Source organism: Turicimonas muris (assembly GCF_002221595.1).
Lineage (GTDB): Bacteria > Pseudomonadota > Gammaproteobacteria > Burkholderiales > Burkholderiaceae_F > Turicimonas > Turicimonas muris.
Genome location: NZ_NHMP01000004.1, coordinates 1 through 55,424 on the forward strand (window position 1 = coordinate 1; position 55,424 = coordinate 55,424).

Genomic DNA, 55,424 nt, shown 5'->3' on the forward strand with positions numbered 1-55,424 from the left:
CCACTGTAACGGATGGAAAGGAAAGAACGTAGTCGGCTTGGCTCATGTAAAACTCCTCTCGGTTGTTCAATAAGCCAATTTTTCACCTTCGCTAGAAAATATTCATCACAGTCATGGGAACCTTACGTAGCATCTAATGCTTGGAATTCATTGCTGAGGCATCAATAGCAGATTTTCTGTGACGTGTTAGACCAAGAATACTTACTGCAAGCAAGATTAAAATGGCTCCTCCTACCATTGCTCTATCCAAAGCAATCTTAAAGAGAAGGTAAGAGAGGATTACAGTCGTTAAAGGTTCAACTGTTTCAAGAACACCGGTTACAGTAGGATTAATTTTGCAAGCGCTCAGCAGATAACAGAGATAGGCCAAGATATGACCTACGACACTGACGCACAAAATCGCTAATATGGACAAAGTCGTCCATTCCAACCGGACGCTCCAAAAAGGCACATAGCCGTTAGCTAAGATAGTGGCTATCGTCATTGCCCACGCCATAACAACAACTGGGTCAAAACGCTCTATAAGATTTCGGGACTGCAAGGTATAGCAAGCGCTAAAAAGCGGGGCACCCAATCCGACAAGAGTCTCGACTGCATTAAACGACAGGCTGGAAAAGTTTCCTTTAGTGACAAGTAAAGCTATTCCGGTAACCGCCATTACGCTGCATAAGAATTGTTTGATTGTTGGCTTAGAGCCAAGAAAACAAAGAAGCAGCATGATAAAGAATGGACGATTTGAGGCAAGAACTGCTGCTGTCGCAGCGTTGGTCCCCTTTACACAGGAGAAAAAAGCAACTTCAGTGCCAAGAATAAGGCAGCCAAATACTATGAGGGAAAAAGAACTGTGTATTGAGCGGAGCGGAACAAAAAACTTCTGAGGTCTGGTAGTCAGACAATAGAAAATTAGTACCGCTGAGGTAATAATCATTGTTAAAGAAATGAATGCGGGCGGCTCCATTTGACAGTTGTGAAGAAGAAATTGAGAGGCAATATCCATCAAGCCCCACAATATGCCGGAGGCTACACCGAGGACTAAGCCTATAGTTCTGATATTCATGCTGTCTGCTTATTCAAATCTTCTGGGATTTTAAAAGCTGGATAAAAGGTAACTCATTAGAGAATAAGTATTACGGGCAGTACAGTAGTGAAACTATTTGTGATTCCTAATCCGCATTAGATCATCGTATTGAGGAAAAAAGCCTGAGCGTTGAAACGATGCAGCAGGTCTTAATGTTTGGAAGAAAAAGTTCTCTTGATATTGTTGGAGACGCTGACTGGCGTGCCTTTGAAAGGATTGAGAAATTATTTTCTTGTAGGTCAGTAAAACGATCTGGACCGAAGATGACGTTTACATAAAGATGTTTGGAAGAAAATTTGCTCCAGATCCAACTGAAAGCACTGCCTAGCAGGAGCTCAGAAGGATTTGAAATTTTTTATCTAGTAGTCTGGTAAAGATCAAAGATGAAGACTGTCTCTGATAGTTTGCAGAAAATTTAACTTCAAACGTTCCGTTTGAAATAACTGGGCGTGGTTCCAAAAACTTTCTTGAAAGCAACAATGAATGAAGAAGGATTCAGAAAACCTGCTTCGTAGGCTGCTTCTTCAACACTTTTCCCTTTTCTTAATTCGCTTATTCCAACCCATAATTTGATTTGGACGAGCCACTCTGCGAAAGTTAATCCAGTATTTTCAAGAAGTCTCCTCCTCAACGTTCTTTCGGAGATATTCAAGGCTTTTGCGACATCGGTGGCCGTTTTGTTCCGACAGTCGGCATCCGAGATAAATTGTTCGGTTAAACGACGAAGTTCGGGATTTAAAGGAAGAGGCGCAAAGATTTTTGGCAGTACAGTAGATAGAGAGAGTTCCTGGACTATAACCTCCCAGAGTTTGCTTGAATGGTTGGAGTCGCCGTACTTTAATTTTTTCTGAGATACGTGCTTAAGCATTTCCAAAGTCATGGAGTTCAACACGAGTCTCTGAGGTACATTTGGTAGTAATAAAGAAAATTTGGGATCAAAGTGTGCAAAAAGGACTTGCGCATTTGAGCTGAGAACTCCGCAATGATAAGTTCCGGCTGGACACCATGCAGCGCAAGCAACCGGAACTCCCCAATATCCTTCTTGAAGCACAATTCCTGCATGGCCATTTAAAGTTATACTGAGCTGTCCAGTGGTGTGCCGATGCAGCTTCGGAGGAGAAGCTTCCTCCGTCATCTGCTCAATTAAGAAAGATTCGGCAGAGATAGAGGAAGAATTTGGATCAAACTCTTTTGGCCATTTTGCAGGAAAAGGCTTTGTCATAGTTTAGGGAACCTTGTACTTTAAGTTGTGGCAATTGGCACAAACGTTTTTACTTTACTCATGTCCTCTATGGCATTCTTGGCAATCCGTATTAACTAAGTGATTGTAATGAGGATCAGGATCAAGTTTTTTGTCTTTTGTTTTTGCCGCTAAATTTTCTAAAGTTCCATGGCATTGGACGCATTTTCCAGAAGAGACTTCGGCACCTTGTTTGGGAGCTTGTGTTTCATGACAGGCAGTACAATTAACACTCTTCGTCACGTGCTTATCTGCTAGGAAAGAATCTTGAGCCATAGCCGGCAAAGCGATCAAAAGAGAACCTAAGAGAAGAACTAAATTTTTTCGCATTTTTTACTCCTTAGTTTTGTTCTTTTGCTCTGAGAGCGGCGTTTCTTCCTGCTACGCGTCCGAAAACCATGCACCCGCCTAATTGGTTTCCGCCAATGTCATCTTGATACCATACTCCGCCTGCGGCAGCACCTGCTGCGTAGAGTCCGGGGATAGTACGATTTTCTGTGTTTACTACTTCGGCTTTTCCGTTAATTTTTGGACCGCCAAAAGTGCTGGCAATGCCGCCGGCTGCCGGAATCATGTAATAAGGCCCAGTTTCCAGTGCATGGGGTTCGTCATAGGAATAAGGCGGGACAAGCTCCTTGCACTTACCTTTTTTGACAGCGGCGTTAAATTCTTTAACAGTCGCCAAAAGATTGTTAACCGGAACGCCGGCCTTTTTCGCAACTTCTTCAATGGTATTTCCTGATGGAACTTCGTAACCGAGGCGACGGAAACGTGTCAGAGTGTTCGTCAGAATGTTTGAATTCTTATCGGCGTCCTGTCCGATCAACATATAGGAGATATTGTCAGGAGTTCTTTCAGCAATTGCTTTGGCTTTTGGCACCTGCAGCCAGGTTTCTTCCACAAATCGTTTCCCTTGACTGTTAACTTGGATTCCGTATCCAGCATGCATCAATGGAGAAGGGTTCGCTTTTCCGGTCGGCGTCATAGGGCCAGCATAGAATTGATCCAGATTTACTAATTTGGCCATGACTTTTTGAGTCATTGTGATGTTCTCTCCTGTAATCCAGGGAGAACCGCGCAAAACTAATCGAGATGCCCACGGACCGATGAACTGAGTGACCATGGCTTGATTTGCAGCGTAGCCTCCCGTGGTGAGAATGACTCCGCCTTTGGCCAAATACTCAACTCTTTTATCTTTTGTCAGGCACACTACGCCTTTCACATTTAATAAATCATCGGTAATTAATTCGATAGCTTTGGTGTTGTAGTGAATTGGCACACCTTTCTTTTCTAATGCTTTTAAGACACAGCGAACTAATTGGGAGCCGCCGGTGATTCCATCTCCCGGTGAGATAAGGCAGCGGGAAAGTTCGGGGGCCGGAAGGTTCTCCCAAAGATAGAACGGGGTACCGTGACTGGCTAGCCAATCTACTCCGTCACCTGCCTCTTCTGCGTAAACTTTTATGCATTCTGGATCACTGCGGTATCCCGATAGCTTCATCATGTCATTGAAAAAGGCTTCTTTTGAATCCGGATGATCCTTTTGGAATTTGCTGCCAACACAAGCAATCCATCCGGAGGAGTAGATGGTAGTACCGTCAGGACGGTTCATTTTTTCAATAAGGACAACTTTTGCGCCTTTTTCAGCAGCCTCTAAGGCTGCACAAAGACCGGCAAAACCTGCACCAACTACTACAACGTCCCATTCGTTCTGAGAGGATGTGGCTTGTGCACGGGCCAAGGTCGGAAGGCCACCGGCAGCCATAAGAATAGGAGCCACTTTAAATAAACTTCTTCTTTTCATTGTATTCTCCAGGGGATTTCTAACGAACACAATAAAATTCTAGAAATGCCTGCAAACTGAAACAATTGGACAATCGGACAACCGATATTGCTAAACGGACAAAGGAAGTAATCGGAAGTCTTGAAGTAAACATTATTGGGAGACTTTTTTATCCGGCGGATATTCGAATTTCCGAGAGAGACTAAAGAGAATGAGTGGCGATAGATTAGTATTGTCTGCCGTTTGAAGTAACAATTAGGTTTGCATAAGTATTACAGAACGGCCAGGATTAGTTAGAAAAATCGGCCTGTGGAGCGACAGACAGACCGATTGAATTGGAGTGAAATTTGGGATAAGACCCTTTGAAAAAGCTATTGGATTATGCTGGCTTTAAGATAGTCGTCAACAATTCGGAGCTTTCCTTCTAAATTTTTAGTGTATGCAACTTTACGGTGGTCTTCGTCCATTAAAACTGCCATCAAATATGGGTGCTCTTTTAAATAGTTGATAGCGTCATCCCAACCCATAACAAAAAGGGCCGTACATAACGCATCTGCAGTGGCAGAGTTCTTGTGGTAAATAGTGACAGAAGAGAGAGTGGCGCGAACAGGCTTGCCAGTTAAAGGATTTAAAAGATGGTGGTACTTGACGCCGTCTTGGACAAAGAATTTTTCGTAGTCGCCGGAGGTGACTATGGAAGCATTATCTACCGGAAGGACGGCAAAATAATATCCTCGATCTTTAGCAGGGGTCTGGAGACCGACTCTCCATGGCTGATTTTCCCCGTTAGTTCCGCTGCCAATAATGTTTCCTCCAAAACTAAGCAAAGAATCTGAGCAGCCGTTTTTTAAAAGCACTTCCATAACTTTATCGGCGATATAACCTTTTCCGATTGCTCCGAGCGTTATCTCTTGATTAGGACCAATTTTGGCGTAATTTTTGCCGTTTTCTGTTTTTACCTCTATGGAAGAATAACCGACATTTTTCAAAGCATTTTTGATTTCTTCATTACCCGGGATCCTATGCGTGTCCTGATCTACGCTCCACAATTTCACTAACGCTCCAACGGTTGGATCATAGGTCCCATTAGTTTCGGATGAAATCTTATTAGAAAGTCTGAGCACTTCTGCCGTCTCTTTAGAAACTTCTACCCAGGAACCGGCATTTTTTCCCAATTTAGAAATATCACTATCCGGATCGTAAGCTGATAATAGGTATTCCAGTTTTCTGGTTTCATCATTAACCAGCTTATGGCAAAAGTTAGCTCTCTCTTCTGAGTCTGCTTTGACCTGAGAAGTGACGATGGTCCCGATTGCCCAGGTCGTATTGGAATAAACCTTTTGTTCCGATTCGGAGGGGGCAGCAAAAGGGTTGCTAGAAAGGAGAATTAGAGATAGAAGAAGGAGTTTTTTCATCGTGAATTGTTAAGCGTTGCCGAATTCTTTCGAAATTATAAAAAACCAGAATGCACTGAAAAAGAAAGCCAAAATTCAAAATGTTTCGAAAGGATATCGTCGCAAAGTTCGACAGCTAGCCTATTTTCTTGGTTTTTGCAATAGAAAATTTAAAACGGTTGTGACAAATTATTAATAAATCAACGTAGCTATTTGCAAATAAAGAAAAAAAAGAATATGATCGCCACTTTCGTGATCGCCTCAACCTTTTGGCGATTATTTTTTCAATGAATGTCCTGGTCAATCGTAACCAGGGTGGAGATAACAATGAGTGAGAAGCTCGGCTTAGTCGGTCGTAAGATTGGCATGACGCGCATCTTTACTGAGGAAGGTGTTTCCGTCCCAGTAACAGTGCTCGACGTGTCTAACAACCGTATTACCCAGATTAAGACGGTTGAGACTGATGGCTATAACGCTGTTCAAGTCGCTTTTGGTTCTAAGAAACCATCACGCGTGAGCAAACCTCTCAAGGGTCAGTTTGCAAAAGCTGGCGTTGAAGCAGGTTCCATGCTCAAAGAATTCCATGTTGAAGATGACAAGATTGGCGAAATGAAAGTTGGCCAAACTCTTCCTATCGATATGTTCACAGTTGGTCAGAAAGTTGACGTAACTGGTACAACAATCGGTAAGGGTTTTGCTGGCGCTATCAAACGTCATCATTTCTCTTCAAACCGTGCCAGCCACGGTAACTCCGTGTCTACAAATGCTCCTGGTTCTATTGGTAACCGCCAAGATCCGGGCCGCGTTTTCCCAGGTAAGCGTATGGCAGGTCACTTAGGTGACGTCCAACGCACAACTCAGAATTTGATTATCGCTCGCGTAGATCCTGAACGTCAGTTGATCTTGGTTCGCGGCGCCGTTCCGGGCGCTTCTAACGGCGAAATCATTATTCGTCCAGCCATCAAGGCTAAAGCTTAAAGGAGCGATTAATGGAACTGACAGTATTGAACGATCAGGGCCAGCAGACCGCAACCTTTGCGGCTAGCGATGCCTTGTTTGCCCGTTTATATAACGAAGCACTTGTACACCAGGTCGTAGTTGCCTATCAGGCAAATGCTCGTCTTGGCACACGTGCTCAATTGAATCGTGAAGCAGTACACCACTCTACACGCAAACCATGGCGCCAGAAAGGTACAGGCCGTGCCCGTGCTGGTATGTCTTCTTCTCCGGTTTGGCGTGGAGGCGGCAGAGCTTTCCCGAATACACCTGACGAAAACTTCTCTCAGAAGATCAACAAGAAAATGGTTCGCGGCGCTATGGCCTGCATTTTCTCCAGACTTGCTGAAGAAGGCCGTTTGGTTGTTGTAGACAGCATGGATGTAGATACACCAAAGACTAAGAACTTCGCTAACAAGTTAAAAGCTATGGGTGTTGATAACGCATTGATCATCACTAAGGAAATCAGCTCTAACTTAGATTTAGCCAGCCGCAACCTTAAGAATATTTGGGTTGTCGAACCGCGCTATGCCGATCCGCTGTCACTGATCTTCTTTAAGAAGGTTATCGTTACTAAGGATGCTGTTGCAACTCTTGAGGAGATGTGGGGATGAGCAAAGATTTTCTTTACAAGGTTATCCTCGGCTCCATCGTCTCTGAAAAGAGCACGATGATTGGCGAAAAGAATAATCAATATGCCTTCCAGGTTGTTCCCGAAGCAACAAAGGAAGATGTCAAAGCAGCTGTTGAATTACTTTTCAAAGTAAATGTCAAGAGTGTTAACATCCTGAACGAAAAAGGTAAGCAGAAACGCTTCGGACGTTTCGAAGGCAAGCGCAACGATGTTCGCAAAGCCTATGTTTGCTTGGCCGAAGGTCAGGAAATTAACTTCGCACAAGAGGTGAAGTAATGGCTCTGGTCAAACTCAAACCAACATCCGCAGGTCGTCGTCACGCAGTTAAAGTCGTGAACCCTGACTTGCACAAAGGCAAACCGTACGCTCCATTGGTTGAAAAGAAAAACCGTGGATCCGGTAGAAACAATTTCGGCCGCATCACTGTCCGTCATCAAGGCGGCGGTCATAAGAAGGCCTATAGAATTATCGACTTCAAGCGTGATAAAGATGGTATTCCAGCTATCGTTGAACGCATTGAATACGATCCAAACCGCTCTGCAAATATCGCTCTCGTCCTCTACAAAGACGGCGAAAGAAGATACATCATCGCTCCTAAGGGCTTGAAAGCCGGCGATGAAATCATGAGCGGACAGGAAGCTCCTATCAAAGCAGGTAACGCACTTCCTTTACGTAACATTCCGGTTGGTACAACAATCCACAACATCGAAATGAAGCCGGGCAAAGGTGCTCAGATGGTTAGAAGCGCCGGTGCATTCGCTCAGTTATTGGCTCGCGAAGGTGCATACGCTCAGATTCGTCTTCGTTCCGGTGAAGTTCGCCGCATTTTGATTGAATGCCGTGCAACAGTCGGTACAGTTGGCAACGAAGAAAACAGCCTCCGTGAGCTCGGTAAAGCCGGTGCTAAGCGTTGGCGCGGTGTTCGTCCGACAGTCCGCGGTGTTGTAATGAACCCGGTTGATCACCCGCATGGTGGTGGTGAAGGTCGTACAGGTACAGGTCGCGCACCTGTAACTCCTTGGGGCCAGCTCACCAAGGGTTATCGTACTCGTAATAACAAACGTACGGACAACATGATTGTGTCCCGTCGTTATCGTAAGTAAGGGGGCCTGAATGTCTCGTTCACTTAAGAAGGGACCGTTCGTAGACGGGTCCTTACTGAGAAAGGTCGAAGCTGCTCAAGCTAGCCGTGACAAACGTCCTATTAAGACATGGTCACGTCGTTCGACAATTCTCCCAGAATTCATCGGCTTAACAATTGCTGTCCACAATGGTCGTCAGCACGTGCCGGTATTTATTAATGAAAATATGGTTGGCCATAAGTTGGGCGAGTTTGCTCTTACCCGTACTTTCAAGGGCCACGCAGCCGATAAGAAGGCTGTTGCAGCTAAGAGGTAATGTAAATGGAAACCACAGCAATTGTACGTGGAGTTCGCCTCTCGGCACAAAAGGGCCGTTTGGTTGCTGATCTTGTCCGCGGCAAACCCGTTGACAAGGCTTTAAATATTCTTTCTTTCACACAGAAGAAGGCTGCCGGAATTGTCGGTAAAGCATTGGAATCTGCTATTGCTAACGCAGAACATAACTTCGGCGCTGACATCGATGAGCTTCGTGTTACTTCTATCTATGTTGAAAAGGCCGCTACTCTGCGTCGTTTCTCTGCTAGAGCTAAAGGCCGCGGTGCACGTATCGGTAAGCAGACTTGCCACATCTATGTGACAGTTGGCGATACTCCGGTCAAGAAATAACAGGTGACGTATGGGACAGAAAATTAATCCAACAGGCTTCCGCCTTCCTGTAACACACGACTGGACCTCTCGTTGGTATGCTACTGGCCGCGATTTTTCCCGCACTTTAGCAGAAGACTTGAAGGTTCGTGAATACTTAGGTGAAAAGCTCAAAAACGCCTTTGTCGGCCGCATCCTTATTGAACGTCCGGCTAAGAATGCCAAGATTACTATTTACTCTGCTCGTCCGGGTATGGTAATCGGCAAGAAGGGTGAAGAAATCGAAGTTTTGAAGTCTGCCATCCAGAAGATTATGGGCGTTCCAGTCCATATCAACATTGAAGAAATCCGCCGCCCGGATTTGGATGCACAGTTGATTGCTGACGGTATTACTCAGCAGTTAGAAAAGCGTGTCATGTTCCGCCGTGCAATGAAGCGCGCAATGCAGAATGCAATGCGTCTCGGCGCACAAGGTATCAAGATCATGTCCTCCGGCCGTTTGAACGGTGCTGAAATTGCCCGTACAGAATGGTATCGCGAAGGCCGTGTTCCTCTTCATACTTTGAAGGCTGACATTGATTACGGTTTCTCCGAAGCCAATACTACTTACGGTATTATCGGCGTTAAGGTTTGGGTCTACAAAGGCGATAACCTTGGCCGTGATGCAGTTCAAGAAGCACCGGCTCCGGAACGTGAAGACCGTCGCAACCGCCGTCCAGCCAAACCAGCTGGCCGTCGTTCCCGTAAAAACGCCGAAGGCGCAAAGAGCGAAGGCAGACAGCGTCAGCAGAAACCTGCTGCTGCAGCCGAAGCTCCAGCTAAAGAAGGTGAATAACGATGCTTCAACCAAATAGAACAAAGTACCGTAAAGACCAGAAGGGCCGTAACTACGGTTTGGCTCAGAGAGGCGCTAAAGTCTCCTTCGGTTCTTTCGGTTTGAAAGTTACAGAACGCGGTCGTCTGACAGCTCGTCAGATTGAAGCAGCACGTCGTGCTATTACTCGTCACATTAAACGTGGCGGTCGCGTTTGGATCCGCGTGTTCCCGGACAAACCAATCTCCAGCAAACCTGCTGAAGTCCGTATGGGTAACGGTAAAGGTAATCCGGAATACTGGGTAGCCTTGGTACAACCGGGCCGTGTTATTTATGAATTAGACGGTGTTGATGAAGAGTTGGCTAGAGAAGCTTTCCGCTTAGCAGCTGCTAAGTTGCCTTTGAAGTCTATTTTCGTTACACGCCAGATCGGCCAGTAAGGAGATAGTAAATGAAGGCTAAAGATAAAGACTTACGTGCTATGGACATGGACGGCCTCAAGAAAGAACTTCAAGAGCTTTTGAAAGCTCAGTTCAATCTTCGCATCCAAAAGTCCCACCAGCAGCTTCAGAATACAAGTCTTATTAGAAAGACTCGTCGTGAAATTGCTCGTGTCCGCACCATCATGACTCAAAAGGCAGCTTCCAAATGAGCGAAACAAAACTTCAACGCACATTGATCGGTAAAGCTACCAGCACAAAGATGGACAAAACCGTCACTGTTTTGGTAGAACGCAAAGTCAAGCATCCGATCGGAAAAATTGTCATCAAGAGCAAGAAATATCATGTTCATGATGAAAACAACGATGTGAGAGAAGGCGATATCGTTGAAATCGCAGAAACAACCCCGATTTCTCGTACGAAATCCTGGAAAGTTTCTAAGATTATCGAAAGAGCTGTAATCATCTAAGTTGTAACAAAAAATCAGAAGAGCTTGCAACTATATCTTTGATTAGATATAATTGCGGCTCTTTTGATTTATAGGCAAACCTATAGGTCTTTACTGGGGAATCAGATCAATGGAGCTCCTTCAACCCTTTTTGAAGGCTTCGCGAAATTGTGATGAGGACTCTTCTCCCGGACGGGACCAATACTATCCGAGGACATTTTGTCAAACTTGGAATAAGTTGGGAATATTAAAACATGATTCAGATGCAATCTAATTTGAGCGTAGCCGACAACACCGGCGCACGTTCAGTACAGTGTATTAAAGTGTTGGGCGGCTCTAAGCGCCGTTATGCAAACATTGGCGACATTATCAAAGTGACCGTCAAAGAAGCCGCTCCCCGTGGGCGTGTAAAGAAGGGCGAAGTCTACAGTGCTGTCGTGGTTAGAACTGCCAAAGGCGTACGCCGCCAAGATGGTTCTTCCATTTCTTTCGACGGTAACGCAGCTGTCCTGCTTAACAACAAACTCGAACCGATCGGAACTCGTATCTTCGGGCCAGTTACACGCGAATTGCGTACTGAGCGCTTCATGAAGATCGTTTCATTGGCTCCTGAAGTTCTTTAAGGAGAACAGAATGCAACGTATTCGTAAAGGTGATGAAGTTATCGTTATCACCGGCCGCGATAAAGGTAAAAAAGGTACAGTGACTCAGGTGCATCACGACGGTAAAGTTACCGTAGAAGGCATCAACATTGTTAAAAAGCACGTTAAGCCGAATCCTATGCTTGGTCAGGCTGGCGGTATTATGGACAAGACACTCCCAATCGACGCTTCCAACGTCATGCTTGTCAATCCTAAGACTGGCAAGGGCGACAGAGTTGGTTTCAACGTAGTTGACGGCAAGAAAGTCCGAGTCTTTAAGAGTGACGGCTCCACAGTTGGCGCAACAGCATAAGAGGTCTTAACAAATGTCTCGTTTTCAGAAGAAATACCTTGAAGAAGTCGTTCCGGCTTTGACAAAAGAATTCGGTTACAAGACCACTATGGAAGTTCCACGTATCACCAAGATCACTCTTAACATGGGTGTCGGTGATGCAGTTACTGACAAGAAGCTTGTAGATCACGCTGTTGAAGATTTGACCAAGATCTCCGGTCAAAAACCAGTTGTCACCAAAACAAGAAAGGCTATTGCGAACTTCAAGATTCGTGAAAATATGCCGATCGGCTGCATGGTTACATTGCGCGGCGAACGTATGTATGAATTCCTTGACCGCTTAGTCACAATCGCTTTCCCGCGTGTTCGTGACTTCCGTGGTGTTAGCCCACGTGCCTTCGACGGCCGCGGCAACTACAACGTAGGTTTGAAGGAACAGATTATTTTCCCGGAAATTGAATACGACAAGATCGACAAACTCCGTGGTTTAAATATCAGCATTACAACAACAGCCAAAACTGACAAGGAAGCCAAAGCACTTTTAGGCGCCTTTAAGTTTCCATTCCGCAACTAAGCGAGGTGATTTAATTGGCAAAGCTTGCTTTAATTAACCGTGAACTCAAGCGCCAAGCTTGCGCACAGAAGTTCGCCGCAAAACGTAAAGAACTTAAAGATATTATTAACGATGCTACCCGCTCGATGGAAGAGCGCATGGAAGCTCGCACCGCTCTTCAAGCATTACCACGTAATGCCAGCCCATGCCGTCAGCGCAACCGCTGCGGTTTAACAGGCCGTCCACGTGGCACATTCCGTAAATTCGGTTTGGCTAGAAGCAAGATTCGCGATGCAGCTATGCATGGTGACATTCCCGGCCTGACTAAGGCCAGCTGGTAAGCGAGGAGATTACAAAATGAGTATGAGTGATCCGATCGCCGACATGCTGACCCGCATTCGCAATGGTCAGACAGTGGACAAGGCGGAAGTAACAATGCCATCTTCCAAGTTGAAGGTTGCAATTGCTAAAGTTTTAGAAGACGAAGGTTATATCTCTGGTTACACAGTTGATGCCAACGAAGGCAAACCAGTTCTTCACATCGGTTTGAAGTATTACGCCGGCCGTCCGGTTATTGAACGCATTGAACGCGTTTCTCGTCCTGGACTCCGCGTTTACAAGAACCACTTGACTATTCCACAAGTCATGAACGGTTTAGGCGTTGCTATCGTCTCCACTCCAAAGGGAGTTATGACAGATCGCAAGGCACGTGAAGCCGGTATTGGCGGCGAAGTTCTTTGCTACGTCGCTTAATCGTGAGGAGGAATAATGTCTCGTGTAGCTAAAATTCCGGTAACAATCGCCAAAGGCGTTGAAGCCAAAATTGAAAATGGTGTTATCACCATCAAAGGCCCAAAAGGTACATTGACCCAGAAGCTTGACCCACGCGTTGAAGTCAAGATTGAAGACGGTCATGTCCACTTTAAAGCATTAGATCAGAGCAAAGAAGCTAACGCAATGAGCGGAACACTCCGCGCTTTGGTCAACTCCATGAACAAGGGTGTTTCCGTTGGCTGGTCCAAGAAACTCCTTCTTGTTGGTGTGGGTTATCGTGCACAGGCTCAGGGCGACAAGCTCAACCTGTCACTGGGTTTCTCTCATCCGGTTGTCTATCAAATGCCTGCCGGTACAAAGGTAGAAACTCCGACCCAGACTGAAATTGTGATCCACGGTGCAGACAAGCAACAAGTCGGTCAAGTTGCTGCTGAAATCCGCGCATTCCGTTCACCTGAACCTTATAAGGGCAAGGGCGTTCGCTACGCTGATGAACATGTGATCATTAAAGAAACTAAGAAGAAATAATCGTACGGAGTCTTAAAGTGATCGACAAGAAAGCAAATCGTCTGCGCCGTGCTCGTGCAACACGTGCACGTATCAGACACATGAACGTTAATCGTTTAACCGTTCATCGTACAAATTTACATATTTACGCACAGATTATTTCTGCCGACGGTAAGAACGTTCTGTGCGCTGCCTCTACTCTCGAACCTGAAGTAAGAGCTGAATTGGCAGGTGTAAGCGGAAAGGGCGGCAATGTCAATGCTGCTAAGCTCATCGGTACACGCATTGCTGAAAAGGCAAAGAAAGCCGGTATCGAAAGCTGTGCATTCGACCGTGCTGGTTATAGTTATCATGGCCGTGTTGCTGCGTTAGCAGAAGCTGCTCGCGAAGCCGGTCTCAAGTTCTAAGGAAATAAAATGGCAAAAGTACCAGCTAAAGGCGCTGCAGCCGAGGAACAGGACGACGGCATTCGCGAAAAAATGATTGCTGTAAACCGCGTCACCAAAGTTGTTAAAGGCGGTCGTATTCTCGGCTTTGCTGCTTTAACAGTTGTTGGCGATGGAGACGGCGGCATCGGTATGGGTAAAGGAAAATCTCGTGAAGTTCCTGTATCCGTACAGAAAGCTATGGATCAAGCCCGTCATTCCATGGAAAGAATTCCATTGAAGAACGGCACAATTCATCACTCAGTAGTCGGCCACCATGGCGCTTCTCGCGTTATGCTTCTTCCGGCTCCTGAAGGTACCGGTATCATCGCCGGCGGCCCGATGCGTGCTGTATTTGATGCAATGGGTATCCGCAACATCGTTGCTAAGTCTCATGGCTCATCCAACCCATACAACATGGTTCGTGCAACTTTAGATGCGCTCAGCCATCTTCGCACACCAAGCGAAATTGCTGCTAAACGCGGCAAGACCGTTGAAGAGTTGTTAGGTTAAGAGATTGGAGAACAAAATGGACAAGAAGACTGTCAAAGTTACATTGGTCAAGAGCCCGATCGGCTGCAAAAAAGCCCACCGTGCTACTGTTCTCGGTCTTGGATTGAGAAAAATTCGTCAAACTCGTGAACTCGAGGATACACCAGCAGTTCGCGGCATGATCAACACCGTATCTTACTTAGTACGTGCTGAATAATTGAGGAAATAACAATGAGACTTAATACAATTCAGCCAGCTGAAGGTTCCAAGAGCGCAGCTCATCGCGTTGGCCGCGGTGTAGGCAGCGGCTGGGGCAAAACAGCAGGACGCGGCCACAAAGGTCAAAAATCCAGAGCCGGTGGATTCCATAAAGTTGGTTTCGAAGGCGGTCAGATGCCATTGCATCGTCGTCTTCCAAAGCGTGGTTTCACATCTTGGACACACGCTAATGTTGCAGAAGTTCGTTTGTCTGACTTAGAAAAACTTGGTCTTGATGAAGTCAATCTTGGCGATCTCATCAACGCCAACGTTATCAAAGCCCACTCCAAGGACGCACGTGTCATTCTTTCCGGCGAAATTACCCGTAAGGTAGTTGTTCGCGGAATGTCTGTCACTAAAGGTGCTAAAGCTGCTATCGAAGCAGCCGGCGGCAGCGTCGTTGTAGAAGAAAAGAGCAAGTAATCAATTCATAAGGAACCGTCAACGTGGCCAAAAATACTCCGGCGAAAGCCAGCAGCAAGTACGGCGATTTATATCGTCGATTGATATTCCTTCTTCTTGCTCTCGTCGTATTTCGTATCGGCACGCATATTCCGGTTCCGGGAATCGATCCAGTTACTCTGCGCGAGCTGTTTAATCAGCAGCAAGGCGGCATCTTAGGACTGTTCAACATGTTCTCCGGTGGCGCCTTGTCCAGGTTCTCCATTTTTGCACTTGGTATCATGCCGTACATCTCGGCATCCATCATTATGCAAATGCTCTCTTATGTGCTTCCTTCCCTTGAAGCCTTAAGAAAAGAAGGTGAATCCGGACGCAGGAAAATCACTCAATACACTCGATACGGTACCTTATTGCTTGGTGCATTCCAGGCATTGGGTATCGCAGTCGCATTGGAAACACAGCCCGGTTTGGTTATTGATCCGGGCATGTTCTTCCGCTGTGTCTGTGTAATTTCTCTCGTTACGGGCACCATGTTCTTAATGTGGCTTGGCGAACAAATTACAGAGAGAGGTATTGGAAACGGTATCTCCATCATCATCTTTGCCGGTATCGTGGCAGGTCTTCCGGCAGCCGTCAGCAGCTTGTTCCAGTTGGTTTCAACAGGAGCAATCAGCCCGCTGTCCATGATCTTCATTATCGCCATTGTGGTTTTGGTTACCGCTTTCGTTGTGTTTGTTGAGAGAGGACAACGCAGAATCACAGTCAATTACGCTAAGCGTCAGATTGGCAACAAGGTTTACGGCGGTCAGAGTTCTTATCTTCCTTTGAAGATAAATATGGCCAACGTAATTCCTCCTATCTTCGCATCTTCCTTGATTCTCTTCCCTGCTACTTTAGCCGGATGGTTTACAAGCGGAGATTCCACACGTTGGATTCGCGACTTGGCTGCTTCTTTATCTCCCGGCCAACCGTTATATACATTGCTTTACGCAGCTTTGATTATTTTCTTTGCTTACTTCTATACGGCATTGGTTTTCAATCCGAAAGAAACTGCAGAGAATCTTAAGAAGAGCGGCGCATTCGTTCCAGGTATCCGCCCGGGTGAACAGACATCACGCTACATTGATAAAGTTCTCCTTCGCTTGACATTAGCAGGCGCGTTCTATCTGGTGTTTGTATGCTTGGTTCCTGAGTTCTTGAACTTACGCTTTAACGTTCCTTTCTACTTCGGCGGTACATCTTTGTTGATCGTCGTGGTAGTCGCCATGGACTTTATGAGTCAGGTTCAGGCTTATCTCATGAGCCATCAATATGAATCGTTACTCAAGAAAACAAACTTCAAGGGTTTCGGTCCAGGTTCCCTTCCCCGTTAAAGGAAAGTAACCATAAATTTGCGCAAGAGTGCGTGATTTTTGATAAAATCACGCACCTTACGCTTAACTTGTCTTTATGCACTACATTTAGACAAGTTTTAACTTGTTGATTTTGCGAGAAGTCAACACACATTTGGAGATTAATATGAAAGTAAACGCTTCGGTCAAAAAAATGTGCCGTAAGTGCAAGATTATTAAGCGCAAAGGTGTGGTTCGCGTAATTTGCTCCGATCCACGTCATAAACAGCGCCAAGGCTAAAGAGGTTAAATAAATGGCTCGTATCGCCGGTATTAACATTCCACCGAATCAGCATGCTGAAATCGGTTTGACCGCTATCTATGGTATCGGTCGTCCACGTGCACGCCAAATTTTGGAATCGGTTGGTGTAGAAACATCTAAGAAGGTAAAAGACCTTACAGACGCTGAACTGGAAAAGATTCGTGATGCAATCGGTCAGTTCACAGTTGAAGGTGACCTTCGTCGTGAAGTTCAGTTATCAATTAAGCGCCTTATCGACTTAGGAACTTACAGAGGAATGCATCATCGTCGTGGTTTACCTGTTCGCGGACAGAGAACACGCACCAATGCTCGTACCCGTAAAGGTCCGAAGAAAGCTGGTGTAGCGCTCAAAAAGTAAGGTATAGACGACTATGGCAGGTAAGATTCCAAACGCTCAGCAGATCGCTGCTCAGCGCGCACGTAGAAAAGTTAAGAAAGTTGTTAACGAGGGTATCGCTCACGTTCACGCTTCCTTTAACAACACTATCATCACAATTACTGACCGTCAGGGTAATGCAATTGCTGCATCCAGCTCCGGCGCTCAGGGCTTCAAGGGTTCTAGAAAGTCCACTCCGTTCGCTGCACAGGTTGCTGCAGAACAAGCCGGACGTCATGCTCTTGAATACGGTTTAAAGAATGTTGAAGTCCGTATTACCGGACCGGGACCTGGCCGTGAATCCAGCGTCCGTGCATTGAATGCACTCGGCATTCGCGTCACTTCGATTCAGGACGTTACACCAGTTCCTCACAACGGTGTCCGCCCATCTAAGCGTCGTCGTGTTTAATTTAACAAATTCCCGCGTTTATCAGTTCTAATCTGATGGACTGAATGTGGAACACACAGGATAAGAGAAACAAATGGCTCGTTATACCGGACCTAAAGAAAAGCTCGCACGCCGTGAAGGCTGCGACTTGAACTTGAAGAGCGCAAGACGTTCTTTCAGTTCAAAATGCAAATCCGAAGAAGCTCCTGGTCAGCATGGCCGCACTTCCGGTGCCAGATTGTCTGACTATGGTCAGCAGCTTCGTGAAAAGCAAAAAGTTAAACGTATGTACGGCGTTCTCGAACGTCAGTTCAGACTTTATTTCGAAAAAGCCAATTCTATGCGCGGCAACGTTGGCGAACAGTTACTCGGTTTGTTAGAGTGCCGTTTAGACAACGTCGTCTACAGAATGGGCTTCGGCTGCACACGTGCAGAAGCTCGCCAGTTGGTTAGCCACTGCGCTGTTACAGTCAACGGTAAGAAAGTAAACATTCCTTCCTACCAAGTTCGTGCCGGCGATGTTATCGCTATTCGCGAAAAAGCCAAAAACCAAACCCGTATCAATGAAAGCGTTAAGATGGCTGAATCTAACGGTTTCCCTGATTGGGTTGCAGTTGATTCCAAGAAATTGGAAGGTACATTCAAGAACGTACCAGCTCGTGACGAAATCGCTCACGACGTCAACGAATCTCTGATTGTTGAGTTTTACTCTCGCTAATTTATGTCACAGCGGTGTAGTGCGCCGCTTGATACAATGTCTACGATCCGGTCTTTGGGGCTCGGATCGTAAACTCGTTTTTAAAGCCCCGTTTTTCCTAGCAGCCTTATCGGTGTAACGAGCCGAGGGTATTGTAAAAAGGATATTCAATGTCGGTTAACAATCTTTTAAAGCCACGCAGCATTGAAGTTGAAACAGCTGAAGGCAATCCATATTCCGCAACAGTAACCATGGAACCGTTTGAAACCGGTTACGCTCACACTCTTGGAAATGCTCTCCGCAGAGTTCTTTTGAGCTCCATGATTGGTTATGCTCCAACTGAAGCACAGATCGCCGGTGTTGTACACGAATACAGCCAAATCGACGGTGTTAAGGAAGACGTTGTGGACATTCTTCTTAACGTTAAGGGCGTTATCTTCAAACTCGAAAACAGAGATGAAGTTACCGTTACTTTGCGTAAAGAAGGTACAGGCCCAGTCACAGCAGCTGACTTCGATTTGCCACACGACTGCCAGATTTTGAACCCTGATCATGTTATTGCCAATCTTTCCGGCGGCAAACTTGATATGCAGATCAAGGTAGAAAAGGGCAGAGGCTACCAGCCAGGCGATATGAGAGCTCTCAAGGATGATTACAGCAAAGCCACTATTGGCAAGATCATTATGGACGCTTCTTTCTCTCCTGTTCTTCGTGTCGCTTACAAAGTTGAAAACGCCCGTGTTGAACAACGTACAGACTTGGACAAACTTGTTCTTTCCGTTGATACAAACGGCGCCATCCTTCCGGAAGAAGCAGTCCGTCAGGCTGCCCATATTCTTCAGGATCAGCTTTCCGTATTCGGCGGCATTGCCACTATCGGCATTGAACCAGTTGTTCCGGTTCAGGCTCAGCCTGTCATTCCGCAGCAGCAGGAAATCCCGGTTGTTAAACCACAGCCTCCAGTTGATCCGATCCTCCGCCGTCCGGTTGATGATCTTGAATTGTCTATTCGTTCTGCCAACTGCTTGAAGGCTGAAAACATTTACTACATCGGCGACCTTATTCAGAGAACCGAAAATGAACTTCTTAAGACACCTAACTTAGGTAGAAAATCTCTTAATGAGATCAAGGAAGTTCTCGGAACTCACGATTTGACTTTGGGTATGAAGTTAGACAACTGGCCACCAGTAGGACTTGATTACTAATTTTTTGTTGTACTTGTTGTAATTATTGTTTTAAATCAGAAAGCTGTGTACAATCACGGCTTTCAAACCCGCCCGCCCGGTAGGGATAGAAGAGACGGGAGATGCCTAAAAGGCACCCTAACAAAGACTTTTTAAGGAATTTATAAAATGCGTCATAAACTTGGTCTCCGTAAATTAAACCGCACATCTGCACACCGTTTGGCAATGCTCCGCAACATGATGAACTCCCTTCTTCGTCATGAAGCCATCAAGACAACACTGCCGAAAGCAAAAGAACTTCGTCGCGTTGTAGAACCGATGATCACTCTTGCTAAGGAACCGACAGTTGCCAACAGACGTTTGGCTTTCAACAGACTCCGTGATCGCGAAATGGTTGTCAAACTTTTCAACGAAATCGGACCGATGTTCAAAGAAAGAAACGGCGGTTACACTCGTATCCTTAAGATGGGCTACCGTGTAGGCGACAATGCTCCGATGGCTTATGTAGAATTGGTTCAGAAGACTACGGATAACAAGCCAGCTGCTGAAGCAAAAGAAGAAGCTAAAGCTGAATAATTTTTAGTTTCGATGATATTTTCAAGAGTCCGCAAATTGCGGACTTTTGTTTTGGGAGGTACTAATGGGAAACAAGGCTGAAACAGAACTCGATTCCATCCGTTTAGACAAATGGCTTTGGGCTGCAAGATTTTTCAAAACCAGAACTCTTTCTCAAGACAATATTGAATTGGGGCGTGTAAAGGTCAATAAGGCCCGTGCTAAGGCGAGTAAAGAGGTCAGAGTAGGAGATGAGCTGGAAATATTTCGAGGCTCTGAGCGCTTTATAGTGATTGTTAAAGCTCTTTCCGGAAAAAGAGGCCCGGCTCCTGTTGCTGCGACTCTTTACGAGGAGACGGAAGAAAGTAAATTTAAACGGGAACAGATTAAAGAAGCCGCGGCTTTAATACCGGTTCCCGGAGCTGACCACAAAGGGCGCCCGACTAAGCGTGAAGGTCGAAAACTCCGCGAGTTTCAGCATAATTTCAATCCGACCCATGATTTTTGACAGAGGAATCTCTATCTCAACTACCTAAATGGTTAGGTTGTTGCCTCTACGGATATCGATGATAATTTCTTAATCACTTTGGGAGGCAATATGAAAACTATTTTTAAAATTTCCATGGCAGCGGCTCTTCTTTCTCTTTCTGCCTTTTCTTCTTCTGGTGCCATGGCTGATGACACCCAATTACTCGGATATTCAAAAGGTGCCACTGTCATTTCTCCCAAAATAGAAAACGGTCAGATAGATACTATCGGCGGCATTATTTACTCTCAGATTAAAGGCTTAAGACATAATCGGGCGTTGCGCATGACAGTCCAGATTCCTCGGGATAACAAGCTTAAACCTGCCATCATTTACTTTCCAGGAGGCGGATTTACTTCCGCCGACTATGAAAAGTACACAGAAATGCGGATGGCTTTGGCAAAGGCTGGTTTTGTCGTAGCTGCTTGTGAATATCGTACGGTTCCGAATAAATTCCCGGCACTCCTGCAAGATGGTAAAGCAGCTATTAGATTTTTGAGAGAACATGCGAAAGAATTCGGCATTGATCCGGAAAGAATCGGAGTTCTCGGAGATTCTGCCGGCGGTTATGTCTCTCAGATGGTAGGTGCTACCAATGGTGAAAAGAAGTGGGATGCGGGCGACTATTTGAATCAAAATTCAGATGTTCAAGCCGTTGTGTCCATTTACGGCATTTCTGACTTAAGAAACATTGGTGAGGGACATCCGGAAAACATTCGCAAAGTACACGACTCCGCTGCAGTCACAGAAGCTCTTTTAGTTAATGGCCCGGCATTCAGAGATTTTGCCGGTGCCTCCGTTTTAGAAACTCCGGAGAAAGCATTAGACGCGAGTCCTATCGGACATGTTGACGGAACCGAACCTCCTTTCCTTCTGATGCACGGCGCAGAGGATCCTTTGGTGAGCCCCGTTCAGAGCAAACAGATGTATGAAGCTTTGAAGCAAAAGAACGTCGATGCTCAATACATTTTGATGCGGAATGCTAAGCACGGTGATATCAGCTGGTATCAACCAAATGTCATTAATGCCGTGGTAGATTTTTTCAAGGCGAAGTTAGGAGAACCAAAAGAAGGCGGTGCTAAGACGACCGTACCGGGAGGCAATCTTTAATAAGACGTTGTAAAAGCTGAGAGGTTTGATAGTTTTGTCAAGCCTCTTTTGTTTTGGAATAATCTTGTATTGCTTATTATCCAAAGTTATAACAAAATTCAACAAAATATCTAAAACAATAACTACCTAAGGTCTCATGGCAAAGTTTAGTCAAAGCTGGTATGCATCAATCGTTCAAGGGAAGAACAACACAAATTCTGCGGATGCGATTTATTCCAAAGTGCCGGTCATGCCATGGATTCATCATCGTTTGCATCCCATTCTCGAAAAGCTCTTTATGAAGTTGGGCATCGCCAGAACGTTGAGAGAAGGCGAGAAAATTTTTTCTTCAAAGGAGAAGATTGATCACGTTGTTTTGGTGACAAAAGGAGTTACAGGCCGGGCGATTGGCTCAACCAGCGGTGAAACGCAAGCCATCGCTTTATCGACACCGGGACATATTGCCGCAGGCAATTTGAATTTCTTTTCCGGACGCCCCGCTGCCGGCCATTACTTTGCTATTACGAATGCGGAGGTTGTCTACGTTCCGCAAACTATTCTGGCAGGACTCGCGAAGCAGGATCGGTTCATTAACGAGCTCCTTCAAGTCCAGTTTGAACTTGCAAGCCTCTCGGATCGTGTCGGCTTTTGCTGCTTGTCTCTCTTGAGCACCGAAGACAAACTCAAAGCATTGACTTCGACATGGGCCTTGAATTACGGAACTATGGTCTATGACAAAGAAGGCAGAAAAATGATTCGTATGCCGGTGCCATTGACCAGGAAGTATCAGATCCTAGTGACTAACTGCTCCTCAGTATGGCTGGACAAAGTCCTCCATAAATGGATTCGTGAGAAGAACTGGAAGCGTGACGGGGAATTTGTTTTGGTGAATCCTGAGTTGCTGGAACCGTTTTATCGTTGGATTAGAGGCTGTATGGACGAAGCTGATTCTTACAATTATCCTCGGACTTTAGCGGAACAAATTCTGCTTGAAGATGAGCAGAACTAATACGGCACAAAATGCACAAAACTCTGTGGGAATAGCGGAAAAGCGCTGTCACGCCCCCTGAGCTTTTGGCAGCGCGTCTCGAAATTCAACAATTTCCTGCTAGACAGGACGATAAGGATTATCTAGCTAAAGGCTAGAGGTCTGGAACTCTTAAGAATAACGATTAAGAAAAAATAAGACTTCTGATTTTCCAACTGCATTATTAATATATAAATCAGTAAGATATCGTTTCCCAGAGAGATAACCCTAGGGATAATTTCCTATGTAATTAGGATGAGAAATCTAGGGTTAACCAAGAAAAGAACACTAACCTAATTGAGGCTTTGGGAAAATATTAAAGTGATAGCTCCCCACTATAACTTCCTTCCCTTGGAGGAGATAATTAATGACAAACCTCAATGTAACTTTAAGTCGCCGCGGCTTATTTAAAACTATCCCAATTGCGGCAGCAGTTCCGAGCGCTGCCTCGATGTTTATCACAGGAGCCGCTAAGGCACAGGAAGCCGAAGAAACCGGCTTTACTATCTGCGATAACTGCAACCAAATGCCGATGTGCGGTATTAAATTCCAAAAACAAGGCAACACCATTGTGTCTGTCGGTAATTGGAAAGAACATCAGCAGAAGCTCCTCTGCAACAAGGCTCTGGCAACTCTGCAGAGACTCTATAACCCGAATCGCCTTCTTTATCCAATGAAGAGAACAAACCCGAAAGGCAGTGACGATCCCGGGTTTGTCAGATGCTCTTGGGAAGAAGCTTTGGGTATGATTGCCGCTAATTTGAAGGCAATTCGTGAAAAATATGGCCCAGAATCCGTTCTTTTCTTCTGCGGTGATCCTAAGGAGCCTCGTCCCGCTGTCATGCGCTTGGCCCGTCATTTCGGTTCTTGGCACTATGCTACTGAATCCTCCGTTGCTTGCCGTAAAGGCTCCATGCTTGCTGAAGAATTAACCTTTGGTGTGGAATATTCCGGCGGCGGCTGCGGCCTTAAAACTAAGAGCTATTTGGTAATCGCTACAAACGGTGCATGGTCAAAACCTCATGGTTGGTTAAATGGTGTAAGAGCGGCCAAAAAACGCGGCGTAAAGATCGTTGTTGTCGATGTACGCCGTACAAAGACAGCAGAACTTGCCGATGTTCATCTCCAGCCTCGTCAGGGAACGGATGCTGCGTTGGCAGCCGGCGTTTGCCGTGTGCTGTTTGAAGAGGGTTTGTACAACAAAGAATTCTGCGACAAATGGGTTCATGGTGTCGAAGAGTACCGAAACTACTGCAAACAATTCACCCCGGAAAAGACTGAAGAGTTGACCGGTGTACCAGCAAATCTTGTTGTTGAAGCAGCCCATATTTACGCTCAAGGTCCAGGCAGCTTTGCTTTGACTTCTCAGTCATTGTCTCACTCTACAAACGGTGTAAATAATACCCGCGCCTGGTTGTGTGTTCCCGTTATTCTCGGTTACGTAGATATTCCCGGCGGTGCATTATTTGGAGTCGGTCCGGAAGGCTATATCTGCCATGACAATGGTCTTACCAAAGAGTTTGTGGACTACAAGTGGTTCCAATCCCATAAGAAAGATCGTTTAGATAAGGACTTCGTGCCGGTTTGGAACTACACACAGGTTCAATTTAATCCGAATAAGCTTCCTGAATGGGTTAAAGAAGGCAAGCTTAAAGCCTTCTGCGGATTCGGCTTCAACGTCATGATTTGGCCGCAGCCGGATGTGTATGCCGAAGCTATCAAGAATATGGACTTTGCATTTGCAACCGACTACTTCTACCGCGATATTTCTCATAAGAATCTTGATTTGATTCTTCCGGCAGCTATGAACTATGAACGTTACGCGCCGTTTGCAACGTTTGGAAATAAAGTAGCAGTCAGAAAGCCGGTCAAACCATTGGGCGAAGCAAAAGAAGACTGGTGGATTGCATTCCAGATCGGTGCACTTGTTGCCGATCCGAAAGACTTCTTTGACGGCGATCCTGTTAAAGCCTGCGACTCCGTTCTTCAGAAGTGGGGTACGACGTATGCAGAAGCTCAGAAGAATCTGCCTAACATGACCGTTGTCAAAGCACAGAAACAAGAACCGCTGAAGTACGAAAAAGGTCTCTTGAGACATGACGGTCAGCCAGGCTTTGAAACACCGTCCGGCAAGATTGAGTTGGTTTCTGAAATCACTAAGAAATTTAACTTAGGAACCTATCCGGAATATCAGCAGCCGATGCAGCCGACTGCTCAGTATCCGCTGAAGGTGATCAACGGCACACGCGCACCCTATATCACACACTCCAAAGTTCGCTCTGATTCTCCTTACTCTTTGGAAATTGAACCGATGTCTACTATCGATATCAATCCGAAAGACGCGGCAGCCAGAGGTATTAAGGAAGGAGACAAGATTGTTCTTAAGAATCAGAACGGCGAATGCCACGGCAAAGCCAGAGTCTCCATCATCGTTCCTCCGGGATTGGTAGGCATGCAGTACGGATGGAGAGGAAACCAGAACTCCCAAGTTCTTATTCCTCGTACATTCGACAAGTTGTCCGGCTATGCACCGTACTTTGAAACCTGTGTTGAAATCACTAAGGAGGCCTGATCATGAGCAGATACGGAATACTCGTCAATGTTGACAACTGCATTGGATGTCAGGCTTGCTTTATCGCCTGCAAACAGGAAAATAAAGTTGCGCCGAACATTCAATGGAATCAAATTCACCGCAACGAAAACGTCAAAGAAAACATCATTAACTACTACCGTGTAAGCTGCCAGCACTGCGATAATCCAGCTTGCTTGCCGGTTTGCCCGGTCAAGGCTATCTATAAAGGGCCGAACGGTGAAGTCCTTGTCGACCAGAGCAAATGCGTCGGATGCAAGGCTTGCTTAGCTGCTTGTCCGTATGGCGCTCCGCAGTTTAATACCAGCGGAAAGACTTCTTATTACGACAAGGATGAGTTGGTCATTGTTCCGTTGCTGGATCACCAAAAGAGGACTCCGGGCAAAGCAGAAAGATGCACACTCTGCCCGCAGAGGACTTCTAAAGGCTTACCTCCGAAATGCGTGGAAGCCTGTGCAGTAAATGCATTGATGTTTGTCGACTATGACAACTTAACTGATGATCAGAAGGCACTCGTGGCTAAGTCTGTTGCAATGAACGAAAAAGCCGGTACACAACCGAAGGTTCGTTATATCGCTAGCCATTGCGACATTGCCGGTCTAGCTGATAAAGTTAGATAACCGGTAAGTTGTTCAAAAATTAGATAAGCATTTTTGTCCCCGCTTGAGCAATTAGGCGGGGATTTTTAACGAAAGGAAGTGTATGACGCAGAGTGCAAAAGAATTTCTGGAGGAATACAAAGGCAGCCGGCTAGGTTGTTACGAATTCTTCAGTCACTTTTTCGGCGATAAAAGAGTTCAGCCGTTGCTGGATGTTTTTCCGATGGTAGAAGCTTTTGTCCGCGGAGAAAATGCTTTTTTAAGTGGATCCAATGTGACGGAAGACACGCTTTCAGAACCTCCTCAGGGAGGGAATAAGCTGGAAGCCGAGTATGCAAAGCTGTTTTACGGCGTTGGTTCCAGAACCATTCCTTTGTCTGAATCCGTTTACAGAAGCGAAGAAGGAATTCTTTGCCAAGGGGCTTGGAGAGACATCAAAGAGCTTTACGGGAAGCATAATTTCCAGCCTAGGCCTGAAAAGGAAATGGAGGCGGATTCTCTTTCGATGGAAATGGCCTTTGCCACAGTTTTGGTCATGCAGGGCAAAGACGGGAAAGATCTTTTAGAACTGGTTGAGGATCATCTTCTTCCGGTTGGCAAAGCCATTGCAAAACAGATTCGTGAATCTACAGACAACGAAGATCTGCAAAACATCGCTTCTACTATGACTGTGTTTTTGATGACGGAAAGAGCCTTGCTGGAGCAGAGTCTGAAGGGATAGGCCGAGAGTCTTTTGAGGTTTTTGAAAAAGGACGGTAGTTGCGGAAGTCGTCCTTTTTCCGATCGTGTTAGGCGGTTTATTTTTCTTGAAATCTCTGTCCTTGCAGAATCCGTGGACTAATAATTTTTTTCTAAGGCAAGAGACTTCTGAGATACACTCAGAATAGAAAGCTCAGGTCTCGGTTTATTTGCCAGGCAGAATAAGGACAAAAGAAGGCCTGATTGACTTCAAATTAGACATCACCAAGGAGAAACTATGAACAAATTAAAGACTTTCTCAACAACCGCTTTGGCCGCTGCACTGTCACTGGTCTCAGTGTCCGAAGCTGCTCCGCAGCGAGACCAATTTTATTGGTTAACTGAGATGAATAAAGCTTCCGTAGTTATCAATGCTGATGAGAATTTGTTAGATAAAGATTTAGCAAAAAGAATAGCTAAAGGTATTTCAGAAGTTGCTGCGGACGCTGCAAAACCTGGTGCCAAACGACCGAACAAAGTGATCGCTTATGAACCGGAGTTGATTAAGAAAGTCGGAATGGATGCCACGATGCTTCACATCGGCCGCTCCAGCCAGGATATGCATGCATCATATAACACAATGATTCTCAGAGACTACATTCTTTCTATCTCCGAGGCTCTGGCTAAGACAATGCAGCTCCTGCAGGACATCGCAGAAAGGAATATCGACACCGTCGTTCCGAATTACACCAACGGTGTGGCAGCTCAGCCCAATAGTTACGCGCACTATCTTTTCGGTTACCTTGCTTCCTTTGAACGTGATCAGCATAAGTTGAAAGAATGCTATGAGCGAATTAACTATTCTCCGATGGGAACGACAGTGCTGAATGGAACCAGCTGGCCGCTGAATCGTCAGCGCATGTCGGATTACCTGGGATTTAAAGCACCGGTATTAAATGCGTACGATGCCGCTCAGACAAAGCCAATTGATGAATTGATTGAAATCTCCAATGTTGTTACAGGAATCGCTTTGCACGTCGGAACCTTCATCCAAGACGTGATGACGCAATACGCCCAACCGCGTCCTTGGATTATTCTTCAAGAAGGAGGCGATAATACTTACGTGTCTTCCGCTATGCCGCAGAAACGTAATCCGGGTTTGTTGATCAATACTAGAAAAGCAGCAAGTACAGTATTCGGCGATGCTCAGACAATGTTGATCCGCGCGCACAATATCGCTCCCGGATTTAGTGATCCAAAAGGAGCTTCCTATTGGCCGACGATGGAACAAACGCTAGCGATGCTGAAAAGTTTTGACAAGTGCTTAACGGCGTTAAGAATCAATCCAAAGCGTGCTTTGGAGGAACTCAATCTTGACTGGACAGCTTCACAGGAAGTTGCGGATGTTCTCATGAGAGAGTACAAGCTACCGTTCCGGGTGGGGCATCACTTTGCAAGTCAGGTAGTCGGATATGCACGGACCCATGACATCAAGCCGTTAGACTTTCCATATGCAGAAGCAAAGAGAATCTACAGCGAAGTGATTAAGTCTGAATATCCAACTGGCAATCCTAATCTGCCGATGTCTGAAGAACAGTTTAAAGCTACTTTGAATCCGATTGAAATTATTAAGAACCGTAAGACCGCCGGTGGTCCGCAGCCGGCAGAGATGAGAAAGCAGCTTGATATTATGGAAGTCTCCATTAAGAACCAAGAGAAATGGACTCAAGAGCAGAAGCAAAAGATTAATGATGCTTTGGCTAAGCTCGATAAAGATTTTGCTGAGTACTTGAAGTAATCATGTAGTCTTGTAACGGGCCGGTGTTTTTTTCGTGAACTAAGGAAAAGAAGCACCGGTTTTTTATTCAGTCGTCAAAAAGTTTTACAAGCTTCCTGCTCAAATAAGGATGAAGTTGTGGAGGTTGTCGGCTGAGTTGATAAGCTTAATCACCATCATTTTGGAGATCTAAGCATGAAAAAACTATTAATCGCAGCTGCCGCAGCCTCTGCCGTTTTGTTTTGTTCCACGGGAGTCTTGGCCCAAGCAGTAAAAAGTCAAGTACCTACACTGAAGCAGCAGGTTGAAGATTTGAAGGAAGCGGTGCTGATGCTCCAAAAACGAGTGAATTATCTTGAAAGTATCGTACCCACATCCTCTATTCCTTTGATGCCGGCAGATCCTAAGCTTTCTCCGGTATCTACTTCGGGCGCAGTCTTTCTTCTAGGCATTGATCAGCCGGTCAAGAACGGAAACGGTTCGGAATTTGTTCTGACGGTTGTCAATCCGCAGAGCATTACCTATACGAATGCTCACTTTACGATTCACGTATTCGGCAAGGATGCCGAAGGCAATCCTGACGCCTACAAGAACGCTTATTTGCTGACGCGAGAAACCAAGGTTATTCAAGCCGGAAGCAAGAACCAATTCCGCTTTGTTGTTCCGGACATGCCGCTGGATAATTTTGCGGTTGCCTATGTGGTAGGCATTGAGTTCGGCGGCATCGCCACTGAAAACGCCCAGTAAAACTAGATAGCACATTGAAGGCTCTCGCAGACGGCAGTGAGAGCTAATCGACTTTACTTGAAAATTGGAACGAGGCCTTTTGCCCGTGCCTCCTCGATTGCACTTCTTGCCGCCATAATCCGCTCGATGCATCCTTTGTTTTCTACCTGAGAAAACCAGTTTACAAAGTCTCTTATCGCGGGATCCGACAAATATCGGTCACGCCGCGCAAGTATATGCATATTCCAGTTCTGGCGCTCCCAGCCGGGAAGAATAGGAACTATTTTTCCTTCCTTGAGCTCTCGAACGACGTGGCCGAGATATAAATCTGGCGTAATTCCTTGGTGGTTCAACACCATGTTTCTAATGAGGAATTGATCGTGGCTCAGATAAATTTCACGCCAATGAATAATGTTGCTTGGAACACCGTCCCGATACAAGAGCATCGTCGGCGCACTATTGGGCATAACCTGTAAGAGTCCAACATGCTGGGACAAATCTTCGGGAGTTCGAGGAACTCCATGCGCTTCCAAGTATTGCGGGGAGGCAAAGATGGGTGTCGAGTTTGAAACCACATGACGAGTAACGATTTCCGATTGATCTGCTGGTGAGTGATTCACGACGGCAATATCGGTATCTCCGTTTAATAGATCTCGGACTGTCATTTCCGGAAGCATGGAAAACTGAACGCGAGGATTGAGCCGAGAATATTGCATCAATTCCTGAGAATAGAATTGCTGAGTCATCTCGACCGGAGCAGAAAACCGAATCAAAATCTTATGAGAAGTACCTTCGCAAAACTCATCAAGTTTGCTGAATCCGTCTAACAAAGGTATGACCATCGGAAGAATCTGTCGACATCTATCCGTGGGAATAAACGGCCGTTTGTTTTTAACCAGAAGCTCAAAACCAACGTCTTTTTCTAAACCGGCAAGAAGCCTGGAAACCTTTGCGCTGTCTAGATCAAGAAGCAACGCTGTCTGAGTAATGTTGCCCGTCTCCACAGTGACTGCGAGAGCACGCCAGGCAAGCAAGTTATCTTTTTGCTTCATACTGCATTTTGAGGGGGTAGGTCTAGAGGTGATCCTATAGGCAAAAATCGTTCTGATCAATACATTCGTTTCGTGGTGTTCCTAAAATTTATCTATAACTTATTGAATTATTGTGATATTGTTATTTTTGAAGAGTGACAGACAAAAATGCTCTATTAGCAAATGAAGAAGAAAAATAGAATGGACTCATCCCCAATAACTAACAGCTCCCCATCATGAAAAACGTCACTCAAATACCAGCTAGTCCTAAAGATTAGGGCTTCAGTTTAAAGGCCAATCCCGGGCCCACAGTTTTATTCGTTTTGTTCTCATCGGATGGCTGAAGACATCCGAAGGGGAGGAATTTGTTCCAATTTTTCTATCCCCCAAACTCTTAATCCTTGGAGTAACTTTATGAAACTATCCCAAATTAGCCGCAGAAGTTTCGTCAAGGCAGCCGCCGTTGCCGGCGCAACAGCAGCTTCGCCGTTTTCTCCGGCTTTTTCTGCCGGAACTTCGACTGCGCAGAAACCAGCGGACTCTCAAAAAGACGACACTCAGATCATTACTACTACCTGCCGTGCCTGCATTCATAACTGCGGAGTCCGTGCTCACGTCCGCAACGGCCGTGTCATTAAAATCGAGGGAGATCCGAATTATCCGATGACAGACGGAACGCTCTGCGCCAAAGGTCTCTCCGGCATCAATGCTCTTTATCATCCAGATCGCAACAAGTATCCGATGATTCGAGTCGGAGAACGCGGGGAGAATAAATGGAAACGCATCAGCTGGGATGAGGCAATTGATATCATTGCCCACAAAATGATGGAAGCCAGAGAAAAGTACGGTGCTGAATCGGTTATGGCTTCCACCGGAGGCGGCGGGAATCCGCACTTTAGAATGATTGCCAGATTCTGCAACATTTTCGGCACCCCTAATTGGTATGAACCGGGATGTGCTCAGTGCTTCCTTCCCAGAACATTGGCCTTCGGCATGATGTACGGCGGACCTTCCACATCCATCGCTGACGAATGCGCTCTGGAAATCTACAACAAAAACACTCCGATGAAAAACATTGTCCTGTGGGGAACTGACGTCTCCTACAGCTGTCCGGCCGGCGGCGGTCATGCCCTTGCCAACCTTCGGGCAAAAGGAGTTAAAACCGTCTCGGTCGACCCGAGATTTGCGCCGAGCGCAGCCAAAGCCGATGTTTGGCTTCCGGTACGTCCCGGTACTGATGTGGCTCTTCAGCTTGCTTGGATACGCTACATCATTGCTCACAATCTCTTCGACAAAGATTTTGTGCTTAAATGGACAAACTTGCCTTATTTGGTCGACACAAAGACTAAGATGACAGTCAAGGCCAATGAGCTCTTCAAAGACGGTAAAAAAGAAGATTTTGTGGTTTGGGATACAAAAACCAACCAGCCTCAGCCGCTTCCTTACCCATGGAACGACAATCTTGATCCGGTTCTTGACGGCGAATTCACTTACAACGGAAAGACTTACAAGACCGGTTTCCGCCTGCTCAAGGAAAGAGCAGAACCATGGACGCTTGAAAAAGCCGGGGAAACCTGCTGGCTGAAACCTGAAAAAATCGAGGAAGCAATCAAGATCTACGCTGAAGGCCCGGGAGGAATCTCCTTGGGTGTAGCAACCGACCAGAACCCGAACTCTGTGCAGGCAGCTATGGGCGCCGTCATTCTCAATGCCTTAATGGGATATGTGGAAAAACCGGGTACGCTTATGAACAGAAACCCATTGGCTGTGCCGCCTAAGAACAGCCTGGTATCCCGCTGTGAACGTCTGCTGCCTCCCGGTCAGCTTGCTAAACGTCTCGGCGGCGTAGAGTTCAAGGGACTTCTGTCTTGGGATGCCGCTCAGCCAAGCCGAATTCAGGAAGCGATTATGACCGGTAAGCCATACCCGATCAAAGTCTGGCTCGAGCGCTCCGGCAATAAGCTCGGAGTTGTCGGCGATGCAGGTTCTTGGGCTGAAGCCACTAAACACGTGGATTTCATCGTCCATATGTTTAACTATCCGACTTCCTTCTCTATGTATGCGGATATGCTTTTGCCTACAACAGAATGGCTAGAAACCGACTTCCTCGCTGAGTCTCTTAATACGGTTTGGGCTCGCCAAGCTGTCGTGCATACTTGGGAAACACGCCATGAAACAGTTATTTGGTCAAAAATTCTCAAGCGCTGCGGTGAATTAGGTCACGAAGTATGCCGTAAGTCCTTTGATCCGGAATTCATGGGAGCAGATCTTCCGCAATGGGATTCAATGGATGAAATTTTGGATCTGAAACTCAAGCCACTCAATATTACGTTTGCTGAGTTAAAGAAAAAAGGCTTTATCGAAGCAATGCCGTATGACAAATGGAACAGCTACTACGTCTATAAGAAGATCAATCCGAAGACAGGTCTCCCGGTAGGCTTCGGTACAGCCTCAAAGAAATTGGAACTGTATACCGACCGTTTCATCACGATGGGACGTACCGGTGCTCCGTACGCTCTGCAAAAACTTGATCCGGTAGAAAAAGACTACGATCCGCTGCCTTACTACGTGGAACCTTACGAAAGTCCGAACAGAGAAATTGCCAAAGAGTACCCGCTTGTGATGACCAACGGACGTCTGCCTATGTTCCACCACAGCACTCTCAGAAACATTCCTTATCTGCGTGAAATCTATCCGGTTCCCGAAGTTTGGATTAATCCGGAGACTGCCGCGAAGTACGGTATTAAGCAAGGCGATTGGACATGGATTGAATCTAAACGTGGCAAGACCCAGGGTAAAGCAAGATTAACCGAGGGCATCAATCCGGGTGTTCTTTACATGGAGCGCTTCTGGTTCCCGGAAAAACTTGCCTCTGACACTCACGGCTGGAAAGAAGCGAATGTGAACGTTCTCTCTAAGAACACGGCTCCGTTTAACGACATGGTAGGTACATACACGCTTCGCGGCTACCAAGTTCGAATCTCTAAAGCAGATAAAGGACCGGAAGGCGTATGGACGAAACCGGAGCAGTTCAAAGTCTGGATGCCCGCCCCCTCAGAGAACACACCAAAGATCGAAGGATAAAAAATGGCACAAAAAACTCTCGTAATTGACCTCGATCGCTGCATCGGCTGCTTTGCATGTGAAGTCGCATGTAAGAATGAAAATAATGTTCCTCTCGGCGTGTACTACAACAAAGTACTATCCATCGGACCCGTCGGAAAATTTCCTGAACTCAAGCAGTACTTCCTGCCGACCGTTTGTCAGAATTGCCGCGACGCACCTTGCGTGAAAGTCTGTCCTACCGGAGCTTCCTTCAAAACCGAAGACGGCCAAGTACTCGTGGATAAGGAAAAATGCATCGGCTGCAAGATGTGCATCGCCGCTTGCCCCTACGGTGCCCGTTCCTTTAATCCGGAAAATAAGGTTGTCGAAAAATGTACTCTCTGCCGTCATTTGCAGGAAGTCGGCGAGCAGCCCGCCTGTGTTAAAGCCTGCTGCGCAAACGCTCGTTTCTTCGGCGATATAGACGATCCGGAGAGCGAAGTTTCCAAGGTCCTTGCGGCTGCCGGCGAAGAGAACGTCCACAGCATGCCGGACTCCGGAAATCATCCTTCCGTCCGTTATATTCTTCATAAGAAGACCGGTGAATGGATGAACAAACCTCCGAAGATGCTATAAGGAGGAGAAATGGTCGGCGACTGGACTTTATCAATCTTTGCAGCCTTACTTTGTGTAGGTGCCGGTCTTTTCGCTGCCCTGGCCGCTTCAGAGTTCTCTGACTTTACTGAGAGGACTCTGAAGATCTGCGCAGCACTCGGGTTTGTCTGCTTAAGTCTGGGCGGTTTTGCGGCGATCTCTAATCTCGGAAGGCCAAGCATGATTTTGGGTGTCTTCGGAAATCCAAAGTCATGGCTATTCTGGGAGATGATTGGTGTCACGGGCGCTCTGGCCGCAAGCTTGATTTATCTTATCTGCCTTTATCGAGAAGCGGATCAGACAAGGACGCGGGCTTTCAGCTTGATTTCAGCGCTTTTTTCTCTCATTGCGGTTTTTGCGCTTGGAGCGAATATGGTGATGAGCTGGCGTCCCGTGCTCAACTCTTATACGCTGATGCTTCCTTTCATCGGTTTGTACTGGAGCGCCGCTTCACTTTGCTTTCTTGTGGAACGCGAATTTGAAGATGCTGAGAAGGCTAAGGCAAAAATATCTTCTGCGGCCGCAGCTTGCGTTACCGGTCTTGGCTATGCGGCATATACGGGGTACCTTCTTTCGGATCCGGAAACGTTGGAAGGGGCTCGCGAAATTCTTTCCGGCAGTCTGAGTCTGAATTTTTGGATAGGGTGCGCTCTTTGCGGTGTTGTGCTTCCGCTGGCGGGCGCCTTTACGAGAAAAGCAAAGATGCTCTTGACAGCTGTCGGGTTGGCAGGGATTTTTATCGCCGTATTTGTATGGCAGAATTTGCTATTGGACATCGGCCAGGCCGCGTGGCATTTCTTCAAACCTTAATTCATAGGGTCGGTGCTTCGGCCCCGACCCGTTTCTAGGAACCAGACATGCAGCTAAATGATTCTATGATAATAGGACCTTATTATCCGAGTTACGAGGAGTTATTCGATTTCGAAATTAACTACACCTTGCTTTCTCGTTTATTCAAATCCGAAATCACGCAAGACGCAAAGGAGGCGCTTCTCGGTCTTAAGCTTTCTGACTATTGCGACCATCCTCTTATCAGCAAGGGAGCGAGATGGATCGATGAAGCGATCCGTCAAGAGGAGCCGGATAATCAGCTTGATCTTTTGGCGGCCGAGTACGCAGCGGCCTTTATCGGAACTGCAGGCTCGAAAGCAGCTTATCCTTATGAGTCTGTCTACACCAGTGCTCAGGGGCTCGTCATGCAGAAAGCGTATGAACAAGTCCGCCGGATCTATCGAGACCACGGTCTTGAAAATCAGAGCGACTTGTATGACGATCATATAGCGCTAGAGCTGGATTACTTGGCTTATCTTTGCCGGAGAGCAAAAAATGAGAAGCCTGCATCGCCGGAATATATGAATTTTCTGCGGGATCAAGCGACATTTCTTGAGAAGCACATTTTTAATTGGCTGCCTAAATTTCTCAAGAAAATCCACGAAAATGTTGACTCTTGCTTTTACCGCGGAGCGGCAATGATGCTTGAAGGAACCTGTCAAGACCATCAAAGAATGCTTAGTTGGGTGCAGTTTGACGAGGCCTGTGATTGAGAATTTAAATTTTCCCGATACCAAGAATTCCGTTACGAAGCTATAGGCAGATAGTCAGCTGGTAACTGAAACAATAAAACTATTGCTCTTTTCTCAAAAAATAATTATGACCTCGACCTATGCCTGCTTGGGCTTTTGTTCTGAACCTCAAAAGTAAGGCATAGGCAATCTGTTGGATTAATCGGCAAGGAGGCTGCTGCTATGAGTTCTCAATCTTCTTCCATCGGTCGAAGGGGCCTTTTATTGTCTGTGGGAGCTTCGGGTGCTCTCTTTGCGCTCGGCTGGGGCGCTTCCAAAGTCGAATCAGCACCCGTAATTCGACCGCCCGGAGGACAGGATAACAACTTTTTATCTAGGTGCATCCGCTGTGATCGCTGCCGAAGTATTTGTCCCACTAATGTTATTTCGATTGGAGGTCTCGCAGACGGGGTGCTGAATCTGCGAACTCCGGTTATGAATTACCGATACGGTTCCTGCGACTTCTGCGACAAATGCATTGAGGTCTGTCCAACCGGAGCGCTTACGGCGTATTCGGGAGAAACTACACCGGTCGGAAAGGCTCGTTTAACCGACATCTGTATTGCACTCCGAACCCGGGCTTGTACAAAATGTAAAGAAGCCTGTCCTTATGATGCTATTTCTTTAGCCGAAGGAAAGGTTCCGGTCATTGACAATGACAAGTGCAACGGTTGCGGCGTGTGTGAAAATATTTGCCCGGCCAATGTGCTCCAGGCTTATACAGGACGCAATCAACGCGGTATCGAAATTCTGTCTTTAGAAGCTCTGAAAGCACAGGAGCAATCATGAAAAAAATTTCTATTCTTCGCGCATTGTCTCTTGGCCTTTTCCTTTTAGCCGTTGTATGCGGTGTGATTTGGCAGACTGGGTGGGGGACACTTTCTTCCTTTGGCATTGGCTCGATCGCTCAGATTTGTCCGGTTGGTGCATTAGAAACCATTTTTGCATCCGGCTCTCCGGCTTTATCTGTTCTCATTTGTCTTGGCGTATTTGTTGCGCTTGTGGTGGTGTTCGGACGATTTTTCTGCGGCTGGCTTTGTCCCGTTCCGTCTTTAAGAAAAATCTTCGGAGCCGAACCAAAGACAGAGACGTCTTGTTTTAATGATTCCGAAGATCAAGGAACAAGTTCCACTCGTGAAGAGACTTTTTCGAAACCCGAAAAATCGAGCACTTCTTCTCGGGTGTTGTTGTCTTCTAAAGCTAATTTCATTAATTCTGCTGCACTGCAGAAGAAAGGGCCGTTTTTTGTGCTGGCGGCCGCGCTAGTTTCTTCTGCAATTTTTTCTTTCCCTGTTTTCTGTTTAATTTGTCCAGTCGGGCTAACCTTCGCATTCATTATCGGCATTGTTCATATGCTGAAGTTCAATGACCCGACAATTACTCCGCTCGTGATTCTTGGAGTGCTTTTTCTGGAAATCTTCTTTTTGAGAAGATGGTGTCAATTTATTTGTCCAATCGGAGCCTTTATTTCTTTAGTGAGCCGATTAAATAAGACATTCGTTCCGAAGGTTGATGATCAGAAGTGTCTCCGAGCTTTCGGCCTAAACTGCCAGGTCTGCAGGAATGCTTGTCCGGAAGGCATTGACCTGAAGAAGACGGTTCCGAGTACGGAAAGTTCCAGATGCCTGAAATGCGGAGCTTGTGCACAGCGCTGTCCTGTCTCTGCGATTTCTTTTCCCTTCTTAAAGAAGTCGAAATGTGCGGAGGGAAAGACGACTAATGTTGTTTACCTAAAAGAGAGGTTCCCAGGAGGGGCAGCAACGGAACAATCTGTCGTTTCCAAGGCCTCTTTTGATGCTCCTCAAGAGACCTTCTCTTTGAAAAATGCCATTCTTGAAAGCAGCCGATGCATTCAATGCGGAGCGTGCGTGAAAGCTTGTCCGCAGCACAATCCTATTACCGAGGTGCTCCGATCCATTGCCGCAGGCGATACAAAAGCTGCCGGGAAACTTTTGATGCAGTCAGGGAAAATGCCTGAACTTTGCTCTCAGCTCTGTCCCAAAGATAAATTTTGTATGGCGGCATGTCCCTTGGGCAATTTCTCTGTTCCAATCAACATTCACGCGTTGATGTACTTTGCCTCTTCTCGCGCGCTTGATCGAGGATACAGGATCTCCAGAGCTCGGACATTAGAGAAAAGTCCTTCCGTCGCAGTAATCGGAGCCGGACCCGCTGGACTTGCTGCAGCTGATGTTCTTCGTGCTCAGGGGTACAAAGTTACGGTTTATGAACGGGAAAAAGAGATCGGCGGTCTGACGATGTTCGGTATTCCGGCTTTCAAACTCTCTAAAGAAAGAATCCTTACCCGAAGAAAACTCTACGAGAAATCCGGCATCGATTTTCAGCTCGGATATGAAATCAAGTCGGCGCAAGAGTTCCTGGGTATCGTTGATACGCACGATGCAGTTCTTCTTGCAATTGGTGCAGAAAATCCAATTCATCTGAACGTATCCGGTGCAAATTCAAATTTTGTTTTTCAAGCTCTTGAATATCTTCACGGAGATCCGAAACAGGCTTCCTTGGCCCACGACAAACATGTAGTCGTTTTAGGAGTTGGAGGAACAGCCTTAGATTGCGCTCGGACCGCACTGCGTCAAGGCGCTCGAACGGTCACCTGCGTGTTCCGCAAGTCTTTGCTGAAAGCGAATCCGCCAAGGGATGACTACGAGAGTGCTCTTCGGGAGGGAGCTAAATTTTTAGAGGAAACCCAAATACAATCGGTCCAACCGGATAAAACGGTTAAAGTCATAAATCGGGAGGGAATCTGCGAAGTGCTAAAAGCCGATTTGGTGATCTGTGCCTATGGTTTCAGCGGCCCGAGAGATGAAGTTTTGAAAGAAGCGGGGATTGTTATTTCCAAAGGATCTTTACATACCAATCTTCCCAAGGTGTTTGCTGCCGGAGATGCGGTAAGCGGACCAAGCTTTGTGACGACAGCTATAGAAAGCGGGCAGGGCGCCGCAAAGGCTATCAGCCAATTTTTGAGCGACAGATGTACAGAAAAGAAGCGTTCGAGGCAAAACAGGAAAAATAAAGATGACGGAAAACTTACTAATCGAGAACCTGCTCAACCAGCTATTAGTTAAGTGCAGTACTGAGATTGAGCGCAGAGCCCGGTTAGGAGGAGGGATGGCAAATTCTGCGCAGATAGCTTTCGAAAGGAATCGCTGTGTCAGAACGCTTTTCCCAAAATCTTCCTGCGAGAAGTGCATTGAAGTCTGCCAGCCAAAGGTACTTAGTCTTAAGAATCAGTCCGTTTCCATCGAGGAGAGTTCCTCTTGTACCTGGTGCGGGAAGTGCATTAGAGAGTGCCCGACCGAGGCTTTCTCTTTTGGCCGGTTTCCGCTCTACGGCGTACTCAGCGCATTAAAAACGCACTTCTGCAATCTTTGCTCGAAGTCTTCCCTCTCTCGGCCTCTGGTCTTTGTATGCCCGAAGGCAGCTCAGGATAGTCGGGAGTTTCCGACAGGCTGCTTTGGCGGCGTAAGTCCGGTGGTGCTGCTTTTAGCTCATTTAATTTTTAATGTTGAAATTAAACTTCATTGTTCGGATTGCAAAAAGTGTTGCGCAGCCTCAGGAAACAAAGCCGCTCAAAATCTTATCAGCGCCTGTGAAAAGCTTTCATCGGATTTAGGCGTTGATTTCCGACCAACGCTTTTCGAAGCAAAAGCAGAGAGCAATGTAGATCTAGGGCGCAGAAGGTTTTTCAGCCGAGTCTCTGAACGGTTTCAAGGAATTTGCGACGTGGCTTCTTTTTCGGGAGGCGCTCCTAAAACCGACAAAGTTTTTCCTATGCTTGAACGAGAACTTCTTTTAGCCGCCGTCGAAATACTCAGAATCAAAGATCCTAAGTTCGAAATTCAAGAGAAATTTTTCCCTCTCCCCGCTGTATTTAAAGAGAAATGCAACGGCTGTAATTTGTGCGTTCTGTTATGTCCGTCCGGCTGTTTAACTAGTAAAACCGAAGACCAGAGATTTAAACTGCTGGCGGATCCTCTTCGCTGTGCTGACTGCGGAAGATGTATTGAGGTTTGTCCCACAAAGGCTATGGACATAAGGTCAATTCCCGGTTCCGAAGAAATCCTTTCCGATTCTGTAAGGATTGTTTTAACGAAAGACAACGCGCATGAGGATGAACCGGATCAATCTGCAGAAGCACGTATGCACGATTTTTTTGATACGCCGATCTACAGAAGCTGATTTTGGGAGATTTTGGAGCAGTGAATACCTGCTCCAAATTAATGGGCTAGGAAGGTTAGAAAAAAGCTCTCACGTACTCTGAGATTTGAGCACAAAAGTGTTTTTGGAGCAAAGAATTCTTGAGAATTTTTAAGAGGTGCAATATCTCCAGCTACTGCGGCCTCTACAAACAAGCAGACTGCGCCAAGGAAGCGCAGTCTGTTACAAGGATTACTTGCCTACTTCTCTGCCGGCAATCGTTCCGTAAATGAGTGCATCAGGAACGGCATTGCATCCAACTCTATTAGTGCCATGAATGCCGCCTGTGATTTCCCCCGCAGCAAACAAACCAGGAATTGGTTTTCCGGCCTTATTCAAGACTCGAGTGTCCTTATCGATTGTCAAACCGCCCATCGTATGATGAACCGACGGTGTCATGAGAGAGGCATAGTAGGGACCGCCCGGAAGTTTATTTCCATCTTCGCAGCTCATGCGGCCGAACTCATCTCCTTTCTGTGTCTTACAGAACTCATTCCACTTTTCAACCGTGCGTTTGAGATTTGCAGGATCCATTCCGACTTTCTTAGCAAGCTCTTCTAAGGTATCCGCTTTAAATGCCTTCTTTTGTTTTAAAAGGTCAGAAATTAGGATTCCGTATGGGCCTCTGCCTTCTTTATCTTTTAGCAATGTCTGTTCAGTGCCGATGATGTAGAAGATATGATCCGGTTGGGCAAGAGCAGCCTTTGCCAGAACATCGCGTCTTCCTTGTTCGTTCACGAAACGATTGCCAAGCTTGTTGACGTAAATATTGGTTGATTCAACGATCTTGTGATTTGTAGAACCTGTTGCCGGATCAGTGGTCGGGAGTAGCTGGATATAGCCCATGTCTTTTACTCCGGCACCTACTTTCAAGGCCATATTGATGCCGTCACCGGTGATAGCCGGCATATTTGTGGTTTTAACTTTTTCATCCAGCTTTTTATCCCAGAGCTCATCGTACTCGTTACGCATCTTCACGTTGGCACCAAAACCGCCGGAGGCTAAGATGACTCCTTTGGATGCAAGAATCGTGTAAGTCTTACCATCGGGACCTTTGGCTTTCACGCCGATTACTTTGTCGTCCTTGGTAATAAGACTTTCCGCCGGCGTACTCATCATAAAGGCAACAGGTAAATTTTCGGCTTTGATGAGATCCAAGTATGTGTCGATATAGCCCACGCCAGATTTGTAATTGCTTGCTCGGTGAGATCTCGGCCAGAGAGCGCCAACGAATTGTGTTGGTTTCTTCTGCCAAATAATTCCCATTTTTGCAAGAGTTTCTTGGATTTCGGGGGCTTCTTTAGTCAAACGATAAACCAGTTCTAAGTTTGCTTTGTAATCGCCAGCTTTCCAACTTTGAAGGGCATGAAGTTCAGGTGTATCGAAAAGGCTTTTGGAGCCTGACTTCTTATAGTCGGCCCACTGTTGTTTGACCTGTGTAATGAGATCTTCCTGGAGCTTGTTTTGCGGTTTTTCAGCAAGAAGTTTTTCAATTGATTCTCTCTGTCCGTCAGTCATATTGATGGGTTTTTGACCTTCCGGATCTGCAGCGTTAAAACAACCTCCTGACACAGAGGTGTTGCCACCCGCAAAGTGAGCTTTCTCTAGAACAATAACGTTTAATCCTCTTTGTGCAGCTGCAACAGCGGCTGATAATCCGGCTCCACCTGCCCCAACTACAATCACATCAGTTTTTTCTTCGATATTGTCAGTTACTTTTTGTGGCTGTGGGACCATCTTGGAGAAATCTTTTGGATTAAGCCCTGCCTGCTTCAAACAGTCTTGGACAGCGGCCTTGATTGCGAAGGTCGTTAAGGTTGCCCCAGAAACATTATTGACATTGGTAGATTGATTTTTAACAATGTCAGCAGGGACTTTTGCTTTAGGTAAGTCTGCGACAGGATGAGTTTCACTCCAACTGAGAACCTTTACGTCCTCAATCTTATTGTTAGCTATTTTGACTTGGACTGTCACATCACCATTGCGGCCTAAGGTAGTGGCAGTGTATGTACCGTCTTTTGCCATTGAGGCTTCTTGAGCGCAGAATGCAGCTGCTACTAAGGCAGCGAGGACTGAAAATGTAAATTTCATAACTCTGTTCTCCTTGGAATGAATTTCACATAACCACGATAAGTGAAAATCCTGATGAGAACTAGTTAGAATTTCTGAAATAGTTCTCAAAAATTAAGAAATAGCAGATGATCCCAAAAGAGAGTCTTTTAGCATGGAAAGTATTTCAAAAGACGTCGCAAACTCTGAATATTTCGCGAACGGCTATAGAACTTGATCTTGATTTGAAAACTGCTTCACGGATCCTTAAAGAACTCGAAAAAAATTTGGGTTTTTCATTGTTTGATCGTTCTTCCCGGCCATTCAAAATGACTCAAGAAGCAGAACTAATTCTTCCTTGCGTTCATCAGCTTCTGAAAAGTGAGGACAAACTGTCTTTAAAGCTCCAAGAGGTAGCTTCGAAGCCTATAGATGTCCGTTTGTCTTTACCGGTAAACATGACGCGAGACGATCTTTTTCCTGTTATGGCAAAGTATCGGGAGCTTCATCCCAAATTCAATGTTCGTTTTCTTAATGATTGCGATCATCAACATTTGCTAGATGGAGAAACAGATATTGTCATGCTCCCATATAGACCCGAGAACGCCAACGGGGATCTTGTGTTGTTTGATGCCGGTTTTAGTTTCAACATGCTGTTGGCGAGTCCGAAGTATGTTGCACGGAACGGAAGTCCATCCTGCGTAGAGGACTTAAAGAATCACGTCTTGATTTTGCGTGACAGCCGAATATATCCAACAACTAGAAGCCTAGAACATGCAGACCTGTGCGTTTCACTGACTTCTGATTTTAAGCTTGTGTATCTTGGAGACGCTTTTTCTTGCAGAAGTGCTGCGCTTCTGGGACATGGAATTGCGGTGGACTTGTCGGTCGCCTATTGCAGCGACGATATTAAGGACGGCAGGCTCATCCCTTTGCTTCCGGGATGGCATCGGCCACGGTGGGACATGACAATTGCCATTAGAAAAGAAGACGCTGAGAATAAGCCTTTGTACGAATTTGCCTCCTGGTTTGCAAACACTCAAAAGAAAGCTTATCCAAAGCGGTGGGGCCCGATTTTTGAAAAATATGGTGTGACACCATAAACCTCCTTTGAAGTTAAGTTGGCATGCATGACTTCTAAAGGAGGTCTTCAAAAAGATCAAATGTCAGATAGAAAACTCCGATACTTTTCCTTCGCACGGGTAGCCGTTGGAGATCAGCAAAGTTTGTGAATTCAAATCCATGACCATAGAATAAATCGTACATGCTCGAAGGCCCGAATCTCTGAAGTCTTCGTGATAACACAGTGATTCCGGAAAGAATTCATGCGAAGTCAAAAGACTGTATACCGCATTAAGACCATCGGCTTTGCCAAGTTTTTTGATTTTCCGGCGAACAGTATTCAGACGAGTGTAGGTTGAAAGGGGACCTGCTTTGCCTTTGTCATGAGGAGCAATCAAAGGCGAGAGGAAGTGATTTGTGTGAGCCAATGGTTCCTCTTCTGCCATGAGAACGTCAAACTCATTCGGAGAGTACTCTACAGCCATGACTAAGTCCTCAGCCGAACCAATCGTTAAAGTCGCAGAACCAGCGCGCGGAACGTGTGCAATGCAATCTAATGCTTCCGTCGGCAAAGTAGAGTTGAGGATGTTGCGCATGATTAGGTGAAGAGGTACACCTTCTTTTCCGCTGCCGATGCTCACGGCGTTAAGGCACAATCCGATGCCGCAGGAGTTAAGACCTTTGCCGCCAATCAAACCGGCTTCTGCCACCATCAGAATATCGGGAGCTTTCTCCTGACGAATTTTGAGGATACAAGTATTTTCTCTCGCCGGCATGAACCAGTCCCAAGTTTGGCCGATCAAGACGCTTCCGCCGGAGGTTTGTTCTTTCAGAAAGGCCACCGCCGTACAGCCGTCTGAAGCGGCAAACATGATTTCACTGCGGCAGTTAAGAGTAAGGATTTCTTCAAACGGTAAATCTGCACCGCTTGCGACGCCTTTCATTTCTTCGACAGCACCTGGGCAGAATTTTTCGATATACGGAAGGAATTTCTTAGACGTTGCCATCGCTTTCTCCCACGAAATATTGGAGAAAGTTTTGAAAATCATTTTGTAGAAAGCGATATTTTTTCGGACAGCTTCTTTGACCGTCATTCCGTATGCCTTTCCTCGTTCGAAAGGTGTACCGGAAAGTTCGATGACCGGATATTGGCAAGGAACCACTTGAAGAGGCTGAACAGCAGGCGCTTGCGGAAGAGTAACTGCTCCAAAAACATTAGAAGTCAATAAAGAGACAGCACTTGCGCCAAGCACTGTTAAGGCCTTTCTTCTGGTTACAGACATTTCTTCTCCTTCTAGATCGAGACAAGTCAGGTTAGCAAAACCGACGATACTTTGGAGTTCTTGAAATTAGAAAAAAGCGATTCGGACAGGTGTTATTCAAGGTCTTAATCTTTTTCTGGAGAGACCATGTTGTGAGAGTTCCCGAGTAAGCCTTCAGAATTCTTTGCGGTTCTCTTTCCGGCCAATACGCTAGTGATTGAGCAACGGCCGCTCCAAGAGAATCATGTCCTTCAATACAATGTCTCCTTCTACGATAGGATGGTTATAGTTGTCGGTGAAGAAATTCGGAATTACACCCGTTTCTCGGAATCCGCACGAACGATAGAAGGGAAGAGTCAAAGGGCTGGCACCGGTTCCTACTCGCAGGCGTGAGTAATTTTTATATCTTTCGGCAATGAATTCGATCATGGCTTTGCCATATCCTTTGCGTTGAAAATTCGGTACGACGGCAAGATTCTTAATTTCTAAGGTTCCGTCTCCAACGTCGGCAACGACGCAGACAGCCTTTACACCATTGTCATCCAGAGTCCACAGTTCACCGCATTCCAAATAACGGTCAATCATATCTTCCTGTTCGTCCGCAAGGAGAAGAAGATCGAGGAATCTTTTCTTATTTTGTTGTATGAGTCGAAATATAGCCATCCCGGTAGCTCAGCGTTTTAAAGGTTCTTGTTCGTTTTCTTCCTATTTTGCTCGGTATGCAACAACCTTTGTGCTAAGAGGCCTGCAAAGGTCTGCGGTCAGCAAAGGAAGAAATTATTGTTTTTCCGGAAGACCATTACGAATGGAAGTCTTTCCAGCAGAGACCAAACTTGGCAAGATATTTGCGCAGACGATCTGAATCATTGCAGGACTTCTTTTCGAGGATGGAGTTTGAAAAGAGTTTCCTGCTGGCATCAGCAAGACTTTTAGAGGTTTTGCAGACCTCAATAACTTTCTCTAATTGGCAGCGATCGAAAAGATCTAATTTATTCCATTTCTCGTTAGTGATGACAGAGGAAGAAGCGTACGGAAGCGGAACTTTCTCATCAGGATGCCACCGATGGACAAGCCTTTTCCATTCCGAGTCGACAGTATCTTCCGTGATTCTTCCGCCATCTGAGAGTGTTGCCATTCTCATTACGGCTCCGGATAGGTCTCGGAAGTTAGATTTCCATAAAGCTTGATCAGACTTAGATAACTGCAGAAACTTCTCTCTGGCTTCTTTGTTGAAACTGAATTGCGTGCCGGTATTGACGGAAACTTGTTGAAGTTCGTAGTCAAGGTTCGGTTCAATATCTTCCGGCCGCTCTTTGAGAGAAGGTATTTTGAAAGACCACAATTGGATTCTGGCGAGAAGATCTTCTCTGAACTTTCCTTCTTTCACCATGGCAGAGAGATTTTTATTCGTGCCGCAGATTAGTTGGAAATCGCTTTTACTTTCGACATCGGAGCCCAGAGGATAAAAGCGTTTTTCCTCGAGAGCACGCAGCAGCATTGCCTGTTCATCAAGGCCGAGTTCGCCTATTTCATCCAAGAACAGCAGTCCGCCGTCAGCTGCTTTGAGAAGGCCTTCTCGGTGGTTGACTGCGCCGGTAAAAGCACCTTTAACGTGGCCGAAGAGAGCTGACATACAGGCGTCGCCTCTCAAAGTAGCGCAGTTAAGTTCAACGAAGCTGCCGCTAACCATTCTTTGCTGTTTTTTCCAGTCGTAGATGAGGCGAGCCATCTTGGTCTTTCCGACGCCGGTATCGCCGGTCAAAAGAATCGGCGACTTGGATTTGATACTGACGGTGGCCAGCTCTCTGATCATCGTGTTGAAGACCGGGTTCTTTGTTTCAATACCGGACTTTAAGAAGTGCACTCCTTCTTTCTGTTCTTGATGGAAACGCTCTGCAATCATGTCGTATTTAGAGAGGTCCAAATCAATGATTGTGTAAGTACCGGTTGGATCTCCGTACTTTTGCATTTGAGTTTGCAAAATTTTCCCCGGAATGTGACGTGATTCGGTTAGAAGAAAGAGGCAGATTTGGATGACATGAGTACCGGTAGTAATGTGGACCAAGTATTCTTCGTTATCGGTATCGAATTTGTAAGTCTTCAGAAAGTCGAAGATACCACTATAAACGGTTTGGAAATCCCAAGGATCTCGGAGCCTGATTTGATGAGTATTGAATTCTGTTTCCGGAGAAACTTGAAGAAAGTCTTCACGAACTGAAGAGGCGAGTTTTTGATAAGGAACGTCATAAAAAAGCTCGTACCTGGCCACCATAAGGTCTTCTTGTTGGCCTAAAGATACTGTCGGACGCCATTTAGACCATTTTGCTCTTCCGGGCTGATCAAGATTTGTCCCGAGAAAACCGAAAATAACCGTTTTTTTCATTTTTAAAGCTATAAAAATATATAGAAATATATTTTAAAGTATAAATTTTTATCTTCTAATTTAACGAAGAGATAAGTCATAATTTTATAACTACATGAATTTAAATGAGAATGAAAAGTTGGCATGCCTTTTGCAATAAGAAAGGATGAGACCTAAGAGGAGAAAATGAAAATATTAAAAATAGACGGAAGCATGGGACACGGAGGAGGACAAATTTTGCGCTCTTCTCTAGCTCTTTCCTGTATCTTGGGCATCCCTTTTGAAATGACAGACATCCGCAAAGGACGGCCGCAGCCGGGACTAAGAAAACAGCACTTATGCGGCGTAAAGGCTTGTGCAGAAATTTGCGGTGCCAAGGTTGAGGGAGCTGAATTAGGATCGGAGGTATTGAGTTTTGTTCCCAAGAAGATCAAAAGCGGTTCTTATCATTTTGCGGTTGGAAGCGGCGGCAGTACAGCATTGGTTCTACAAAGCGTCCTTTTACCATTAGCAGTCCAGAAACTGCCTTCTCAAGTGATCGTCGATGGCGGAACTTATTGTCCGCAAGCGCCTACAGGAGAGTTCTTTGCTGAAAGTTTAGTCCCGCGAATGAACCGGATGGGATATTCAATCGAGGCGAATATCGAGAAGTTTGGTTTTTATAAAGCAGGCGGAGGACAAATCAGCGTGGCATGCAATTCTCCGAAACAGTTTAGACCGGTCGATTTGGTAAGAAGAGAAAAACTGCGAAATTGCACCGTTCAGTTGATAACAAGTCATTTCCCGGAAAAAACGACGCTCAAGATCCGCAAGCTGATAACTAAAGAATTCGAGAAGATGAAATGTGCGGTTCCGTACGAAATGGAGATTGTTGAGAAGTCAACAATAGAAGAACCTGGTGCAGCCGTTATCGTGAGAACTGGATCTGCCGAATATCCTCTCATATTCAGTGATATTGCAGCCTACGGATATAGCTCAGAGGCTCTAGTTAACAACCTCGGAAAGCAGTTGCGGAAATTTTTTGCCGCGGAAGTACCGGTAGAAGTACATTTGGCCGATCAACTGATTCTTCCCCTAGGTTTTGCCGAAGGAGGGAAATTCTTAACGTCGCATCTTACAGAACACTTGGAAAGCTGCTGTCAGACGTTTGAATTGTTTACCGGGAAGAAAGTTGGATTAGAAAAGGACCGCAAAGAATTGCTTGTTGAAGTGCCGAAAGTACAAGGATAAAAAATGCTTAAAAGAAAAGATTTGGATGAGACTCCCATTTTTAAAACAGAAGACCTGAGAAATGCTTTTTATGAGGCACTGCATGAGGCTTATCGCGTCGGTAAGTCTGACGTTGAACTAAAAAAGGCGTTAAAGCAATTAGCCTCAGCATTAAAGCCGACAAAGGTTCTTAGCGGCGATCTCAAGGAGATTTTTGCAGTTGCTGCTGAGAAATTAGAACAATCCAGAGCCAATAGAATTAACTTTTGTGAGAGAAAAGAGAAGGCTCCTTGGAAACTTTGGGGCACGGAAAAAGTTGAAGCAAAGGCTTTGGAACAAATGGATGACGCTGTCAGTCTGCCGATTTCTGTGGGAGGGGCCTTGATGCCGGATGCACATCAAGGCTATGGATTGCCGATCGGCGGAGTACTAGCAACAAAAGGCGCCGTCATTCCTTATGCAGTAGGCGTAGATATTGCGTGCCGCATGAGAATATCGATTTTGGACGTTCCTTGTGAAGAGTTCGAACGAGATAGAAGAAGGTTCGGCGAGGTCCTTTTGCGTGAGACTCGTTTCGGAGTCGGAATCGCCTTTGATCCAGGAATGAGAGTCCATGAGGTTATGGATGATCCTCTGTGGAAGAAACCGGGCGTTTTGAAAGAGAATTTCCAGAAAGCCAGATCTCAACTAGGAACCAGCGGTCACGGGAACCACTTTGTTGAATTCGGCAAACTTACGGTTGAAGCCGATATTGACGAACCAACACTGAAAATAAAAGCGGGCACTTACACAGCTTTGCTTTCTCATTCGGGCAGCCGAGGACTTGGTCAGCATGTCGCTAATTTTTATTCCGAACTTGCAGCATTTTTACATCCGGAATTGCCGGAAAACTTGAAACGACTCTCTTGGTTGGAGTTGGATTCAGAGGAAGGAAAAGACTACTGGGAGGCAATGGAACTTTGCGGGCGATACGCAGCGGCCAATCACGAATTGATTCACAAGCATGTTATTGCCGCCCTTGGATGCGGTGTTCTCGGATACGTTGAAAACCACCACAACTTTGCTTGGAAGGAAGAGTTCAACGGAGAAGAGGTGATTGTTCACAGGAAAGGAGCGACTCCGGCTGGAGAAGGAAAACTGGGAGTGGTTCCAGGTTCCATGGGAACGCCGGGATTTATTGTCAGAGGCAAAGGCAATCCGGAATCTTTTAATTCCTGTTCTCATGGCGCAGGCCGAGTTATGAGTCGTGCCGCAGCATATAGAAATCTCAAAAGAGAGGATATGAAGAATTTTCTTCGCGCAAGAGAGGTGACGCTGATTGGCGGTACTTTGGACGAGTCTCCTGAGGTGTACAAGGACATTAATAAAGTGATAGCAGGTCAGACTGACTTGGTCGATGTTCTGGCAAAGTTTGAGCCGAAGGTCGTCAGAATGGCGGAAGAAAAGGCTCAATGGACTCAAAGGCGCAATAAAAAGAAAGCAGCAGGTGAGGCGGAAGTCTGTATGTAGGTTGCTTCCTCAAATGATTTGTTTTGCCTCCGGGATCGAGGAATCCCGGAGGTGGTGATTTTGCCGTAATTTTTGTCATGGAGAAAAGAGAGTTGCTGGCCAAAAAAGTGTTAGCGATGTGAGTTTTGTCGACTATTTTCTGTCAAGCGACAAGTTGTCAAGCGACAAGTTTAAGGACGTACTTTCAAGATCTAATAAAAAGATGGTTGTAACCGTCTTTTTCTTAAGTTTTTTTATTTTTTGACCAATGAAGGTTTCTTTTTAAGACCTTGCTGACTTACAAGTTCGAAGGAAGAGGAACAAGGTGGTAATGTTTTTGCCAATATGCGCTAGTAATTCGCGCCACAAGTTCATGAATTTGACAAGTATCCGGATCGTTGGGAAATTTTGTGCAGAAAGGACTGACAGATTTTCTTGCAAGGCGGAACCAGATCATAAAAATGAAAAATCGCTTAAGGCAACGGATGTTGACACGTCCGTTGGCGCATACGGTGAGATCTCAAACAATGATTGGCAGATCCCAGTGAGATAAATAGTTTTGGTAGTTGTTTTTATTCACGACGGTATATTTTGCTTCTGGATAAGCCTCCCTGAAAGAGGGAGGACTCATGACATCATCTCGACTTAATTTTATTTCGAAAGCTTGAATCTCGTCGTTGTATGTCTCGATTAGATCTACTTCCGCTTTGTTTTTTGTCCTCCAAAAGTAGTGATTAACCATGCAATTGTGGTAGCTGGCTTGCTTAATTCTTTCGATAACAAAATAATTTTCAAACAAAGCTCCCTGCTCTTCAAAGGGGCGCGATTCTAAGGGAGTAAATCTTTTTAAGATGGCATTGCGCACGCCAAGGTCGTAAAAATATATCTTTTTAGATTTTTTCAATTCATTTTCAAGATTTCTTGCAAATGAAGGCAAACATTTGATGACAAAACATTGCTCTAATAAAGTTATGTAAGTCCGGACTGTTGGGCTGGAAAGCTTGCATTCTTGGGCTATCGACTCATAACTGCACATCTGTCCGATTCGAGAGGCAAGGACATAGACCAAATGTTGGAAGGCCCCGTGATTTTTAATCCCTCCCAAAGCTAAGGCATCCTTGAAGGCAAGATTTTTGTAGAGGTTGTTCAGATTTACTATTGCCTGAGAAGGTTCATTTATTATCTGCGGGTAGCTTCCGAACACTAGCCGGGAAGAAAGATTTCGTTTTTCTTGAATTACAGAGGAAGCATCTGCCAATTCCTCAAATGAAAAAGGCCACAAATAATACGACCGGGTCCTTCCTGCTGCGCTTTCATAGACACCACCGGCTAAATCTAATGAACTGGATCCTGTGACGTAAATTTTGCACTCAGTACGAGCATCCACCATTCTTTTGATAAGAAGACCAATTCCCGGAATTTTCTGCGCTTCGTCGATAACTATGATTTTGTGAGAACTCAGCAACGAAAGCACTTCTTTTTTGGAAGGAAGGTTAGTCAGGATATTCACATCAACTGGCTCATCTCCGCTTAGCCAAAAACAATCTCGATTCTTTATGAAGTGCTCTAAAAGGGTCGTTTTTCCGACCTGTCGCGGACCAAAAATAGTGGTTGCCTTGTCTTTTGGAGTGTTTTCTAAAATTTCCGACAAAGAGCGATTTATATATTCCATCTTAAACTTTTTTAAAATTGATTTTAGAAAAGTTTAAACTATTTTAAAACTCATTTTAAAAAAGTTTAGTTTGTTTCGCTCATCAAGCCTTGATTAATGGTTCTTTTGTTCTGTGTGAGTGGCTCTAAGTTATTCTCCTTCTTTGATAACAACGCTGGCGCGGGAGTGTTTGCACCCTATGGTGCATCTTCTCTGGCCTAAAAGGCCAAATATAAGGGTTCAAGAAAAGAAAAACCGGCAGATCATTTCGAGGAATTTTCTGCCGGTCTTTTGATTGTTATCTTACTTTAATTGACTACCGCTAATTTGGCGTCAAAAGCAAGATTCCTTTGGCTAAGCAACCAGATTAGTATTCATCAAACATACGTTGAATTTCTTTAGGATCGCTGGTCTTTGTCAGAGCCAATTGCAGAAGCAAGCGAGCCTTTTGAGGATTCAAAGTATCGGATTCCAAGAATCCAGCGTCTTTCCACTTAGCAAGAGAAACTGTTGTTGGGCCGTTTGGAACACGAGCGCTTCTAACAACAATGACGCCGTTCTTGACAGCATCTTTCAAACCTGCTTCTGTCGGATCAGCAATAGAACCATTTCCTGTGCCAGCGTGAATGATGCCTTTGGCACCGGCTTTAACAGCAGCATCTGCCATTACGCGGTCAGCATCAACGTGGGAATAAATGATGTCAACGCGCGGCAGAGTTTCTAAGTTGGAAACGTCAAATTCGCTGTTGGTGGTGTGACGTTTGGTGGACTGTTTGTAGAAGCGGACTTTTCCGGCTCCGATGTAGCCCAGAGCTCCGAGTTCAGGAGACTTGAAGGTTGCAACGTTAGTTGTATTAGTCTTGGTGACGTCTCTGGCGCTGTTGATGACATCGTTCATAACAATCATGACGCCTTTGCCCTTAGCTTCCGGAGAAGTGGCAACCTTAACGGCATTCAAAAGATTCATTGGACCGTCTGCTGAGATTGCAGTAGCCGGTCTCATAGCGCCAACCAGAACAACCGGTTTGTCGCTCTTGGTTAGAAGGTTAAGGAAGTAGGCTGTTTCTTCCAATGTATCGGTGCCGTGTGTGATGACGATGCCGGATACAGAAGGATCCTTAAGGAGTTCGTTGACACGTTTAGCAAGCTTCAACAATGTCGGTGTGTTCATGTTGTTGGAGGAAATCTTAACGATTTGTTCTCCGGTCACATTAGCAATATCTTTGACTGCTGGGACAGCGTCAATCAAAGTTTGAATAGCCAAATCTCCGGCTTTGTAGCCGGTTACCTGTGTGGCGGAAGCGGCTGTGCCGGCAATAGTACCGCCAGTGGCAAGAATTTTCACATTCGGGAGGTCGGCTGCGAATGCAAAAGAAGCGGAGCAAACAGCAAGAGCTGCGATTATTGATTTAATTTTCATATAGTAAGTTCTCCTTTCATTGGGATCGTTATCCCGATAAAGATCCTAGCTCACTACTTAGAAAATGGGAAGTTTTTTAAAGTACAGGACACTAGTTTTCAGGGAAAACTTGAGCATGAAGGAAGCGGGATTATCAAAAATAAAAATCGAGGTGAGAGTCAAAGGTTCGGTCTTTATTGGTCTAACATCAGCGTTCCAGCGATGAAAAACATAACGACGGCTATTAACAGGTCCAAAACTTTCCAAGCGATTGGACGCCTGAAAATTGGTCTTAGCAGTCTTGCTCCGTATCCAAGGCTATAGAACCAAAGAAAACTTCCCAAGCAGGCTCCCATGCTGAAGAAATATTTGCCAGGTTCACCGTAGGCAGATGCGATGCTGCCAAGCAAAATCATGGTGTCAAGGTAAACATGAGGATTGAGGAATGTGAAGCCTAAACAGGTAAGAAGGACCTTGGAGAGACTAGGCAACGAAACGGTGTTGCCTGCGACTAAGGAGCCGGAAGACTTAAAAAAGTTCTTCAAGGAAAGCAGCCCGTAAACAAACAGGAATGCCGCGCCGCCATAGCGGAAAGTGTCGAGGAAGATAGGGAACTTTTGAATAATGGCGCCGATACCGAAAACACCGCACCAAATCAGCAGGAAATCGCCTAGAAAACAGATTGTGCACACCGGAAAGACGTATTTCTTGTGCAGTCCGATTTTTAATACATAAGCGTTTTGTGCACCAATAGCAATGATCAATGACAAACCGGTCAACAGACCTGAAATCAATACTGAGAAATCAAGTATGGCACAACAAAGAAAAATGAAAGCTAAAAACGACAAAAATATATGTTTTTCAGAAGATTCCCAGTGAGATTATTGTCTTTAACGACGGATCATCGTCTCTTGTTGGAAAGCGACTGATATTGAATATTATGTTAAAAAAATTCTTCTCTCTGAATGGAGGAAGACTTTTAGAGAAGAAGGTTTGGAGCAGAGTGCTTTGAATGTCAAATAATTAAGACTTAATACTATGAAAGAAAAATACGACCTATATGTTCTTTCTCTGATAGAGACTATACAGGTCGTAATCGAAATTAAAAGGATTCAAAACTCATTAGAAGTCATGAACCATGCCGAAGGCAATCTGGTATCCATTTAGGTTAGTCGTTTTCAAGCTGGTTCCCTTCCCCCAGCCTTTGCCTCCGTCAACATATCCCGCGAATCCATAAACTTTTGTTCGCTTAGAAAATGGATACTCATAGCCAGCACCGATATTCCAGAGATTTGCTTTTTTCTCTTTTTGGATAAGGGAACCTTTTCCGTCCACCTTTCTCGTGATGTATTTGAAGCCTAATTTTGCAGTACCCGCGCCGATTTTAATTTGGGTTCAGACTTGGGCGGTATGCTGTTTGTAGCGATCCTCTCCCCATTGATATTGATAAATTGCCATTGGACGAATTTGTCCGATTTGCCAATATCCTCCGATAGTCAGATGATAGAGCGGATTGTGCTTAATACCAGTTTCATTTTTGTAGTCCATAGCTTCAAAAATAACGCTCCCGCTAGCTTCTTTGCTGCGGTAGAGAGCTCCTAAGCCATAATAGTGATTGTTTTTTGACCACTTGTTTTCGGAGTCGTCCGTGTTAGTGCCATTTGAATACATTGCATGGAGGGAGACGTTTCCAAAAGACGGTGTACTGTATGCAACCGCATTGTCTACACGGCTAAAATGAAGAGAGGTAGTTCCAGAGGCCCATCCGCTGGCACCATGGGTGACACCGAATACTGCGCCTCTCAAGATGCCCGTGGATTGGGCGAATCCCAGAGTTCCTAAACGGCCAAACGTTACACGTCCAAAACTGCCGTCGAGATAGAGAGAGGATTCTCTATTGAAAGCTTGATTGGATCCCCCTTCTGCTCCGTCATCGATAGTAAATCCCTGTTCAAGAATAAAGCCGACTTTATAACCGTTGCCGAGATCTTCAACTCCTTTTATACCCCATCGAGATCCAGCTGTAAAACCAGACTTAAGTTGGACAGTGGCAGCCCCATGACGAGTTTTGCCAGTCAACACGCTTGCATCAATTTTCCCATAAATATTTACTTGAGAAGCTTGTGCGCCAAAAGAAGTGATTAAGCCGGTACAAAATAAAGCAACGGCGACGGATCTAAATTTCAACATTTTTTTTCTTGGACGTAAATGAACATAGATATTTAGAAGACGGGATTGTCTTCATTACACTCAGCTGAAATTTTTATATCTTCGAAGAATCCTTCCCTCAGTTTGCTTTGTTTTTCTTTGGGTGTTTTGTTGAGTTCAAAAAACTTTTAGAAATGCTTAGCTAACTCCGAGAAGGTGTTTTTTATTCTATATATGTAACTTCTTAATACAAAAGCGAAGTTCGCAAAGGTTCTTTGTCATTTGATCAAAAGCTTCATCTAAGTAGTTTTGTTAAATCGGGGAAAAACTTGGCGGGAGGGACTTACTTATTTTGGTGGTGATTTGTTCAGATAGGGAAAACACGGATTTATCATTAACGGACCAAACAGCGAAATACCCGTGTTGTTTAAGTATTTGAGGAGTGAAAAAATGGCTGATGTAAAAAGCATCAAGGGAACCCAGACAGAAAAAAATTTGGCTATCTCATATTTGAATGAAGCCCAGTCCTATGCTCGTTATACATACTATGCAAATCAGGCAAACAAAGAACTGTATTTCCCAATCGGCGTAGTCTTTAACGTTACGGCTGCTAATGAACTTCGCCACGGCAAAATCTTCTTAGGTTTTCTGCAGGGCGGCTCCGTTATCGCACCTACACCGGTAGATGCGCTTCCTCCAAGCGGAACTATTGAAAATCTGAAGATTTCTATTTCCGAAGAACAGAATGAAGGCGTAGACGCGTACATTAAGTACGCACAGATCGCTGAACAGGAAGGATTTGCCGATATCGCCTCTAAGTTCAGAGCCATTGCACAGATTGAACAGGAACATTTGAACCGCTTCCGCCGTCTGCTCCAGCAAGTCGAAACCGGCACAGTTTGGAAGAGAGACAAACCAATTCTTTGGCAATGCTTGGTTTGCGGCTACCAAGTCGAAGCTTTGGAACCTCCAAAAGTTTGCCCGGCTTGCTCACACCCATATCAACACTACATGGCAACAGATATTCTTCTGTAATTTTGCAGGTTAGTTAAGAGGTGAAAAGGATCGTCTATCGGCGGTCCTTTCTTTTTGACACTCTTTTTAGGCGTTTTCATATGACAAACCAGCATTTATATGAAAGAATCCAGCAAAGTGTCTGCTAAATAACGGAGAACTTGTAAATGCATATTGATAATGAAATCAAGCTAGACTTCAAAGATGTATTGATCAGACCTAAGAGATCGACACTTTCCAGCCGCTCTAGCGTTGACCTAGTCAGACCTTTTAAATTCCTTCACTCAAAAACAGAATACGCAGGTATTCCAATCATTGCTGCCAACATGGATACGACCGGAACTTTTTCCATGGCCGAAGCCTTAGGCAAGCATCAATTGTCCGTAGCTCTTCATAAACACTATGACGCTAAGGACTATGTTGAATTTTTCAGCAAACTTACCAACAAGAGCACCGCTTTCTACTCTTTAGGCATCGGTTCGGCCGATATGAAGAAGTTTGAAGAAG

General features: G+C 45.5%; 62 protein-coding genes (1 of these 62 running past the window's edge). 47 read left to right on the forward strand and 15 right to left on the reverse strand.

Features of this window, described 5'->3' with window-relative positions; translation table 11 throughout:
* Nucleotides 1-133 precede the first annotated feature (133 nt).
* The 5 genes from ADH67_RS07020 to ADH67_RS07040 all read right to left on the reverse strand — a co-directional run bounded on the left by ADH67_RS07020 (nt 134) and on the right by ADH67_RS07040 (nt 5,516).
* Nucleotides 134-1,057 carry a DMT family transporter gene (locus ADH67_RS07020; RefSeq protein ID WP_066594879.1) on the reverse strand — a complete coding sequence of 308 codons (924 nt, stop codon included), beginning with the start codon at nt 1,055-1,057 and terminating at the stop codon, nt 134-136.
* 442 nt (nt 1,058-1,499) lie between these two features.
* Nucleotides 1,500-2,300, reverse strand: coding sequence for an AraC family transcriptional regulator (locus ADH67_RS07025; RefSeq protein WP_066594880.1), 801 nt, complete (start codon nt 2,298-2,300; stop codon nt 1,500-1,502).
* Between the two features lie 54 nt (nt 2,301-2,354).
* Nucleotides 2,355-2,648 (reverse strand): cytochrome c3 family protein, encoded by a 294-nt coding sequence (locus ADH67_RS07030; protein ID WP_066594881.1) that lies wholly within the window; start codon nt 2,646-2,648, stop codon nt 2,355-2,357.
* A gap of 10 nt (nt 2,649-2,658) precedes the next feature.
* Nucleotides 2,659-4,122 carry an FAD-dependent oxidoreductase gene (locus ADH67_RS07035; RefSeq protein WP_066594883.1) on the reverse strand — a complete coding sequence of 488 codons (1,464 nt, stop codon included), beginning with the start codon at nt 4,120-4,122 and terminating at the stop codon, nt 2,659-2,661.
* Between the two features lie 350 nt (nt 4,123-4,472).
* Entirely contained in the window at nt 4,473-5,516 is a 1,044-nt protein-coding gene (locus ADH67_RS07040; protein WP_066594885.1) for an FAD:protein FMN transferase, read from the reverse strand.
* 306 nt (nt 5,517-5,822) lie between these two features.
* Between ADH67_RS07040 and rplC the strand changes: the two genes are divergently transcribed.
* From rplC to ADH67_RS07215, 35 genes are all read left to right on the forward strand, one after another.
* A complete protein-coding gene (gene rplC / locus ADH67_RS07045; protein WP_066594887.1) occupies nt 5,823-6,473 on the forward strand; it encodes a 50S ribosomal protein L3 in 651 nt (216 codons plus the stop codon).
* 11 nt (nt 6,474-6,484) lie between these two features.
* Entirely contained in the window at nt 6,485-7,105 is a 621-nt protein-coding gene (gene rplD, locus ADH67_RS07050) for a 50S ribosomal protein L4 (RefSeq protein ID WP_066594889.1), read from the forward strand.
* Nucleotides 7,102-7,401 carry a 50S ribosomal protein L23 gene (rplW, locus tag ADH67_RS07055; protein WP_066594891.1) on the forward strand — a complete coding sequence of 100 codons (300 nt, stop codon included), beginning with the start codon at nt 7,102-7,104 and terminating at the stop codon, nt 7,399-7,401. The genes rplD and rplW overlap by 4 nt, the downstream gene beginning before the upstream one ends.
* The gene (gene rplB / locus ADH67_RS07060) at nt 7,401-8,228 is read left to right on the forward strand and encodes a 50S ribosomal protein L2 (protein ID WP_066594893.1); all 828 of its coding nucleotides are present in this window, start codon (nt 7,401-7,403) and stop codon (nt 8,226-8,228) included. Before rplW ends, rplB begins: the two co-directional genes overlap by 1 nt.
* Before the next feature lie 10 nt (nt 8,229-8,238).
* Nucleotides 8,239-8,523 carry a 30S ribosomal protein S19 gene (rpsS, locus tag ADH67_RS07065; protein WP_066594895.1) on the forward strand — a complete coding sequence of 95 codons (285 nt, stop codon included), beginning with the start codon at nt 8,239-8,241 and terminating at the stop codon, nt 8,521-8,523.
* A 5-nt stretch (nt 8,524-8,528) separates the two neighbouring features.
* The gene (rplV, locus tag ADH67_RS07070; protein WP_066594896.1) at nt 8,529-8,873 is read left to right on the forward strand and encodes a 50S ribosomal protein L22; all 345 of its coding nucleotides are present in this window, start codon (nt 8,529-8,531) and stop codon (nt 8,871-8,873) included.
* A gap of 10 nt (nt 8,874-8,883) precedes the next feature.
* Nucleotides 8,884-9,687: a 30S ribosomal protein S3 gene (gene rpsC / locus ADH67_RS07075; protein ID WP_066594897.1), complete on the forward strand. Its 804-nt coding sequence runs from the start codon at nt 8,884-8,886 to the stop codon at nt 9,685-9,687.
* 2 nt (nt 9,688-9,689) lie between these two features.
* Complete coding sequence (gene rplP, locus ADH67_RS07080; RefSeq protein WP_066594902.1) at nt 9,690-10,106, forward strand: 50S ribosomal protein L16; 417 nt, start codon at nt 9,690-9,692, stop codon at nt 10,104-10,106.
* An 11-nt stretch (nt 10,107-10,117) separates the two neighbouring features.
* Nucleotides 10,118-10,318, forward strand: a complete 201-nt coding sequence (rpmC, locus tag ADH67_RS07085; RefSeq protein ID WP_066594906.1) for a 50S ribosomal protein L29 — start codon at nt 10,118-10,120, stop codon at nt 10,316-10,318.
* On the forward strand, nt 10,315-10,575 hold the full coding sequence (gene rpsQ / locus ADH67_RS07090; RefSeq protein ID WP_066594908.1) for a 30S ribosomal protein S17: 261 nt from the start codon (nt 10,315-10,317) through the stop codon (nt 10,573-10,575). The genes rpmC and rpsQ overlap by 4 nt, the downstream gene beginning before the upstream one ends.
* A 233-nt stretch (nt 10,576-10,808) precedes the next feature.
* The gene (rplN, locus tag ADH67_RS07095; RefSeq protein ID WP_066594909.1) at nt 10,809-11,177 is read left to right on the forward strand and encodes a 50S ribosomal protein L14; all 369 of its coding nucleotides are present in this window, start codon (nt 10,809-10,811) and stop codon (nt 11,175-11,177) included.
* A 10-nt stretch (nt 11,178-11,187) separates the two neighbouring features.
* Nucleotides 11,188-11,508 (forward strand): 50S ribosomal protein L24, encoded by a 321-nt coding sequence (gene rplX / locus ADH67_RS07100; protein WP_066594910.1) that lies wholly within the window; start codon nt 11,188-11,190, stop codon nt 11,506-11,508.
* A gap of 13 nt (nt 11,509-11,521) precedes the next feature.
* A complete protein-coding gene (gene rplE, locus ADH67_RS07105; protein ID WP_066594911.1) occupies nt 11,522-12,061 on the forward strand; it encodes a 50S ribosomal protein L5 in 540 nt (179 codons plus the stop codon).
* Between the two features lie 14 nt (nt 12,062-12,075).
* Nucleotides 12,076-12,381, forward strand: a complete 306-nt coding sequence (gene rpsN, locus ADH67_RS07110; RefSeq protein ID WP_066594912.1) for a 30S ribosomal protein S14 — start codon at nt 12,076-12,078, stop codon at nt 12,379-12,381.
* A gap of 16 nt (nt 12,382-12,397) precedes the next feature.
* Complete coding sequence (rpsH, locus tag ADH67_RS07115) at nt 12,398-12,793, forward strand: 30S ribosomal protein S8 (RefSeq protein WP_066594914.1); 396 nt, start codon at nt 12,398-12,400, stop codon at nt 12,791-12,793.
* Between the two features lie 15 nt (nt 12,794-12,808).
* A complete protein-coding gene (gene rplF / locus ADH67_RS07120; protein WP_066594915.1) occupies nt 12,809-13,342 on the forward strand; it encodes a 50S ribosomal protein L6 in 534 nt (177 codons plus the stop codon).
* Nucleotides 13,343-13,362: 20 nt separating this feature from the next.
* Nucleotides 13,363-13,728, forward strand: coding sequence for a 50S ribosomal protein L18 (gene rplR, locus ADH67_RS07125; RefSeq protein WP_066595996.1), 366 nt, complete (start codon nt 13,363-13,365; stop codon nt 13,726-13,728).
* Nucleotides 13,729-13,737: 9 nt separating this feature from the next.
* Nucleotides 13,738-14,259, forward strand: a complete 522-nt coding sequence (gene rpsE / locus ADH67_RS07130) for a 30S ribosomal protein S5 (RefSeq protein WP_066594916.1) — start codon at nt 13,738-13,740, stop codon at nt 14,257-14,259.
* Nucleotides 14,260-14,275: 16 nt separating this feature from the next.
* A complete protein-coding gene (rpmD, locus tag ADH67_RS07135) occupies nt 14,276-14,455 on the forward strand; it encodes a 50S ribosomal protein L30 (protein WP_066594917.1) in 180 nt (59 codons plus the stop codon).
* Nucleotides 14,456-14,469: 14 nt separating this feature from the next.
* The gene (gene rplO / locus ADH67_RS07140; RefSeq protein ID WP_066594918.1) at nt 14,470-14,919 is read left to right on the forward strand and encodes a 50S ribosomal protein L15; all 450 of its coding nucleotides are present in this window, start codon (nt 14,470-14,472) and stop codon (nt 14,917-14,919) included.
* 23 nt (nt 14,920-14,942) lie between these two features.
* Nucleotides 14,943-16,271 (forward strand): preprotein translocase subunit SecY, encoded by a 1,329-nt coding sequence (secY, locus tag ADH67_RS07145; protein WP_066594920.1) that lies wholly within the window; start codon nt 14,943-14,945, stop codon nt 16,269-16,271.
* 145 nt (nt 16,272-16,416) lie between these two features.
* Nucleotides 16,417-16,530 (forward strand): 50S ribosomal protein L36, encoded by a 114-nt coding sequence (gene rpmJ, locus ADH67_RS07150; RefSeq protein WP_008810441.1) that lies wholly within the window; start codon nt 16,417-16,419, stop codon nt 16,528-16,530.
* A 13-nt stretch (nt 16,531-16,543) separates the two neighbouring features.
* Nucleotides 16,544-16,909 (forward strand): 30S ribosomal protein S13, encoded by a 366-nt coding sequence (rpsM, locus tag ADH67_RS07155; protein WP_066594921.1) that lies wholly within the window; start codon nt 16,544-16,546, stop codon nt 16,907-16,909.
* A 13-nt stretch (nt 16,910-16,922) separates the two neighbouring features.
* On the forward strand, nt 16,923-17,336 hold the full coding sequence (rpsK, locus tag ADH67_RS07160; RefSeq protein WP_066594924.1) for a 30S ribosomal protein S11: 414 nt from the start codon (nt 16,923-16,925) through the stop codon (nt 17,334-17,336).
* 73 nt (nt 17,337-17,409) lie between these two features.
* Nucleotides 17,410-18,033, forward strand: coding sequence for a 30S ribosomal protein S4 (rpsD, locus tag ADH67_RS07165; RefSeq protein ID WP_066594926.1), 624 nt, complete (start codon nt 17,410-17,412; stop codon nt 18,031-18,033).
* Nucleotides 18,034-18,182: 149 nt separating this feature from the next.
* Nucleotides 18,183-19,217 (forward strand): DNA-directed RNA polymerase subunit alpha, encoded by a 1,035-nt coding sequence (locus tag ADH67_RS07170; protein WP_066594928.1) that lies wholly within the window; start codon nt 18,183-18,185, stop codon nt 19,215-19,217.
* 147 nt (nt 19,218-19,364) lie between these two features.
* Complete coding sequence (gene rplQ, locus ADH67_RS07175; RefSeq protein ID WP_066594930.1) at nt 19,365-19,772, forward strand: 50S ribosomal protein L17; 408 nt, start codon at nt 19,365-19,367, stop codon at nt 19,770-19,772.
* 64 nt (nt 19,773-19,836) lie between these two features.
* Nucleotides 19,837-20,259, forward strand: coding sequence for an RNA-binding S4 domain-containing protein (locus ADH67_RS07180; RefSeq protein WP_066594932.1), 423 nt, complete (start codon nt 19,837-19,839; stop codon nt 20,257-20,259).
* A gap of 90 nt (nt 20,260-20,349) precedes the next feature.
* A complete protein-coding gene (locus tag ADH67_RS07185; RefSeq protein ID WP_084081560.1) occupies nt 20,350-21,387 on the forward strand; it encodes an alpha/beta hydrolase in 1,038 nt (345 codons plus the stop codon).
* 136 nt (nt 21,388-21,523) lie between these two features.
* On the forward strand, nt 21,524-22,375 hold the full coding sequence (locus ADH67_RS13340; RefSeq protein WP_066594937.1) for a Crp/Fnr family transcriptional regulator: 852 nt from the start codon (nt 21,524-21,526) through the stop codon (nt 22,373-22,375).
* Between the two features lie 385 nt (nt 22,376-22,760).
* A complete protein-coding gene (locus tag ADH67_RS07195) occupies nt 22,761-24,965 on the forward strand; it encodes a molybdopterin-containing oxidoreductase family protein (RefSeq protein WP_066594939.1) in 2,205 nt (734 codons plus the stop codon).
* 2 nt (nt 24,966-24,967) lie between these two features.
* The gene (locus ADH67_RS07200; RefSeq protein WP_066594940.1) at nt 24,968-25,603 is read left to right on the forward strand and encodes a 4Fe-4S dicluster domain-containing protein; all 636 of its coding nucleotides are present in this window, start codon (nt 24,968-24,970) and stop codon (nt 25,601-25,603) included.
* A gap of 82 nt (nt 25,604-25,685) precedes the next feature.
* The gene (locus ADH67_RS07205) at nt 25,686-26,303 is read left to right on the forward strand and encodes a TorD/DmsD family molecular chaperone (protein WP_066594942.1); all 618 of its coding nucleotides are present in this window, start codon (nt 25,686-25,688) and stop codon (nt 26,301-26,303) included.
* A 255-nt stretch (nt 26,304-26,558) separates the two neighbouring features.
* Nucleotides 26,559-28,058 (forward strand): argininosuccinate lyase, encoded by a 1,500-nt coding sequence (locus tag ADH67_RS07210; protein WP_066594943.1) that lies wholly within the window; start codon nt 26,559-26,561, stop codon nt 28,056-28,058.
* A 174-nt stretch (nt 28,059-28,232) separates the two neighbouring features.
* The gene (locus ADH67_RS07215; protein WP_066594946.1) at nt 28,233-28,784 is read left to right on the forward strand and encodes a hypothetical protein; all 552 of its coding nucleotides are present in this window, start codon (nt 28,233-28,235) and stop codon (nt 28,782-28,784) included.
* Between the two features lie 53 nt (nt 28,785-28,837).
* Here ADH67_RS07215 and ADH67_RS07220 read toward each other — a convergent pair whose 3' ends face one another.
* The gene (locus ADH67_RS07220; RefSeq protein WP_066594948.1) at nt 28,838-29,815 is read right to left on the reverse strand and encodes a LysR family transcriptional regulator; all 978 of its coding nucleotides are present in this window, start codon (nt 29,813-29,815) and stop codon (nt 28,838-28,840) included.
* 393 nt (nt 29,816-30,208) lie between these two features.
* Between ADH67_RS07220 and ADH67_RS07225 the strand changes: the two genes are divergently transcribed.
* The 7 genes from ADH67_RS07225 to ADH67_RS07255 all read left to right on the forward strand — a co-directional run bounded on the left by ADH67_RS07225 (nt 30,209) and on the right by ADH67_RS07255 (nt 39,255).
* Nucleotides 30,209-32,878, forward strand: a complete 2,670-nt coding sequence (locus ADH67_RS07225; protein ID WP_066594950.1) for a molybdopterin-containing oxidoreductase family protein — start codon at nt 30,209-30,211, stop codon at nt 32,876-32,878.
* Between the two features lie 3 nt (nt 32,879-32,881).
* Nucleotides 32,882-33,475, forward strand: coding sequence for a 4Fe-4S dicluster domain-containing protein (locus ADH67_RS07230; RefSeq protein ID WP_066594952.1), 594 nt, complete (start codon nt 32,882-32,884; stop codon nt 33,473-33,475).
* A gap of 9 nt (nt 33,476-33,484) precedes the next feature.
* A complete protein-coding gene (locus tag ADH67_RS07235; protein ID WP_066594953.1) occupies nt 33,485-34,303 on the forward strand; it encodes a hypothetical protein in 819 nt (272 codons plus the stop codon).
* A 47-nt stretch (nt 34,304-34,350) separates the two neighbouring features.
* Entirely contained in the window at nt 34,351-35,037 is a 687-nt protein-coding gene (locus ADH67_RS07240) for a TorD/DmsD family molecular chaperone (RefSeq protein ID WP_066594954.1), read from the forward strand.
* Nucleotides 35,038-35,238: 201 nt separating this feature from the next.
* Nucleotides 35,239-35,844, forward strand: a complete 606-nt coding sequence (locus ADH67_RS07245; protein ID WP_066594955.1) for a 4Fe-4S dicluster domain-containing protein — start codon at nt 35,239-35,241, stop codon at nt 35,842-35,844.
* Nucleotides 35,841-38,141: an FAD-dependent oxidoreductase gene (locus ADH67_RS07250; RefSeq protein ID WP_066594956.1), complete on the forward strand. Its 2,301-nt coding sequence runs from the start codon at nt 35,841-35,843 to the stop codon at nt 38,139-38,141. Before ADH67_RS07245 ends, ADH67_RS07250 begins: the two co-directional genes overlap by 4 nt.
* Before the next feature lie 43 nt (nt 38,142-38,184).
* Nucleotides 38,185-39,255 carry a 4Fe-4S dicluster domain-containing protein gene (locus ADH67_RS07255; RefSeq protein WP_066594957.1) on the forward strand — a complete coding sequence of 357 codons (1,071 nt, stop codon included), beginning with the start codon at nt 38,185-38,187 and terminating at the stop codon, nt 39,253-39,255.
* Nucleotides 39,256-39,465: 210 nt separating this feature from the next.
* Here the strand turns inward: ADH67_RS07255 and ADH67_RS07260 are convergent, their stop codons facing one another.
* Nucleotides 39,466-41,364: a flavocytochrome c gene (locus tag ADH67_RS07260; RefSeq protein ID WP_066594958.1), complete on the reverse strand. Its 1,899-nt coding sequence runs from the start codon at nt 41,362-41,364 to the stop codon at nt 39,466-39,468.
* A 107-nt stretch (nt 41,365-41,471) separates the two neighbouring features.
* On the opposite strand from ADH67_RS07260, the gene ADH67_RS07265 reads away from it, so the two are divergent.
* Nucleotides 41,472-42,425, forward strand: a complete 954-nt coding sequence (locus tag ADH67_RS07265) for a LysR family transcriptional regulator (protein WP_066594959.1) — start codon at nt 41,472-41,474, stop codon at nt 42,423-42,425.
* 63 nt (nt 42,426-42,488) lie between these two features.
* Here the strand turns inward: ADH67_RS07265 and ADH67_RS07270 are convergent, their stop codons facing one another.
* From ADH67_RS07270 to rtcR, 3 genes are all read right to left on the reverse strand, one after another.
* Entirely contained in the window at nt 42,489-43,667 is a 1,179-nt protein-coding gene (locus tag ADH67_RS07270; protein ID WP_084081562.1) for a C45 family autoproteolytic acyltransferase/hydrolase, read from the reverse strand.
* 189 nt (nt 43,668-43,856) lie between these two features.
* Nucleotides 43,857-44,309 (reverse strand): GNAT family N-acetyltransferase, encoded by a 453-nt coding sequence (locus ADH67_RS07275; RefSeq protein WP_066594961.1) that lies wholly within the window; start codon nt 44,307-44,309, stop codon nt 43,857-43,859.
* A gap of 136 nt (nt 44,310-44,445) precedes the next feature.
* Nucleotides 44,446-46,029, reverse strand: coding sequence for an RNA repair transcriptional activator RtcR (gene rtcR / locus ADH67_RS07280; RefSeq protein WP_066594962.1), 1,584 nt, complete (start codon nt 46,027-46,029; stop codon nt 44,446-44,448).
* A 165-nt stretch (nt 46,030-46,194) separates the two neighbouring features.
* Here rtcR and rtcA point away from each other — a divergent pair, with 165 nt between their 5' ends.
* Both rtcA and ADH67_RS07290 read left to right on the forward strand, forming a co-directional pair.
* Nucleotides 46,195-47,238, forward strand: coding sequence for an RNA 3'-terminal phosphate cyclase (gene rtcA / locus ADH67_RS07285; protein ID WP_066594963.1), 1,044 nt, complete (start codon nt 46,195-46,197; stop codon nt 47,236-47,238).
* A gap of 3 nt (nt 47,239-47,241) precedes the next feature.
* Nucleotides 47,242-48,726: an RtcB family protein gene (locus ADH67_RS07290; protein WP_066594964.1), complete on the forward strand. Its 1,485-nt coding sequence runs from the start codon at nt 47,242-47,244 to the stop codon at nt 48,724-48,726.
* A 499-nt stretch (nt 48,727-49,225) separates the two neighbouring features.
* On the opposite strand, the gene ADH67_RS07295 is transcribed toward ADH67_RS07290, so the two are convergent.
* The 5 genes from ADH67_RS07295 to ADH67_RS07310 form a co-directional block, all read right to left on the reverse strand.
* Complete coding sequence (locus tag ADH67_RS07295; RefSeq protein ID WP_066594968.1) at nt 49,226-50,377, reverse strand: ATP-binding protein; 1,152 nt, start codon at nt 50,375-50,377, stop codon at nt 49,226-49,228.
* A 346-nt stretch (nt 50,378-50,723) separates the two neighbouring features.
* Nucleotides 50,724-51,776 (reverse strand): type II asparaginase, encoded by a 1,053-nt coding sequence (locus tag ADH67_RS07300; protein ID WP_066594969.1) that lies wholly within the window; start codon nt 51,774-51,776, stop codon nt 50,724-50,726.
* A 173-nt stretch (nt 51,777-51,949) separates the two neighbouring features.
* Nucleotides 51,950-52,549, reverse strand: a complete 600-nt coding sequence (locus ADH67_RS07305; RefSeq protein WP_236578409.1) for a LysE/ArgO family amino acid transporter — start codon at nt 52,547-52,549, stop codon at nt 51,950-51,952.
* Between the two features lie 328 nt (nt 52,550-52,877).
* Nucleotides 52,878-53,090 carry a hypothetical protein gene (locus ADH67_RS13460; RefSeq protein ID WP_236578410.1) on the reverse strand — a complete coding sequence of 71 codons (213 nt, stop codon included), beginning with the start codon at nt 53,088-53,090 and terminating at the stop codon, nt 52,878-52,880.
* A gap of 60 nt (nt 53,091-53,150) precedes the next feature.
* Nucleotides 53,151-53,945, reverse strand: a complete 795-nt coding sequence (locus tag ADH67_RS07310) for a porin (RefSeq protein ID WP_236578411.1) — start codon at nt 53,943-53,945, stop codon at nt 53,151-53,153.
* Nucleotides 53,946-54,353: 408 nt separating this feature from the next.
* Between ADH67_RS07310 and ADH67_RS07315 the strand changes: the two genes are divergently transcribed.
* A complete protein-coding gene (locus tag ADH67_RS07315; RefSeq protein ID WP_066594970.1) occupies nt 54,354-54,938 on the forward strand; it encodes a rubrerythrin family protein in 585 nt (194 codons plus the stop codon).
* Between the two features lie 146 nt (nt 54,939-55,084).
* Nucleotides 55,085-55,424, forward strand: the 5' end (the start) of a protein-coding gene (locus ADH67_RS07320) for a GMP reductase (RefSeq protein WP_066594972.1). 701 nt of this gene lie beyond the right edge of the window; only the first 340 of its 1,041 coding nucleotides appear in the window; it begins with the start codon at nt 55,085-55,087; the stop codon falls past the right edge of the window.

What these genes read in the sequence shown, in the direction of transcription:
- rplO (WP_066594918.1), top strand. Translation starts at nt 14,470, where the DNA reads ATGAGACTTAATACAATTCAGCCAGCTGAAGGTTCCAAGAGCGCAGCT.
- ADH67_RS07290 (WP_066594964.1), top strand. Translation starts at nt 47,242, where the DNA reads ATGCTTAAAAGAAAAGATTTGGATGAGACTCCCATTTTTAAAACAGAA.
- ADH67_RS07040 (WP_066594885.1), bottom strand. Translation starts at nt 5,516, where the DNA reads ATGAAAAAACTCCTTCTTCTATCTCTAATTCTCCTTTCTAGCAACCCT.
- ADH67_RS07210 (WP_066594943.1), top strand. Translation starts at nt 26,559, where the DNA reads ATGAACAAATTAAAGACTTTCTCAACAACCGCTTTGGCCGCTGCACTG.
- rplQ (WP_066594930.1), top strand. Translation starts at nt 19,365, where the DNA reads ATGCGTCATAAACTTGGTCTCCGTAAATTAAACCGCACATCTGCACAC.
- ADH67_RS07275 (WP_066594961.1), bottom strand. Translation starts at nt 44,309, where the DNA reads ATGGCTATATTTCGACTCATACAACAAAATAAGAAAAGATTCCTCGAT.
- ADH67_RS07265 (WP_066594959.1), top strand. Translation starts at nt 41,472, where the DNA reads ATGATCCCAAAAGAGAGTCTTTTAGCATGGAAAGTATTTCAAAAGACG.
- rplN (WP_066594909.1), top strand. Translation starts at nt 10,809, where the DNA reads ATGATTCAGATGCAATCTAATTTGAGCGTAGCCGACAACACCGGCGCA.
- rpsH (WP_066594914.1), top strand. Translation starts at nt 12,398, where the DNA reads ATGAGTATGAGTGATCCGATCGCCGACATGCTGACCCGCATTCGCAAT.
- rpmJ (WP_008810441.1), top strand. Translation starts at nt 16,417, where the DNA reads ATGAAAGTAAACGCTTCGGTCAAAAAAATGTGCCGTAAGTGCAAGATT.
- rpsM (WP_066594921.1), top strand. Translation starts at nt 16,544, where the DNA reads ATGGCTCGTATCGCCGGTATTAACATTCCACCGAATCAGCATGCTGAA.
- ADH67_RS07025 (WP_066594880.1), bottom strand. Translation starts at nt 2,300, where the DNA reads ATGACAAAGCCTTTTCCTGCAAAATGGCCAAAAGAGTTTGATCCAAAT.
- ADH67_RS07035 (WP_066594883.1), bottom strand. Translation starts at nt 4,122, where the DNA reads ATGAAAAGAAGAAGTTTATTTAAAGTGGCTCCTATTCTTATGGCTGCC.
- ADH67_RS07225 (WP_066594950.1), top strand. Translation starts at nt 30,209, where the DNA reads ATGAAACTATCCCAAATTAGCCGCAGAAGTTTCGTCAAGGCAGCCGCC.
- ADH67_RS07310 (WP_236578411.1), bottom strand. Translation starts at nt 53,945, where the DNA reads ATGTTGAAATTTAGATCCGTCGCCGTTGCTTTATTTTGTACCGGCTTA.
- ADH67_RS07030 (WP_066594881.1), bottom strand. Translation starts at nt 2,648, where the DNA reads ATGCGAAAAAATTTAGTTCTTCTCTTAGGTTCTCTTTTGATCGCTTTG.
- rpmD (WP_066594917.1), top strand. Translation starts at nt 14,276, where the DNA reads ATGGACAAGAAGACTGTCAAAGTTACATTGGTCAAGAGCCCGATCGGC.
- rpsS (WP_066594895.1), top strand. Translation starts at nt 8,239, where the DNA reads ATGTCTCGTTCACTTAAGAAGGGACCGTTCGTAGACGGGTCCTTACTG.
- ADH67_RS07295 (WP_066594968.1), bottom strand. Translation starts at nt 50,377, where the DNA reads ATGGAATATATAAATCGCTCTTTGTCGGAAATTTTAGAAAACACTCCA.
- ADH67_RS07195 (WP_066594939.1), top strand. Translation starts at nt 22,761, where the DNA reads ATGACAAACCTCAATGTAACTTTAAGTCGCCGCGGCTTATTTAAAACT.
- ADH67_RS07200 (WP_066594940.1), top strand. Translation starts at nt 24,968, where the DNA reads ATGAGCAGATACGGAATACTCGTCAATGTTGACAACTGCATTGGATGT.
- rpsE (WP_066594916.1), top strand. Translation starts at nt 13,738, where the DNA reads ATGGCAAAAGTACCAGCTAAAGGCGCTGCAGCCGAGGAACAGGACGAC.
- rpmC (WP_066594906.1), top strand. Translation starts at nt 10,118, where the DNA reads ATGAAGGCTAAAGATAAAGACTTACGTGCTATGGACATGGACGGCCTC.
- ADH67_RS13340 (WP_066594937.1), top strand. Translation starts at nt 21,524, where the DNA reads ATGGCAAAGTTTAGTCAAAGCTGGTATGCATCAATCGTTCAAGGGAAG.
- ADH67_RS07240 (WP_066594954.1), top strand. Translation starts at nt 34,351, where the DNA reads ATGCAGCTAAATGATTCTATGATAATAGGACCTTATTATCCGAGTTAC.
- rpsK (WP_066594924.1), top strand. Translation starts at nt 16,923, where the DNA reads ATGGCAGGTAAGATTCCAAACGCTCAGCAGATCGCTGCTCAGCGCGCA.
- rpsD (WP_066594926.1), top strand. Translation starts at nt 17,410, where the DNA reads ATGGCTCGTTATACCGGACCTAAAGAAAAGCTCGCACGCCGTGAAGGC.
- ADH67_RS07020 (WP_066594879.1), bottom strand. Translation starts at nt 1,057, where the DNA reads ATGAATATCAGAACTATAGGCTTAGTCCTCGGTGTAGCCTCCGGCATA.
- ADH67_RS07230 (WP_066594952.1), top strand. Translation starts at nt 32,882, where the DNA reads ATGGCACAAAAAACTCTCGTAATTGACCTCGATCGCTGCATCGGCTGC.
- ADH67_RS07315 (WP_066594970.1), top strand. Translation starts at nt 54,354, where the DNA reads ATGGCTGATGTAAAAAGCATCAAGGGAACCCAGACAGAAAAAAATTTG.
- rpsC (WP_066594897.1), top strand. Translation starts at nt 8,884, where the DNA reads ATGGGACAGAAAATTAATCCAACAGGCTTCCGCCTTCCTGTAACACAC.
- rtcR (WP_066594962.1), bottom strand. Translation starts at nt 46,029, where the DNA reads ATGAAAAAAACGGTTATTTTCGGTTTTCTCGGGACAAATCTTGATCAG.
- rplE (WP_066594911.1), top strand. Translation starts at nt 11,522, where the DNA reads ATGTCTCGTTTTCAGAAGAAATACCTTGAAGAAGTCGTTCCGGCTTTG.
- ADH67_RS07270 (WP_084081562.1), bottom strand. Translation starts at nt 43,667, where the DNA reads ATGTCTGTAACCAGAAGAAAGGCCTTAACAGTGCTTGGCGCAAGTGCT.
- ADH67_RS07220 (WP_066594948.1), bottom strand. Translation starts at nt 29,815, where the DNA reads ATGAAGCAAAAAGATAACTTGCTTGCCTGGCGTGCTCTCGCAGTCACT.
- rplF (WP_066594915.1), top strand. Translation starts at nt 12,809, where the DNA reads ATGTCTCGTGTAGCTAAAATTCCGGTAACAATCGCCAAAGGCGTTGAA.
- ADH67_RS07255 (WP_066594957.1), top strand. Translation starts at nt 38,185, where the DNA reads ATGGCAAATTCTGCGCAGATAGCTTTCGAAAGGAATCGCTGTGTCAGA.
- rplD (WP_066594889.1), top strand. Translation starts at nt 6,485, where the DNA reads ATGGAACTGACAGTATTGAACGATCAGGGCCAGCAGACCGCAACCTTT.
- rplW (WP_066594891.1), top strand. Translation starts at nt 7,102, where the DNA reads ATGAGCAAAGATTTTCTTTACAAGGTTATCCTCGGCTCCATCGTCTCT.
- ADH67_RS07250 (WP_066594956.1), top strand. Translation starts at nt 35,841, where the DNA reads ATGAAAAAAATTTCTATTCTTCGCGCATTGTCTCTTGGCCTTTTCCTT.
- ADH67_RS07260 (WP_066594958.1), bottom strand. Translation starts at nt 41,364, where the DNA reads ATGAAATTTACATTTTCAGTCCTCGCTGCCTTAGTAGCAGCTGCATTC.
- ADH67_RS07180 (WP_066594932.1), top strand. Translation starts at nt 19,837, where the DNA reads ATGGGAAACAAGGCTGAAACAGAACTCGATTCCATCCGTTTAGACAAA.
- rplC (WP_066594887.1), top strand. Translation starts at nt 5,823, where the DNA reads ATGAGTGAGAAGCTCGGCTTAGTCGGTCGTAAGATTGGCATGACGCGC.
- ADH67_RS07215 (WP_066594946.1), top strand. Translation starts at nt 28,233, where the DNA reads ATGAAAAAACTATTAATCGCAGCTGCCGCAGCCTCTGCCGTTTTGTTT.
- ADH67_RS07300 (WP_066594969.1), bottom strand. Translation starts at nt 51,776, where the DNA reads ATGAAAATTAAATCAATAATCGCAGCTCTTGCTGTTTGCTCCGCTTCT.
- ADH67_RS07235 (WP_066594953.1), top strand. Translation starts at nt 33,485, where the DNA reads ATGGTCGGCGACTGGACTTTATCAATCTTTGCAGCCTTACTTTGTGTA.
- rplB (WP_066594893.1), top strand. Translation starts at nt 7,401, where the DNA reads ATGGCTCTGGTCAAACTCAAACCAACATCCGCAGGTCGTCGTCACGCA.
- rplP (WP_066594902.1), top strand. Translation starts at nt 9,690, where the DNA reads ATGCTTCAACCAAATAGAACAAAGTACCGTAAAGACCAGAAGGGCCGT.
- ADH67_RS07205 (WP_066594942.1), top strand. Translation starts at nt 25,686, where the DNA reads ATGACGCAGAGTGCAAAAGAATTTCTGGAGGAATACAAAGGCAGCCGG.
- rplV (WP_066594896.1), top strand. Translation starts at nt 8,529, where the DNA reads ATGGAAACCACAGCAATTGTACGTGGAGTTCGCCTCTCGGCACAAAAG.
- rplX (WP_066594910.1), top strand. Translation starts at nt 11,188, where the DNA reads ATGCAACGTATTCGTAAAGGTGATGAAGTTATCGTTATCACCGGCCGC.
- rtcA (WP_066594963.1), top strand. Translation starts at nt 46,195, where the DNA reads ATGAAAATATTAAAAATAGACGGAAGCATGGGACACGGAGGAGGACAA.
- ADH67_RS07245 (WP_066594955.1), top strand. Translation starts at nt 35,239, where the DNA reads ATGAGTTCTCAATCTTCTTCCATCGGTCGAAGGGGCCTTTTATTGTCT.
- rpsQ (WP_066594908.1), top strand. Translation starts at nt 10,315, where the DNA reads ATGAGCGAAACAAAACTTCAACGCACATTGATCGGTAAAGCTACCAGC.
- ADH67_RS07185 (WP_084081560.1), top strand. Translation starts at nt 20,350, where the DNA reads ATGAAAACTATTTTTAAAATTTCCATGGCAGCGGCTCTTCTTTCTCTT.
- ADH67_RS07170 (WP_066594928.1), top strand. Translation starts at nt 18,183, where the DNA reads ATGTCGGTTAACAATCTTTTAAAGCCACGCAGCATTGAAGTTGAAACA.